61 protein-coding genes (2 of these 61 only partly in view) are annotated in these 57,671 nt (G+C 33.8%); 53 read left to right on the plus strand and 8 right to left on the minus strand.

The window, feature by feature from the left end; genetic code table 11:
* From FLP_RS15590 to FLP_RS15605, 4 genes are all read left to right on the plus strand, one after another.
* Positions 1–231: the 3' portion of a thioredoxin domain-containing protein gene (locus FLP_RS15590; protein ID WP_065450450.1), read on the plus strand. It extends 489 nt beyond the left edge of the window; the window shows 231 of its 720 coding nt (coding positions 490–720); its start codon lies off the left edge, out of view; its stop codon occupies positions 229–231.
* 303 nt (positions 232–534) lie between these two features.
* Positions 535–2,151, plus strand: coding sequence for a sulfatase-like hydrolase/transferase (locus FLP_RS15595; protein ID WP_065450451.1), 1,617 nt, complete (start codon positions 535–537; stop codon positions 2,149–2,151).
* Positions 2,152–2,436: 285 nt separating this feature from the next.
* On the plus strand, positions 2,437–3,699 hold the full coding sequence (locus tag FLP_RS15600) for a YeiH family protein (RefSeq protein ID WP_065450452.1): 1,263 nt from the start codon (positions 2,437–2,439) through the stop codon (positions 3,697–3,699).
* Between the two features lie 484 nt (positions 3,700–4,183).
* Complete coding sequence (locus FLP_RS15605; RefSeq protein WP_065450453.1) at positions 4,184–5,830, plus strand: arylsulfatase; 1,647 nt, start codon at positions 4,184–4,186, stop codon at positions 5,828–5,830.
* 359 nt (positions 5,831–6,189) lie between these two features.
* On the opposite strand, the gene FLP_RS15610 is transcribed toward FLP_RS15605, so the two are convergent.
* Both FLP_RS15610 and rocD read right to left on the minus strand, forming a co-directional pair.
* Entirely contained in the window at positions 6,190–6,654 is a 465-nt protein-coding gene (locus FLP_RS15610) for a DUF1810 domain-containing protein (protein ID WP_065450454.1), read from the minus strand.
* A gap of 251 nt (positions 6,655–6,905) precedes the next feature.
* The gene (gene rocD / locus FLP_RS15615; protein WP_065450455.1) at positions 6,906–8,159 is read right to left on the minus strand and encodes an ornithine--oxo-acid transaminase; all 1,254 of its coding nucleotides are present in this window, start codon (positions 8,157–8,159) and stop codon (positions 6,906–6,908) included.
* 224 nt (positions 8,160–8,383) lie between these two features.
* On the opposite strand from rocD, the gene FLP_RS15620 reads away from it, so the two are divergent.
* The 3 genes from FLP_RS15620 (at position 8,384) to FLP_RS15630 (ending at position 11,050) form a co-directional block, all read left to right on the plus strand.
* On the plus strand, positions 8,384–8,836 hold the full coding sequence (locus FLP_RS15620; protein ID WP_065450456.1) for an Lrp/AsnC family transcriptional regulator: 453 nt from the start codon (positions 8,384–8,386) through the stop codon (positions 8,834–8,836).
* Positions 8,837–8,954: 118 nt separating this feature from the next.
* Entirely contained in the window at positions 8,955–9,728 is a 774-nt protein-coding gene (locus FLP_RS15625) for a dienelactone hydrolase family protein (protein WP_065450457.1), read from the plus strand.
* A 305-nt stretch (positions 9,729–10,033) separates the two neighbouring features.
* The gene (locus FLP_RS15630) at positions 10,034–11,050 is read left to right on the plus strand and encodes a M28 family peptidase (RefSeq protein WP_065450458.1); all 1,017 of its coding nucleotides are present in this window, start codon (positions 10,034–10,036) and stop codon (positions 11,048–11,050) included.
* Between the two features lie 322 nt (positions 11,051–11,372).
* Here FLP_RS15630 and rho read toward each other — a convergent pair whose 3' ends face one another.
* The gene (gene rho / locus FLP_RS15635) at positions 11,373–13,283 is read right to left on the minus strand and encodes a transcription termination factor Rho (RefSeq protein WP_065450459.1); all 1,911 of its coding nucleotides are present in this window, start codon (positions 13,281–13,283) and stop codon (positions 11,373–11,375) included.
* 181 nt (positions 13,284–13,464) lie between these two features.
* On the opposite strand from rho, the gene FLP_RS15640 reads away from it, so the two are divergent.
* The 3 genes from FLP_RS15640 to FLP_RS15650 all read left to right on the plus strand — a co-directional run bounded on the left by FLP_RS15640 (position 13,465) and on the right by FLP_RS15650 (position 15,676).
* Positions 13,465–13,878, plus strand: a complete 414-nt coding sequence (locus FLP_RS15640; RefSeq protein WP_065450460.1) for a DUF4293 domain-containing protein — start codon at positions 13,465–13,467, stop codon at positions 13,876–13,878.
* 164 nt (positions 13,879–14,042) lie between these two features.
* On the plus strand, positions 14,043–14,705 hold the full coding sequence (locus FLP_RS15645; RefSeq protein WP_065450461.1) for a response regulator: 663 nt from the start codon (positions 14,043–14,045) through the stop codon (positions 14,703–14,705).
* Positions 14,706–14,752: 47 nt separating this feature from the next.
* On the plus strand, positions 14,753–15,676 hold the full coding sequence (locus tag FLP_RS15650; RefSeq protein WP_065450462.1) for a sensor histidine kinase: 924 nt from the start codon (positions 14,753–14,755) through the stop codon (positions 15,674–15,676).
* Position 15,677: 1 nt separating this feature from the next.
* Here the strand turns inward: FLP_RS15650 and FLP_RS15655 are convergent, their stop codons facing one another.
* On the minus strand, positions 15,678–16,172 hold the full coding sequence (locus FLP_RS15655) for a metallophosphoesterase family protein (RefSeq protein WP_065450654.1): 495 nt from the start codon (positions 16,170–16,172) through the stop codon (positions 15,678–15,680).
* Between the two features lie 375 nt (positions 16,173–16,547).
* Here FLP_RS15655 and truA point away from each other — a divergent pair, with 375 nt between their 5' ends.
* From truA to FLP_RS15830, 35 genes are all read left to right on the plus strand, one after another.
* On the plus strand, positions 16,548–17,282 hold the full coding sequence (truA, locus tag FLP_RS15660) for a tRNA pseudouridine(38-40) synthase TruA (RefSeq protein ID WP_065450463.1): 735 nt from the start codon (positions 16,548–16,550) through the stop codon (positions 17,280–17,282).
* 127 nt (positions 17,283–17,409) lie between these two features.
* Positions 17,410–19,164: an ABC transporter ATP-binding protein gene (locus tag FLP_RS15665; RefSeq protein ID WP_065450464.1), complete on the plus strand. Its 1,755-nt coding sequence runs from the start codon at positions 17,410–17,412 to the stop codon at positions 19,162–19,164.
* A 142-nt stretch (positions 19,165–19,306) separates the two neighbouring features.
* Positions 19,307–19,891, plus strand: coding sequence for an NUMOD4 domain-containing protein (locus tag FLP_RS15670; protein ID WP_065450655.1), 585 nt, complete (start codon positions 19,307–19,309; stop codon positions 19,889–19,891).
* A gap of 341 nt (positions 19,892–20,232) precedes the next feature.
* Entirely contained in the window at positions 20,233–21,621 is a 1,389-nt protein-coding gene (gene lpdA, locus FLP_RS15675) for a dihydrolipoyl dehydrogenase (protein WP_065450465.1), read from the plus strand.
* 214 nt (positions 21,622–21,835) lie between these two features.
* Positions 21,836–22,345: a TPM domain-containing protein gene (locus FLP_RS15680; protein WP_065450466.1), complete on the plus strand. Its 510-nt coding sequence runs from the start codon at positions 21,836–21,838 to the stop codon at positions 22,343–22,345.
* A 175-nt stretch (positions 22,346–22,520) separates the two neighbouring features.
* On the plus strand, positions 22,521–23,270 hold the full coding sequence (locus FLP_RS15685; protein WP_065450467.1) for a DUF2314 domain-containing protein: 750 nt from the start codon (positions 22,521–22,523) through the stop codon (positions 23,268–23,270).
* Positions 23,271–23,419: 149 nt separating this feature from the next.
* Complete coding sequence (locus FLP_RS15690) at positions 23,420–24,322, plus strand: arginase family protein (RefSeq protein ID WP_065450468.1); 903 nt, start codon at positions 23,420–23,422, stop codon at positions 24,320–24,322.
* Positions 24,323–24,451: 129 nt separating this feature from the next.
* Positions 24,452–25,096 carry a suppressor of fused domain protein gene (locus FLP_RS15695; protein ID WP_065450469.1) on the plus strand — a complete coding sequence of 215 codons (645 nt, stop codon included), beginning with the start codon at positions 24,452–24,454 and terminating at the stop codon, positions 25,094–25,096.
* A gap of 261 nt (positions 25,097–25,357) precedes the next feature.
* Positions 25,358–25,747 carry a DUF1801 domain-containing protein gene (locus tag FLP_RS15700; RefSeq protein ID WP_065450470.1) on the plus strand — a complete coding sequence of 130 codons (390 nt, stop codon included), beginning with the start codon at positions 25,358–25,360 and terminating at the stop codon, positions 25,745–25,747.
* 43 nt (positions 25,748–25,790) lie between these two features.
* On the plus strand, positions 25,791–26,345 hold the full coding sequence (locus FLP_RS15705; protein WP_065450471.1) for a hypothetical protein: 555 nt from the start codon (positions 25,791–25,793) through the stop codon (positions 26,343–26,345).
* A 37-nt stretch (positions 26,346–26,382) separates the two neighbouring features.
* Positions 26,383–27,039 carry a DUF2306 domain-containing protein gene (locus FLP_RS15710; protein ID WP_065450472.1) on the plus strand — a complete coding sequence of 219 codons (657 nt, stop codon included), beginning with the start codon at positions 26,383–26,385 and terminating at the stop codon, positions 27,037–27,039.
* A 27-nt stretch (positions 27,040–27,066) separates the two neighbouring features.
* Entirely contained in the window at positions 27,067–27,498 is a 432-nt protein-coding gene (locus tag FLP_RS15715; RefSeq protein ID WP_065450473.1) for a GNAT family N-acetyltransferase, read from the plus strand.
* Between the two features lie 36 nt (positions 27,499–27,534).
* Positions 27,535–28,038, plus strand: a complete 504-nt coding sequence (locus FLP_RS15720; RefSeq protein ID WP_065450474.1) for a hypothetical protein — start codon at positions 27,535–27,537, stop codon at positions 28,036–28,038.
* Between the two features lie 12 nt (positions 28,039–28,050).
* On the plus strand, positions 28,051–28,461 hold the full coding sequence (locus tag FLP_RS15725) for a hypothetical protein (protein ID WP_065450475.1): 411 nt from the start codon (positions 28,051–28,053) through the stop codon (positions 28,459–28,461).
* Positions 28,462–28,547: 86 nt separating this feature from the next.
* A complete protein-coding gene (locus FLP_RS15730; RefSeq protein WP_065450476.1) occupies positions 28,548–29,327 on the plus strand; it encodes a hypothetical protein in 780 nt (259 codons plus the stop codon).
* Between the two features lie 3 nt (positions 29,328–29,330).
* Complete coding sequence (locus FLP_RS15735; RefSeq protein ID WP_065450477.1) at positions 29,331–29,783, plus strand: hypothetical protein; 453 nt, start codon at positions 29,331–29,333, stop codon at positions 29,781–29,783.
* Positions 29,784–29,808: 25 nt separating this feature from the next.
* Positions 29,809–30,432 carry a hypothetical protein gene (locus tag FLP_RS15740; protein WP_065450478.1) on the plus strand — a complete coding sequence of 208 codons (624 nt, stop codon included), beginning with the start codon at positions 29,809–29,811 and terminating at the stop codon, positions 30,430–30,432.
* Between the two features lie 440 nt (positions 30,433–30,872).
* Positions 30,873–31,358, plus strand: coding sequence for an SRPBCC family protein (locus tag FLP_RS15745; protein WP_065450479.1), 486 nt, complete (start codon positions 30,873–30,875; stop codon positions 31,356–31,358).
* Positions 31,359–31,459: 101 nt separating this feature from the next.
* The gene (locus tag FLP_RS15750) at positions 31,460–32,356 is read left to right on the plus strand and encodes an NmrA family NAD(P)-binding protein (protein WP_065450480.1); all 897 of its coding nucleotides are present in this window, start codon (positions 31,460–31,462) and stop codon (positions 32,354–32,356) included.
* A 12-nt stretch (positions 32,357–32,368) separates the two neighbouring features.
* The gene (locus FLP_RS15755) at positions 32,369–33,283 is read left to right on the plus strand and encodes a helix-turn-helix domain-containing protein (RefSeq protein WP_065450481.1); all 915 of its coding nucleotides are present in this window, start codon (positions 32,369–32,371) and stop codon (positions 33,281–33,283) included.
* A gap of 47 nt (positions 33,284–33,330) precedes the next feature.
* Complete coding sequence (locus FLP_RS15760) at positions 33,331–33,741, plus strand: hypothetical protein (protein ID WP_065450482.1); 411 nt, start codon at positions 33,331–33,333, stop codon at positions 33,739–33,741.
* A 23-nt stretch (positions 33,742–33,764) separates the two neighbouring features.
* Entirely contained in the window at positions 33,765–33,980 is a 216-nt protein-coding gene (locus FLP_RS15765) for an ArsR family transcriptional regulator (RefSeq protein WP_065450483.1), read from the plus strand.
* Between the two features lie 10 nt (positions 33,981–33,990).
* Positions 33,991–34,677, plus strand: coding sequence for an aspartate/glutamate racemase family protein (locus FLP_RS15770; RefSeq protein WP_065450484.1), 687 nt, complete (start codon positions 33,991–33,993; stop codon positions 34,675–34,677).
* Between the two features lie 11 nt (positions 34,678–34,688).
* A complete protein-coding gene (locus FLP_RS15775) occupies positions 34,689–35,387 on the plus strand; it encodes a hypothetical protein (RefSeq protein ID WP_065450485.1) in 699 nt (232 codons plus the stop codon).
* 16 nt (positions 35,388–35,403) lie between these two features.
* Entirely contained in the window at positions 35,404–36,009 is a 606-nt protein-coding gene (locus FLP_RS15780) for a hypothetical protein (RefSeq protein WP_065450486.1), read from the plus strand.
* Between the two features lie 71 nt (positions 36,010–36,080).
* Complete coding sequence (locus tag FLP_RS15785) at positions 36,081–36,449, plus strand: nuclear transport factor 2 family protein (RefSeq protein ID WP_065450487.1); 369 nt, start codon at positions 36,081–36,083, stop codon at positions 36,447–36,449.
* A gap of 218 nt (positions 36,450–36,667) precedes the next feature.
* Positions 36,668–37,714 carry a serine hydrolase domain-containing protein gene (locus FLP_RS15790; RefSeq protein ID WP_065450488.1) on the plus strand — a complete coding sequence of 349 codons (1,047 nt, stop codon included), beginning with the start codon at positions 36,668–36,670 and terminating at the stop codon, positions 37,712–37,714.
* 6 nt (positions 37,715–37,720) lie between these two features.
* Entirely contained in the window at positions 37,721–38,146 is a 426-nt protein-coding gene (locus FLP_RS15795) for a DUF1801 domain-containing protein (protein WP_065450489.1), read from the plus strand.
* Positions 38,147–38,154: 8 nt separating this feature from the next.
* Entirely contained in the window at positions 38,155–39,252 is a 1,098-nt protein-coding gene (locus FLP_RS15800) for an MBL fold metallo-hydrolase (RefSeq protein ID WP_065450490.1), read from the plus strand.
* Between the two features lie 226 nt (positions 39,253–39,478).
* Positions 39,479–40,603, plus strand: a complete 1,125-nt coding sequence (locus tag FLP_RS15805) for a lactonase family protein (protein ID WP_065450656.1) — start codon at positions 39,479–39,481, stop codon at positions 40,601–40,603.
* Between the two features lie 301 nt (positions 40,604–40,904).
* Complete coding sequence (locus FLP_RS15810; RefSeq protein WP_065450657.1) at positions 40,905–41,447, plus strand: GNAT family N-acetyltransferase; 543 nt, start codon at positions 40,905–40,907, stop codon at positions 41,445–41,447.
* A 413-nt stretch (positions 41,448–41,860) separates the two neighbouring features.
* Complete coding sequence (locus tag FLP_RS15815; protein ID WP_065450491.1) at positions 41,861–42,442, plus strand: LOG family protein; 582 nt, start codon at positions 41,861–41,863, stop codon at positions 42,440–42,442.
* Positions 42,443–42,763: 321 nt separating this feature from the next.
* Positions 42,764–43,231 carry an SRPBCC family protein gene (locus tag FLP_RS15820; RefSeq protein ID WP_065450492.1) on the plus strand — a complete coding sequence of 156 codons (468 nt, stop codon included), beginning with the start codon at positions 42,764–42,766 and terminating at the stop codon, positions 43,229–43,231.
* Positions 43,232–43,467: 236 nt separating this feature from the next.
* Complete coding sequence (locus tag FLP_RS15825; RefSeq protein WP_065450493.1) at positions 43,468–43,836, plus strand: iron chaperone; 369 nt, start codon at positions 43,468–43,470, stop codon at positions 43,834–43,836.
* A 5-nt stretch (positions 43,837–43,841) separates the two neighbouring features.
* On the plus strand, positions 43,842–44,522 hold the full coding sequence (locus FLP_RS15830; protein WP_065450494.1) for a 2'-5' RNA ligase family protein: 681 nt from the start codon (positions 43,842–43,844) through the stop codon (positions 44,520–44,522).
* 116 nt (positions 44,523–44,638) lie between these two features.
* On the opposite strand, the gene FLP_RS15835 is transcribed toward FLP_RS15830, so the two are convergent.
* From FLP_RS15835 to FLP_RS15850, 4 genes are read right to left on the minus strand one after another with little or no spacing between them, the layout of a single operon-like run.
* Positions 44,639–45,001, minus strand: coding sequence for a VOC family protein (locus FLP_RS15835; RefSeq protein ID WP_065450495.1), 363 nt, complete (start codon positions 44,999–45,001; stop codon positions 44,639–44,641).
* Positions 45,002–45,021: 20 nt separating this feature from the next.
* Positions 45,022–45,717, minus strand: coding sequence for a VanW family protein (locus FLP_RS15840; protein ID WP_083195890.1), 696 nt, complete (start codon positions 45,715–45,717; stop codon positions 45,022–45,024).
* Positions 45,714–46,376 carry a class I SAM-dependent methyltransferase gene (locus tag FLP_RS15845; RefSeq protein WP_065450497.1) on the minus strand — a complete coding sequence of 221 codons (663 nt, stop codon included), beginning with the start codon at positions 46,374–46,376 and terminating at the stop codon, positions 45,714–45,716. The genes FLP_RS15840 and FLP_RS15845 overlap by 4 nt, the downstream gene beginning before the upstream one ends.
* A gap of 56 nt (positions 46,377–46,432) precedes the next feature.
* Complete coding sequence (locus FLP_RS15850; protein ID WP_065450498.1) at positions 46,433–48,580, minus strand: cation:proton antiporter; 2,148 nt, start codon at positions 48,578–48,580, stop codon at positions 46,433–46,435.
* A gap of 311 nt (positions 48,581–48,891) precedes the next feature.
* Between FLP_RS15850 and FLP_RS15855 the strand changes: the two genes are divergently transcribed.
* From FLP_RS15855 to FLP_RS15890, 8 genes are all read left to right on the plus strand, one after another.
* Positions 48,892–50,319: an L-serine ammonia-lyase gene (locus FLP_RS15855; protein ID WP_065450499.1), complete on the plus strand. Its 1,428-nt coding sequence runs from the start codon at positions 48,892–48,894 to the stop codon at positions 50,317–50,319.
* A 122-nt stretch (positions 50,320–50,441) separates the two neighbouring features.
* A complete protein-coding gene (locus FLP_RS15860; RefSeq protein ID WP_065450500.1) occupies positions 50,442–51,638 on the plus strand; it encodes an SH3 domain-containing protein in 1,197 nt (398 codons plus the stop codon).
* 49 nt (positions 51,639–51,687) lie between these two features.
* Positions 51,688–52,506 carry a 3-methyl-2-oxobutanoate hydroxymethyltransferase gene (panB, locus tag FLP_RS15865; RefSeq protein WP_065450501.1) on the plus strand — a complete coding sequence of 273 codons (819 nt, stop codon included), beginning with the start codon at positions 51,688–51,690 and terminating at the stop codon, positions 52,504–52,506.
* Between the two features lie 107 nt (positions 52,507–52,613).
* Positions 52,614–52,964: a four helix bundle protein gene (locus tag FLP_RS15870; protein WP_065450658.1), complete on the plus strand. Its 351-nt coding sequence runs from the start codon at positions 52,614–52,616 to the stop codon at positions 52,962–52,964.
* A gap of 96 nt (positions 52,965–53,060) precedes the next feature.
* Positions 53,061–53,750 carry an RluA family pseudouridine synthase gene (locus FLP_RS15875; protein WP_065450502.1) on the plus strand — a complete coding sequence of 230 codons (690 nt, stop codon included), beginning with the start codon at positions 53,061–53,063 and terminating at the stop codon, positions 53,748–53,750.
* Between the two features lie 75 nt (positions 53,751–53,825).
* Positions 53,826–55,154, plus strand: coding sequence for an aldehyde dehydrogenase (locus FLP_RS15880; protein WP_065450503.1), 1,329 nt, complete (start codon positions 53,826–53,828; stop codon positions 55,152–55,154).
* Between the two features lie 122 nt (positions 55,155–55,276).
* Positions 55,277–56,068, plus strand: a complete 792-nt coding sequence (locus FLP_RS15885) for a DUF2189 domain-containing protein (RefSeq protein ID WP_065450504.1) — start codon at positions 55,277–55,279, stop codon at positions 56,066–56,068.
* Between the two features lie 91 nt (positions 56,069–56,159).
* On the plus strand, positions 56,160–57,671 hold the 5' end (the start) of the coding sequence (locus tag FLP_RS15890; protein ID WP_065450505.1) for a PAS domain S-box protein. Its footprint extends 2,541 nt past the window's final position; only the first 1,512 of its 4,053 coding nucleotides appear in the window; it begins with the start codon at positions 56,160–56,162; its stop codon lies beyond the right edge, outside the window.

Here is a 57,671-nt window from a genome sequence, read left to right on the forward strand (position 1 = left end):
GCCACCTGCAAAACCGTAAAACCTATTTTAGAAAATCTAAGAACACAATACGGAGAGAAACTTAAAATTGTTCAGATTGAGTTAGAAGAAAGCCCGCAAGTCATCGCTGACTTAAAGACTGTAAAAGTTTTTCCAACTTTGATCTTGTATCAAAACGGTAAAATTGTTTTTAAAAATGACGGTTTAGGTGATTTGAAAAATAATGTAGATACGGCCTTGGCTGTGAAATAATTTTTTTTCACGCAGATTGGGCAGATTATTATTTTACTAACTATTTTAATCTGTCTTTCGCAATCATAATCGCCATTTTGTCATCCCAAGGAACGAGGGATCTCCGCAAGAAACTAACGCAAAGTTTATGTAGCATGTCGAGCTACTAACGGAGATCCCTCGTTCCTTGGGATGACAAAAATGCGCATAATAGCTTTGAGTGCAAACTTTGTCAAAGTTTAAAACTTTGACAAAGTTGTCGCCCTAAAAATTAAGAGTTTCTATGCGTTTCAAAACAACATCCAAAATAAAAAAATAAAAACCATGGCATTATCAAAAACAAAAAAGATTCTTTTTCCCATTCTTATTGTAGTGGCAATTCTGGCTATCTTTTTATTCTGGCCCATCAACACAGATGGAACCTTAATAAAACCGGACGCAAAATTATTTAAAGGAAAAGCAGCATTTTTATCTGAAAAAGTCCCAACAGACAGTTCTTTCAAAAAACCAAATATTATCATTCTTTTAGCAGACGATTTAGGGAAATATGATATTTCGTTGTACGGAGGGAAATCGACACCAACACCACAAATAGATTCCTTAGCCGCATCCGGAGTTACGTTTCAGGATGGTTATGTTTCGGCTTCAATTTGTTCTCCTTCACGTGCCGGAATTTTAACAGGACGCTATCAGGAACGTTTTGGGCACGAATACCAACCCGGAGATCGTTATCCAAAAAACAATTTAGAATATTACGGTTTCAAATATTTAATCAACACCAATAATTGGAGATTAAATGATAAAATCAATTACCCAAACGAAGCTTCGATCGCCACACAAGGTTTGCCACAATCTGAAATTACGTTTGCTGACCTTGCTAAAAGAGAAGGTTACAGCACAGGAATTATCGGAAAATGGCATTTGGGACACAACAAAGGATTTTTTCCTTTAGACCGCGGGTTCGATTATCATTACGGTTTTTATCAGGCATTTTCGCTTTACACTCCCGAAGATGATAATCCGGATATCATCAACCACCACCATAAAGATTTTACAGATAAAACAATTTGGGGAAATGGCCGCGTTGGCATTGGGCAAATTCGTCGTGATACTACGATCATTCATAATAAAGCTTATCTCACCGAAACATTTGCAGATGAAGCCGAAGCTTTTATTGATAGAAATAAAAAGAAACCATTCTTACTTTATGTTCCGTTTAATGCACCACATACGCCATTTCAGGTTCGTAAAAAATACTACGATCGTTTCCCGAATGTCAAAGACGAAAACAAACGTGTTTATTTTGCCATGATCAGCGCCCTAGATGATGCCGTGGGAAGAATCAGGGCAAAAGTTAAAAAAGAAGGTCTGGAAGATAACACTCTTATCATTTTTGCCAGCGACAACGGTGGCGCCGATTATACTTTTGCCACCACAAACGCGCCATTAAAAGCCGGAAAATTTTCTCATTTCGAAGGTGGCGTAAATGTTCCGTTTGCACTTTCGTGGAAGGGAAAAATCAAACCTCATACTATTTATAAAACTCCGGTAAGTACATTGGATATTTTCGCTACGATTGCCGCGGCCATACATTCTGATTTACCAAAAGACCGCGTTTACGATGGTGTTGATCTTGTTAATACAGTCAATGAACAAAAAGAAGCACATAAAACGCTATACTGGCGTTCCGGCGATGCAAAAGCCATCAGAAGCGGTGACTGGAAATTAATCATCAGCGGAAAAACCCATGAAGAATGGCTTTATAATTTAGCAAATGACAAGTCTGAAAAGACAGATTTGGCTTCAAAAAATCCGGCAAAAGTAAAAGAATTACATCTTGCTTTACAAAACTGGGAAAAGGGTTTGGTAAAACCTTTATGGCCAAATTTAACGCATTATGAATTTGATTTTGGCAAACAAAAATATTTTGTCGATTTATAGTCAACATCATACAAACCCGACAGGTTTTAAAAACCTGTCGGGTTTAATTCAGAATATCTTTTAATTCGATTTTTGAATAGCCTCCAGCTTTAGCTGGAGATTAGATTTAATAATATTTCAGGGCTTTAGCCAAATATAAAAGTTAAACTAAAGCCAATGTTAATTACACAACGATAACTCCAGCTAAAGCTGGAGGCTATGCAAAAAAAACAATAACCAATAAATAATACCTAACAGTCCCGAAGTTTCGGGATTGAAAACCTGTTAGGATAATAAAATAAAACAATGTCAACCCCAACCAAACAATTTACCATTCACGAAGACTGGACCGTCGTACTTCTGGGATTTATTATCATCGGGATTTCCCTTTTTGTTTTTCTTCCCGAAGTTCCCGTTTTCAAATGGTCCACCGGAACCGATTTATTTCACGATGTCTTCAATCTTGAAAACCTAAAAGTCCTCGGATTACAATTTCTTTACCTTATTTCCATCGGAACCTTAGGTGCTTTTTTAATCGGGAAATCAGTAAAATACTTTTTATTAGGCTTTCCGGTAGTTTATATTTTAACTGTTATCGCACTCATCATCGCAGGTAATACAGAAGTAAAAGGGCTAAATCTCGAAGCTGTAATTTTCAGTTTAGCCATCGGTTTAGGGATTGGAAACTTCTTCAAACTTCCCGAATGGTTTCGACCAGCACTTTCTACAGAAGTATTTGTCAAAATAGGTTTGGTTTTATTAGGAACCAGCGTTATTTTCTCAGACATTCTAAAAGCCGGTTCTCTGGGATTAATTCAGGCTTTGGTTGTTGTTTTAGCAGTTTGGTATTTTGCTTTTTGGCTTTGCCGAAAATTAAAAATCGATGACGAATTGACCATGATGATTTCGAGCGCGGTTTCTATTTGTGGTGTTTCCGCAGCTATAGCTACTTCGGGAGCGATCAAAGGCGATTCGAAAAAACTGTCTTATGTAATTTCAATTGTTTTGGTAACCGCAATCCCAATGATGATTTTCATGCCCATAATTGCCAAATATTTCAATTTCCCTGAAGAAGTTACCGGAGCTTGGTTAGGCGGAAGTATCGATACATCGGGTGCAGTCGTAGCTTCCGGATCTTTGGTTGGAGAAACGGCCTTAAAAATTAGTACGATTGTCAAATTTTCTCAAAATGTATTACTGGGAATTGCTGCTTTTGCCATATCGGTTTATTGGACGTACACGCATAATAATTCGGCGGAAGCCAAAACATCGAAACCTACGTTAAAAGTAATTTGGGAACGTTTTCCAAAGTTTGTTATCGGTTTTATTATGGCTTCAATCCTCTTTTCTTTTTTTCTTACTTCTGAAGCGAGGGACGAAGTAAAAGACAGTTTAAAGAATATACAGGGAATTTGGTTTGCTCTTGCTTTTACCAGTATTGGATTGGAAACGAACTTTAAAGATTTACTGAGTAATAATAGCCGCAAACCTTTATACGCTTTCTTAATCGCGCAATTATTCAATGTGATTATTACGCTGATTATCGCTTTTTTACTGTTTGGAAAATGATTTTTTTTTAAACACATAGAGACATAGCTTTTTGGAGTGTTAAAATAAGTCGTTTCACTCGTAATAAAACACATAGCTATGGGAATGTAAAACCAGATTTTGACCTCGAGAACTTTGTCAAATTTTAAAACTTTGACAAAGTTTAAATTCAATGATTTAGACAAAAGTAACCACAATCATTGTCATCCTGAGCGAAGTCGAAGGGCACACAATTAACTCTACAACGATTGTCGCTATTCTTTGCGGAGTTTCTTGCGGAGATCCCTCGTTCCTCGGGATGACAAACTATGATTGGCCTAGCCCCGATAGAAGTGGAAATCCTTTTGTGCCGGGGTTCGGCACAAAAGATTGGAACGGATAGCGGGATTAGCTCCTAAAAAAAGATTTGGTTTTATTATAAAATCCAAGATAACAAAAATGAGAAGAATGGATTAAAATCCATCCCTACAATATAATTTTCGACATTTTAAAAATATCAACAATAATGAAAAAAATACTTATTACACTAAATCTTCTACTTGCTGTAGTAGCTTTAAATGCACAAAACAAAACAACTTCTGAAAAACCCAACATTATTTTAATAATGGTCGATGATATGGGCTATTCTGATTTAGGGAATTATGGTTCCGAAATTAAAACACCCAATCTCGATAAATTAGCCAGTGAAGGTTTACGCTTACGCGAATTTTACAACAATTCGATTTGTGCGCCCACACGCGGTTCTTTGCTTACTGGGCAATATCAACACAAAGCCGGAATGGGATTTTTTGATGTTAATTTAGGATTGCCAGCCTATCAGGGTTATCTCAACAAAGAATCTCTGACATTGGGAGAAGTTTTTCGTTCTGGTGGTTACAGCACTTTGCTTTCCGGAAAATGGCACGTAGGTTCCGAAGATAAAGCTCAATGGCCGAATCAAAGAGGATTTGATAAATTTTACGGAATCCTGAAAGGTGCATCGAACTATTTTGATACCAAACCTTTGCCTTTTGGGAAAACGCCTTATCCGGTAAAACTAATTCGTAACAATGAAGAATTGCATCCAAAAGATGATTCGTATTATTTTACAGATGAAATTGGGAACAATGCCGTGACTTTCTTAGACGAACAAAATAAAGAAAACAAACCGTTCTTTTTGTATTTGGCGTTTACGGCTCCGCATTGGCCATTACAGGCAAAACCCGCGGACATTGCCAAATACAGAGGAAAATTTGATGAAGGCTGGGATATTTTAAGAGAAAAAAGAATTGAAAAACTAAAAGCAAATGGCATTTTACCCGCCAATCAAACGGTTTCTGCAAGAGATCCTGAAGTGCCGGAATGGAGTAAATTAACTTATGATGAAAAGCAATTCTGGAAAGCAAAAATGGAAGTTTACGCTGCCATGGTCGATAATATGGATCAGAATGTGGGGAAAGTTTTAGAGAAATTAAAAGCGTTGAAAAAAGACAAAAACACGCTGATTATTTTCATTTCTGATAATGGAGCGCAAGGCGGTTTTAATACTTATAATCCGTTAGGGCGTGGTTTAGTTCGCAATGAAGGACCAGTTGGAACTTCGGGATCTTTTGATTATCAGGAACAAAACTGGGCGTATTTATCGAATACTCCGTTGCAGCAATATAAAAATAACATGCATGAAGGCGGCTTCAGTTCTCCGTTTATTGCGTGGTTTCCATCAAAAATAAAAGCGGGCCGAATTGATAAAGGAACGGGACATATTATTGACCTTGCTCCTACTTTTTATGAATTGGCCGGAATTGAATATCCCAAACAGTATAATGGTGTGACGACAAACCCTTTGGTTGGGAGCAGTTTGTTACCTGTTTTATTTAATAATGTTTCACAGGTCGATAGAGGCGCACCATTATTTTGGGAAAGAGCGGGTAACAGAGCCGTAAGAGATGAGAAATGGAAACTGGTTTCGACTTATCCGTCTTACGAATGGGAACTTTATAATATAGAAACCGATCGCGGCGAAACCACCAATGTCGCACAACAAAATCCGGGAATTGTAAACCAACTTTCGGCTGCTTATTTTGATTGGGCAGATAAAACCGGAGTGGTTGAATACAGTAAATTCAAATTGAAAACGGAGATTATGCCTGGTGGTGCAGTTTTGAAAAAGTAACTGGTTTAGTTATTTTAAACACATAGAAAGATAGATTTTTTAAACTCAAAAAAGGCGTTTCACTTATTAAAATACACATAGCTGTGTGTTTTAATTTTTCACGCAAATTTAGCAGATTTTATTTTTCTTAATCTGTTTAATCTTTTTTAAGTTCTCTTATCATAGCTTGAACTATTAGCTAAAGACTTTGCGACTCTGCGTCTTTGCGTGCCAATTTCTCGCTGTTTAGAGAAAAAAACTTTATTATTTAATCGCGCAAAGGCGCAAAGTTTCACGCAGATTTAAAAAAAACTTCCACAAACAAAAAACCATTCCACTTAAAAGTGAAATGGTTTTATTTCTTTACGTTTGAGCGTAATTTATATTAATGCTTCAACAGCTGGCGACACTACTACTTGTGAATCAATGATGGATAAAGTAAGTTGATCTGAATATCCTAAGAAAAATGTATCCAGAACTTCCTGAAATATAGGATGAGCACCTTCTACCTGAGAAAAAAGTGTCATAGATGAACATAATTTACGGGCACCTAAATCGCCTAAAATACCTTCGGCAGATTTTCTTTTAAATGTTAATAACAACGCTGAAATTTCTATAATATGTTTAGCTAAAATAGGATGATCCAGAAACTCTTTAGCCTCTTGAAGATTGGCAATCGCATAATACTTTGATATATTACTAGTACCTAATCCTTGTATTTGAGGAAAAATAAACCACATCCAGTGTGTTTCTTTTTTTCCTTTTTTCATTTCGGCAAGAGCGGTTAAATAAAGTTTATTCTGCGCATCTAAAAAACGTGTTATATCATTATTTGAGTAAGCCATTATAGTAGAATTGTTTTTATAAAAGTTAGTAAGACCGTTTTTGGTTCTTTCTTATTTTTTATTTAAAAATGAAATATTAAAAACATTCGCTTTTCATTTCATTTTTAAAGACATTCAAAACTACCTCTCAAGTCGCTTAAAAAAATTATACAATTAATGTCTCTTGTTATATAATTTATAGCAACCGCATAAAAAGCAAAAAGTTGCAAGAACATCTTGCAACTTTTTTATTTAATAATTAACCTGTTTTTTTAATCCCTAAAATCGTTTAATGATTTCTCGATAATTTCAAGACATTCCTGAATTTGAGCTTCTGTCATTACCAATGGCGGCGCTAGTCTAATTTTATTTCCGTGAGTTGGTTTTGCTAATAATCCGTTATCTCTGAATTTTAAGCAAATCTCCCACGCTAAATCTGAGTCTTCACCACAATTGATTACAATAGCATTTAGTAATCCTTTTCCACGAACCAGCGTGATCAGGTTATTTCTTTCTGCAATCTCGTTTAAACCTTTTCTTAAAATAATACCCAAACGTTCTGCATTTTCAGCAAGATTTTCTTCTTTAATTACTTCCAGCGCTGCAATGGCAACAGCGGCAGCAACAGGATTTCCGCCAAAAGTCGATCCATGCTGACCAGGTTTAATCACATTCATTATTTCATTGTTGCACAACACTGCCGAAACAGGATAAACGCCACCTGAAATTGCTTTACCTAAAATTAAAATATCAGGCTGAACATTTTCATGATGAACCGCTAATAATTTTCCGGTACGTGCAATTCCGGTTTGAACCTCATCTGCAATAAATAGAACATTATGTTTTTCACACAATGTTTTTGCTTTCGATAAATATCCTTCAGACGGTACATAAACTCCAGCTTCACCCTGAATAGGTTCTACTAAAAATCCCGCTATATTTTTTGACGATTCAAGAACTTTTTCAAGAGCTTCAAGATTATCATATTCTATTTTTATAAATCCTTCTGTAAAAGGACCAAAGTTTTTACGGGCACCTTCATCATTAGAAAATGAAATGATTGTAGTAGTTCTTCCATGAAAATTATTTTCACAAACAATAACTTGTGCCTGATTCTCCGGAATACCTTTTACTTCATAAGCCCATTTTCTACATACTTTAAGAGCAGTTTCAACAGCTTCAGCACCAGTATTCATTGGCAAAACTTTATCAAAACCAAAATATTTCGTTACAAATTCCTCATAATCTCCCAGTTTGTCATTATAAAAAGCACGAGAAGTCAAAGTCAGTTTTTGTGCCTGATCTGTCATTGCTTTCACAATTTTAGGATGACAATGCCCTTGATTTACTGCAGAATAAGCCGATAAAAAATCATAGTATTTTTTTCCGTCAACATCCCAAACATATACACCTTCTCCTCTTTCTAACACAACCGGAAGTGGATGGTAATTATGAGCTCCGTATTTATTTTCTTTTTCAATCAAAACTTCTGATTTTGACGAAAGTGATTTATCAGTTTGTACCATAAATTTGTTTCTTTTAAAAAGCAAAAGTATTAAATTTTATTCATAATCAGGCTCAAAAACAACCATTTTGACTTTTAAAAACTATTATTAAAGTCAAAAATAGCATTTTTAAACCATTAAAAAATCAAAAATACTTGTCTTTATAATTGGTTTTCTCCTGCTTTATTAAAAAAAATAATTACTTTTATGAATTCGGGAAGTGAATTTAAATCAATGTTAAGACAATGGATATATTAGACGATTTTGATATTAGCATCATCAAAGAATTAGAAAAAGATGGCCGAATGGCTTTTTCTGCGATTGCCGCTAATTTAAAAATATCAAACACTATGGTGCATCAGCGAATTAATCGAATGATAGAGCAAGGTGTCATTAGTGGTATAAAACCAATTATTCAGGAAAAGAAAATTGGTTACGACTGGGCTTCTTTTACGGGAATTACACTCAATAAAGATTCAGATTCAGATAGAATTATCGAAGCTTTAAAAGATATTCCGGAGATTACCGAATGTTATTTTGTGACTGGTTCTTTCACACTTTATATTAAAATCATTGCAACGAACCACGAACATATGCGAAGAATTCTTTATGAAAAAATCGACAGTATTCCCGGCATCGCTAAAACTGATTCTATTATTGAATTGGGCTGCGCTTTTAAACGCAATATTACCTTATAAGATAGTATCCGAATGATTTTTATCTTAGAAGTCATCCTGTAGAAAACCTAATAAGAAATATCTTAGGGGATATTTTTGTAACATAATATTTCTGATATTTGTTTAAAATTCTACCACTATGAAAAACTCTGCATTTCTTTTATTTGCTACTATACTGTTTTCTAACACTATAAATGCACAATTAAAACCCGTAAAATATACAGATGGCTCTCAGGCTTTAAATGGTTTGTTTGTGAAATCTGTTAAAAAAAGCAGTCAGAATCCGGGTATTTTACTTTTACCTGCCTGGTTGGGAATCGATAAAGCCTCGAAAGATATTGCCGAAAATTTATCAAAACTAGGCTATAATGTTTTTATCGCTGATATTTATGGCGAAGGAAACTATCCAAAAAATACTGCCGAAGCCGGAAAACAAGCCGGTTATTACAAAAAGAACCACGAAGTTTATCAAAAACGAATCAATGCAGCTTTGCAGGAATTAGTAAAATCCGGAGCCAATGCAGATAATATCGTTGCTATAGGATATTGTTTTGGAGGAACCGGAGTTCTTGAAGCTGCCCGCGGACATTTGAACTTAAAAGGTGTTGTTTCTTTTCACGGCGGTTTAGGTAAAGATGCAACCCGTGCTGTTGAGCCAATTACAACAAAAGTATTGGTTTGTCATGGTGCCGATGATCCGTTTGAATCAAAAGAAGAAATTACAGCTTTTCAGCAGGAAATGCGTGACTCAAAAGCCGACTGGCAAATGATTTATTATGCCAATGCCGTTCATTCTTTTACCAATCCTGAAGCAGGAAACGACAACTCAAAAGGGGCCGCTTATAATGCAGTTGCAGCAAAAAGATCATTTGAGCATTTGCAGCTTTTCCTGAATGAAGTATTGAAAAAATAATATTGTATTGATAGCACACGAATTACTGTGATTAAAAGGATTTACACCGATTTTTTACATAATTAATTCGTGCTAATTCGTGCAATTTGTGGCAAAAAATAGCACCCGGATTTACGCCGGTTTAAAATAAAATTAATTCACGCTAATTTGGGTAATTGCTTCACCTATACCATCGTTTTTACGGACAAACCAAATGGCTGTAGTTTGCAAAAAGTATGGCTTTGTTTTTTATTAACTCCTTTTTTATTCTATTTTTACTAATCTTATACGCTTTTTACACATTTGTAAACTTACATTAAACAACAATGAAAAAAATTATTCTTCTATTATTAATTGGCACTGCCTTTTCATGCAAAAATATGCAGTCGGCTGCATCAAAAGACAATTCTGATCCTACTAAATACATAAAATCTATTAGCGAAAAAGATTTAAAAAAGATGTTGTACGTTATCGCTTCCGACGAAATGGAAGGCCGTGAAACCGGATCTAAAGGGCAGAAAAAAGCGGGTCTTTATATGATCGAACAATATAAAAAAAGCGGAATTTCGTTTCCTAAAGGAGCAACAGATTATTACCAACACATTCCTGCTGCCTTCCTAAACGCCAGACGAAACGAAAATTTACCAGATTCCGAGAACATCTGGGCTTATATTGAAGGTTCTGAAAAACCGGATGAAGTCTTAGTAATTTCTGCTCATTACGATCACGTAGGTATCCAAAAAGGCGAAATTTATAACGGAGCCGATGATGACGGATCCGGAACTGTAGCGGTAATCGAAATGGCAAAAGCATTTGCAAAAGCTAAGAAACAAGGACACGGACCAAAACGTTCGATCTTATTCCTTCATGTAACAGGAGAAGAGCACGGTTTGCATGGTTCACGTTATTATTCTGAAAATCCTTTGTTTCCAATTGCCAATACCATTACAGATATCAATATCGACATGATTGGTCGTCGTGATGTAGAACATGCTCAAACAAATAATTATGTTTATGTAATTGGTGCCGACAGATTATCAAGCGATCTGCATAATATTGTAGTAGCACAAAATGAAAAATACACCAAAATAGATTTGGATTTTAAATTTAATGACCCTAAAGATCCAAATCATTTTTACGAACGTTCTGATCATTATAACTTTGCAAAACATGGTATTCCGTCAGTATTCTTCTTCAACGGAGTTCACGAAGATTATCATGGAAAAGGTGACGAACCTGAAAAAATTGAGTACGATGCATTAACCAAAAGAACAAAATTAGCCTTTTCAATCGCCTGGGAATTAGCCAATAGAGAGAACAGACCGGTAGTGGATAAGAAATAAGTTGCTGAGACACTAAGATTCTGAGTTTTTCTAAAAGAGTTACTAAGGTTCTGAGATGCTAAGATTCTAAGTTTTCTTTTATAGACTTAAGTCTAATATTGTCATTTCGGAGGAGAAATCACATCCAGAGAGCGACGCAATATATGCCTTCACTTTATGTGATTTCTCCTCCGTCGAAATTGACACAAACTTTGAACATATCATAGCACAAAAATCAATAACAACAAAAAGGGATGAGTTTTTAAACTCATCCCTTTTTTATATTTATAGATTCCAAAAGAAAAACTTAGAATCTTAGCATCTCAGAACCTTAGCGTCTTTTTCAGTCATTCATTGAAATCAAAAATTCTTCGTTGTTTCTGGTTTTCTTAAAACGTTCGTTTACAAAATCCATAGATTCTACAGGGTTCATATCTGATAGATATTTACGCATGATCCACATTCTTTGTAATGTTTTTTCGTCTAATAACAAATCATCACGACGTGTACTTGACGAAGTAAGATCGATTGCAGGGAAGATACGTTTGTTGGCAATTTTACGATCTAATTGAAGTTCCATGTTACCGGTTCCTTTAAATTCTTCAAAGATCACCTCATCCATTTTAGAACCAGTTTCAGTCAATGCTGTTGCAATGATACTTAACGAACCACCATTTTCTACATTTCTTGCTGCTCCAAAGAAACGTTTTGGTTTTTGCAATGCATTGGCATCAACACCACCGCTTAATACTTTTCCAGAAGCTGGCTGAACAGTATTGTAAGCTCTTGCCAAACGTGTGATTGAGTCTAATAAGATTACGACATCATGTCCGCATTCTACTAAACGTTTTGCTTTTTCCAAAACAATATTAGCAATTTTCACGTGTTCTTGTGGTTCTCTGTCAAAAGTAGAAGCGATTACTTCTCCACGAACGCTACGTTGCATATCTGTAACCTCCTCTGGACGCTCATCGATCAAAAGAACGATTAAGTAAACTTCAGGATGATTGGCTGCAATTGCATTTGCAATGTCTTTTAGTAACATTGTTTTACCCGTTTTAGGCTGAGCGACAATCATACCACGCTGTCCTTTTCCTATTGGAGAAAACAAATCGATAATACGGGTTGAAACTGAACTGCCTTTTTCGGCTAACTTGAATTTTTCTGAAGGAAAAACTGGTGTAAGGTGCTCAAAAGAAACTCTGTCGCGAACCACTTGCGGATCGTGACCATTAATTTTAAGTACACGAACTAATGGGAAAAACTTTTCGCCTTCTTTTGGAGGACGAACCACTCCTTTTACAGTATCTCCGGTTTTAAGACCGAATAATCTGATTTGTGACGTTGATAAATAAATATCATCGGGAGAGGCTAAATAATTATAATCTGATGAACGTAAAAAACCATAACCGTCCGGCATCATTTCAAGAACACCTTCACTTTCTATAATTCCGTCAAATTCAAAATCTGAATCTCTGAAATTGTTCTTTTTATTTTTATGATTTGGATTTTGATTCCCGTTATTCCCATTTCCGTTACCATTTGCATTTGGATTTACATTTGCATTAGGATTAGCGTTTGAATTAGGATTTTGATTTGGATTCTGGTTTGGATTTTTATTTTGGTTCGGATTGACCTTTTTTGCTGGAACTGCCACTTCTGTTTTTTCAGCAGTCGAAGTTTCTGCTACAGCTTCGCCTTCAGGAATTGCTTCTTTTGTGGCTTCTTTTTCTTTTTGCAAAGCGACTTTTTTCTCGTAAGCTGATTTATTGAATTTTACGATTTTTGGTCCTTTTTTCTCTATCTCCGTATTTTCTTCCTGAACTTCTAAATTTTCAGGAATTTCTGTTCCTTCCTTAACTTCTGCAGCTGCTTTTGCTATTGGTGCTTGTTTAGCTTTAGGAGCAATTTTGGCTGATGGAGTTATTTTTGCTGCCGGAGCTTGTTTTGCGACTACAGGAGCTTCTGTTTTTTCCGGAGTTTCCTCTATTGTATCAAATTCTAAGACTGGAGCATTTTTACTAATAGCCGCTTTTTTCACAGGAACAATCCTTGCTCTTTTAGGCTTATCATCAACATTTTCCTTTTCAGTAACAGCACTAGGAGACGGTGCTACAGTGGTTTCCTGATGTGCTAAAATCTGACTGATTAAGGTCTCTTTTTTGACACCAGTAAACTTTATAGTTTTAGCTAACTTAGCTATTTCTTGAAGCTCAGAAAGCTTCATTTCTTTTAATGCAGAAATATCAAACATGAATGTTCTATGAATTTAATTATTTTAACGGAATACTGTAAAAAGATAGGTAGATAATAATTTTCGATTGACCGCAGTATGAAGTGCTTACGGTATTATGATGCAATAATACGAATAAAATTTTATCATACAATAGTATTTTAAAAAAAGAAAATATATTTTTGTAAAACAATTTTACATCATGATACAACGAATTCAAACCGTTTATTTAATTCTTACGTTTATTGCAACAAGTGTTTTGATGCTTTTTATTCCGTTATGGACATTAAAAGGGGGAGCATTATTTTACTTTAATCAAGATCCAATATATAATGTAATAGTTGGATTAAGTACGATGCTTACTATTGTTAGTATTATTTCATATAAAAAAAGACAAAATCAGTTTGTAATGAACAGACTGAATATAATATTAAATTTAATTTTATTAGGATTGTTTGTATATCGTTCTCTAAATTTATCTGGAGAAACACTAGCTGTTTCAGAGAAAGGTATTGGGATGTTTCTACCAATTGTTGCTATCGTATTATTAGTTTTAGCTAATAAGGCCATCAAAAAGGATGAAGATCTCGTAAAATCTGTAGATCGTTTGAGATAAACCTATAAACTTAAGTTTTTTGTGCGAAGAGAACCCGAATTGTATAATTCGGGTTTTTTTGTACCTTATATTTTAGCAAATCTGAGAGAATCACTAAAACAAGCCTTAAAAACAAACTTTGTAAGATAATTTTTTCATAAATTTGCTTATTACTCCAAACAATCATGACACAGAACATAAGGATACATCTTGCTGATGATCATCAAGTACTTATTGATGGCCTTACCAATTTGCTGCAAACCGTAAATAACTTTGAAGTTGTAGGCAATTCATTGGACGGAACAACTGTTTATCAGGATGTCAGTCAGAACAATGCCGATATTTTAGTACTGGATATCAGTATGCCTAAAAAAGATGGTATCGAAGTACTGAAAGAATTTAGCGAAAAGAAATTTCCCTGCAAAGTAATTATTTTGTCTAGTTATGATGATTTAAAAATCATAAAAGAAGTAATGAAATTGGGCGCAAAAGGCTATCTCACCAAAAAATGCGCAGGCGAAAATATCATTGAGGCCATAGAAGCTGTTTATCAGGGTCAGGAATATTTTTGTGATGCCGTAAGGGAAAAAATCTTTAATAGTTTTACGAATAATAATCCAAAATTGAATAAACCGGTTTATGTTGAAAATCCTATTTTAAGTGCACGGGAAATTGAGATCATTACACTGATCTCATTAGAATATAGTGGCAAAGAGATTAGCGAACAGCTTTTTATCAGCCTGAATACGGTTGAAACACACAGGAAGAATATCATGAAAAAATTACAAACCAAGAATACGATTGGTCTTGTAAAATATGCACTAAAAAACAATTTAATAAATCCTTAGTGCCTTCTAAAGATTAAAAAACCTATCGAAAAATTTACAGTTGAGTTATGGCTTTAATTAGAGTTTTTTTATTGTCGATTTTATTCACTATTGTGAGCGGAAACACTTTATTTAGCCAGCAAAATCAAGCCATTCCTTCAAAAGAAACAGAAATTGTACCGCAGCAAAATTCGAAAGGAAAAATTAATGAAATTCGAAAATTTGAAAAATTACGAAATAAAAAAATAGTTAGTTTATCTATTGTTCTGGTTATCATTATATTCTTTCTGTTTTATTTTTTTTACCAGAATAACAAACTGAAACAGAAGATAAAGCGAAAAGATACCAAACAAAAAATACTGCTTAACATTATCAATGCCGGAATAGATACCCAGGAAATCGAACGTAAAAAAATTGCCTCTTTTTTACACGACAACATCAATTCGTTATTGTCTTCTGTTGGCTTACACCTGAATACTTTTACAGCGCAAAACAATATAAAATCTGAAGAAATCCAGAAAGCAAAAGCCATTCTTCAGGAAGCACATGATCTTTTGCGAGATATGTCACACGACCTTGTCCCTACTCTTTTGGTTCGTTTTGGTTTGATTTATGCACTGGAAGATTTGTGCGAACGAAATACCAATTCGAGTATTCAGTTTGAATTTTTAAGCAAAATACCTACTAGCAAAAGGTATATAGAAAAATTCGAAATGAAGATTTATTTTATTGTATCTGAATTATTTAGCAACATCATTAAACACAGTGGGGCAAAAAAAGGCCAGATCATGTTATACGAAAACAACAATTATTTTATTGTAACGATACATGATGACGGAAAAGGTTTTAAAACCGAAAAACTCAACGAAGCCGAAGGTTTTGGTTTAAACCGAATCAGGGCCCGAATTAAAAAATACAAAGGCAGTTTATCGATTGTTTCAAACCCAAATGAAGGAACGTCGATAAAGATTAAAATACCGTTACCTCATTAAATTATTTCTTACCAATTTCTACAATCTCCAGATCTTTTATTTTATCATCATCAATTACAAATCGTAACATGGTTCGTACCTGATGAAATCCGCTTTTTCCTGCCGCACCTGGATTCATGTGCAGTAAATTATTCTTTTTATCGAACATTACTTTTAGAATATGCGAGTGTCCGCAAATAAACAATTTTGGAGGATTCAGCGCCATTTCTTCTCTAATTGCCGGATTGTATTTTCCCGGATAACCACCAATATGCGTGATCCAAACAGCAACATTTTCGCATAAAAACCGATTGTGCAACGGGAATTCTAATCGGGCTTGCGCATCATCAATATTTCCGTAAACACAACGTAAGGGTTTTAGCTTTTTTATTGTATCGGTAACATTCAGATCTCCAATATCTCCGGCATGCCAAACTTCATCAGCCTGATTTACATATTTTAAAATAGTATTATCAATATGACTATGAGTATCGGAAAGGAGGAGGATTTTTTTCATTTTTTTTGAGGAACAAAGGTTCAGAGGCGCAAAGGTACAAAGGTTTTTTTCTAAAAAAGGGTTCAAAGATACAAAGGTGCAGAGATTCAAATACGCAGAGGTTTTTTTGAGATTTATAAAACTTAATGCAGAACCTAAGTCTTCTTTCAAACCATTAGACACGCCATATGCATCCCTAAGATTTACAATATTATAAACCTTTGTCCCTTTGCGCCTCTAAACCTTTGAACCTGTAAAACCTTAGACGCACTGCTGTGCGTCTCTACGATTTGCCGGTGCATAAAAAAAACTTAGAACCTTAGCATCTCAGAATCTTAGCAACTTTTTAAAAAAATCCTTTGTACCTTTGCGCCTCAGAACCTCTGTCCCTTAAAAATGAGATATTTTATTCAATTTGCCTACAACGGAACGCATTATCATGGATGGCAATTTCAGCCCAACGCCTCTTCTGTTCAGGAAACTTTAAACAAAGCACTTTCGGTTTTACTGAATGCTCCTATAAATGTAATGGGTGCAGGAAGAACGGATACTGGTGTTCATGCAAGTGAAATGTACGGTCATTTTGATTTTGAAACTCCAATTGATGTTACTAGTTTAGTACATAAACTGAATTCGTATTTGCCAAAAGACATTTCGATTTTTGATATTATTTTGGTTCACGATGAAGCTCATTGTCGATTTGATGCTACAAAGAGAACGTATGAATACCATATCAATACTGTTAAAAATCCGTTTTTGCAGGAATTGAGTTGGTATTTTAATCAAAAATTAGACGTAGCTTTGATGAATGAAGCGGCGAAAATCTTACTGAATCATACGGATTTTCAATGTTTCTCGAAGGTAAATACAGATGTAAACACATTTGACTGCAAGATTTTTGAAGCGTATTGGAAAATTGAAAACAAGAACCTGATTTTTACTATTTCGGCCAACAGGTTTTTACGAAATATGGTTCGTTCTATTGTGGGAACTTTGGTCAATATTGGTTTACATAAAATTTCCTTAACCGATTTTGAAAATATTATTGCGAGTAAAAGCAGAGAAAAAGCCGGGTTTTCGGTTCCGGCACACGGATTATATTTAACCGAAATTGATTACGATTATATATAGCTATAAGCTTTAGGCTATAAGCATAAAGCTTAAAGCATAGAAAAAATAAATGAAAGCAAAAGCATTTAGGCTATTAGCATTAAGCCTATTGCCTAAAGCTTATAGCTTAAAGCATAGAAAAAAATAAATGAAAGCAAAAGCATTTGATACCGGATTATTCAAACGAATTTTAACTTATACTAAACCTTATAAATGGCGCTATTATGGCGTTATTGTTTTCGCCGTTTCTTTATCGATTTTTGCAGCACTTCGTCCGTATTTATTAAAACAAACGGTCGACGGCTATATCAAGACGCATGATAAGGAAGGTTTACTGATGTACATTGTATTGATGGGAGTGGTTCTTTTGATGGAAGTTTTCTCTCAGTTTTATTTTGTGTATTGGGCCAACTGGCTTGGGCAGGATATTGTAAAAGACATTCGTACAAAACTTTTTAAGCATATTTTGAGTTTTAGAATGAAGTACTTTGATTTGGTTCCGGTTGGGCAATTGGTGACCCGCTCAGTATCTGACATTGAATCGATTGCACGTATTTTTAGTCAGGGATTGTTCATGATTATTAGTGATTTGATGAAAATGCTGGTGGTTTTGATTTTTATGTTTTACATGAACTGGAAACTGACCTGGATTGTGGTTGTTGCGATGCCTATTCTGGTTTTTATTACCCGAATTTTTCAACGTAAAATGCAGGTTGCTTTTGAGGAAGTACGTACGCAAATTGCCAACATGAACTCGTTTGTTCAGGAACGTGTTACGGGAATGAAGATTGTACAGCTTTTTAACCGTGAGAAAATTGAAGCGGATAATTTTAAGGTCATAAATGATAAACACCGCGTTGCGTGGATTAAAACGATTTTATATAACTCGATCTTTTTTCCTATTGCTGATATTATTTCGTCGATTACTCTAGGTTTGGTTGTTGTTTATGGCGGATTTAAAATCCTGAACGGAGATCACTTTACGACTTTTGGAGATTTATTTTCGTACACGATGTTTATTGGGATGTTGTTTAACCCATTACGTCAGATTGCGGATAAATTTAACGAGATGCAATTAGGAATGATTGCTGCCAATCGTGTTTTTGATATTATTGATACTCAGGACCATATTCAGGATACTGGAACACTTGAAGCTCCGGTTTTTGAAGGAAGTATAGAATTTAAGGACGTTCGTTTTAGTTATATTCCGGAAGAGGAAGTGATAAAAGGTATTGATTTATCTGTAGCTTCAGGTCAAACCGTGGCAATTGTAGGTTCTACAGGAGCAGGAAAATCAACGATAATCAATTTATTGAATCGTTTTTATGAAATCAACAGCGGAACTATTTTTATCGATGGTCATAATATAGAGAACTATACATTGGCTTCGTTGCGAAAACAAATTGCAGTGGTTTTGCAGGATGTATTTTTATTTGCCGATACGATTTACAACAACATTACTTTACACAATCCAGAAATTACACGTGACAAGGTTCTTGACGCTGCAAAAAAAATTGGCGTACACGATTTTATCATGAGTTTGCCGGATAATTATGATTTTGATGTTAAGGAACGTGGTGTTATGCTTTCGTCCGGACAGCGCCAGTTGATTGCTTTTTTACGTTCGTATGTGAGCAATCCAAGTATTTTGATTTTGGATGAAGCAACGTCATCGATAGATACGTATTCTGAAGAATTGATTCAGCGTGCTACCGAAACAATTACAAAAGGAAGAACTTCGATTATTATCGCACATCGATTGGCGACAATCGTAAATGCTGATAAAATTGTAGTAATGGATAAAGGCTTAATTGTTGAGCAGGGAACACATCAGGAATTACTCAATAAAGTCGACGGTTACTACAAAAACCTCTACGACTCCCAGTTTTCGGTCGCTAATTAAATTTGAAATGCTAAAAAAATTCTTAAAAAAGTTAAATTAGCGTTATAGGAATCATAAATGTAATATCTGGAAGAAATTATATAACTGCTTTGATTTTTGAATTATTTATATTTGAGTATGTATAATTCAAATGCAAAAGAAAATGCCACAAAATAGATTTTATCCAAACGAACAATTCAAAGAAATAGAAATAAACGCTTCATTACAACTTAGATATGCCATTTCAAACAAAGGCCGATTAATTAGCTTTTCAGACGAAATTCAAAACGGTCGTCTCCTTAAAGGCGGTTTAAGTGATGGTTACCCAACCTTTAGATTTAAGGTTAAAAATGACGACAAAATTGTCAATAAATATCTTTTCTTATACAAATTAGTTGCCCAGTATTTTATCCCAAAAACATCCGAAGAACAGACTTATGTATTGCATCTGGATTATAACAGAAGTAACGATGATGTAAACAACTTGCGTTGGGCTACAAAAGCCGAAATGATGGCGCATAGCCGCAAAAGTCCACGTGTGATTCAGGCAAAAAAGAATCTAATCGAACACAACTTAAAGGCCGACGGAAGAAAATTAACAACTACCAAAGTAATGTTAATCAAGAAAATCCTGGCAAGACCGGAACAAAAAACAAGACTTAAAATGATTGCCAAACAATTTGGCGTAAGCGAAATGCAAATACGACGTATTGCCAGCGGTGAAAACTGGGGACACGTTAAGGTTTAATTATAAATTATGAATGATTAATTTTTAATTGATTTCTCATTTGAGCGAAGTCGAAGATCTTTTCAATACGAAAAGGACTTCGACTTCGTTTATTTTGATAAACAATTTAATTTGAGACTTCACTTCTAAATCTGATTCTTCAATTCATATTTCACAATTTGCAATTAACAATTACTTAAATTTCTGTGAAAAGATCAAAATCAGTACGTGTAAAAATAAATTTCAGGTGTTTTTTAAAATAAATCCTTAAATTCGCAATCACAAATAACAAAAGAATAAATCGAAAAATGAGTTTCGGAATTAAACTTCATTTTCGGTAATAAATACTAAAAACCAAAAAGATGAAATACGACGTTATTGTTTTAGGAAGTGGTCCTGGCGGATATGTAACAGCAATTAGAGCTTCACAATTAGGCTTTAAAGTTGCTGTAGTAGAGAAAGAAAACCTTGGTGGTGTATGTTTGAACTGGGGATGTATCCCAACAAAAGCATTACTCAAATCAGCTCAGGTTTTTGATTACTTAAAACACGCTTCTGACTACGGATTAAAAGTTTCTGAATTCGATAAAGATTTCCCTGCTGTAGTACAACGTAGCCGTAGTGTTGCTGACGGAATGAGCAAAGGAGTTCAGTTTTTGATGAAGAAAAACAAAATTGACGTTATCGAAGGTTTTGGAAAACTAAAACCAGGTAAAAAACTTGACGTTACCGATAAAGACAATAAAGTTACAGAATATAGCGCTGATCACATTATCATTGCAACTGGTGCCCGCTCTCGTGAGTTGCCAAACTTACCACAAGATGGCGTAAAAGTAATTGGTTACCGTCAGGCAATGACTTTACCAACACAACCAAAATCTATGATTATTGTAGGTTCTGGAGCGATTGGAGTTGAATTCGCACATTTCTACAACTCAATGGGAACTGAAGTTACTATTGTAGAATTTATGCCAAACATTGTTCCTGTTGAAGACGAGGATATCTCTAAACAAATGGAGCGTTCTATGAAAAAAGCAGGAGTAAAAATTATGACCAACTCTTCTGTTGAGAAAATTGATACTACCGGAACTGGCGTAAAGGCAACTGTAAAAACAGCAAAAGGAGAAGAAATTCTTGAAGCTGACATCGTACTTTCTGCAGTTGGAATCAAAACTAACATCGAAAACATAGGTTTAGAAGAAGTTGGAATCGCTGTTGACAGAGATAAAATCTTAGTAAACGCTTACAACGCAACTAATATTCCTGGATATTATGCCATTGGAGACGTTACTCCTGGACAAGCTTTGGCTCACGTAGCTTCTGCAGAAGGAATTAACTGTGTAGAAAAAATCGCTGGTTTACACGTAGACCCAATCGATTACGGAAACGTTCCTGGTTGTACTTACGCAACTCCTGAAATTGCTTCTGTAGGATTAACAGAAAAACAAGCTAAAGAAAAAGGATACGAATTAAAAATTGGTAAATTCCCATTCTCAGCTTCAGGAAAAGCAAAAGCTGCAGGTGCTGCTGACGGATTCGTAAAAGTAATCTTTGATGCTAAATACGGAGAATGGTTAGGATGCCACATGATTGGTGCTGGTGTTACAGATATGATTGCAGAAGCAGTCGTAGCTCGTAAACTAGAAACTACAGGTCATGAAATCCTTAAATCTATTCACCCTCACCCAACAATGAGTGAGGCAGTTATGGAAGCTGTTGCTGATGCTTACGGCGAAGTAATTCACTTGTAATATCAAACCGTTTTACGGTTACATATAATTTTCAATTTAAAAATCCGGTTTGTGAAAGCAAATCGGATTTTTTTGTTTTAATGACGCATCTGCTCTCCTTTCACTTACTTTAACTTTACAAATAAACAAATAAAATAGTAACCTTTTGATAGCAAACTGAAGCCCATTTATGATAATAAAATGATATTTTTGCAGCACCCAAATTTATTTTCAAATGAAAAAAATATTACTTGTTATTACAATTTCTTTCCTTTTGCCAAACAACTTTTTTGGCCAGTCGGGAAAAACAATTGCTCAAAATTCAGTCACCGAAAATACTTTTTCAAAATCATATAGTTATCTAAACGATTTCGAAAAAATATTAACTTCAAATCAAATTACAACTTTAAACACAACTTTAAAATCTTCTGAAAAAAAATCAGGTTATAAAATTATTGTTGTTACCATTTCATCAATAAAACCGTACGCGAGTGTTCCGGAATATGCATACTATTTAGAAAAGTATTTATCAGATAATTTAAAATTAAATCCTGCAATTTTAATTGTATTAAGCAAAGAGTTACGACAAATTCAGATTCAAAGTAGTCGAAAGGGACTTAATAAACTAACTGAAGAAGAAACCAAAAACATTATAAACAATTTTGCAATACCCGAATTTAAAAAAGGTGATTTTTATAAAGGTTTAGAAAATGCGGTAAATCAAATTGTAAAAAAAATAGAATAGATTAAAAAAAACTTTTTTTTGTAGAATCCGGTTTGCGAAAGCAAGTCGGATTTTTTTTTACCGCAAAAAAACTAAAACGCCATAAAACATTCATCAAATCAACCATTACTTTTTTTACTTTCTTACAAAAAAATTATATTTACGTAATACGAAATAATATTCTAAAATATCAATAATGGAAAATACACCAATTTTTTTTGCCGACGGAGAAAGTCCAAAAATGATCGAAGCCTTCAAAAAAGCTCAGGAAACGTTTAAGTATTTCTGGAGAGAATTGTCCTGGGAATACCGACGAATAGTACCGGCACTTGATGTTGCCTGCGTAAAACTGGCTTTTACACAGGAAATAAATAACGATACCGTAGTCGAACATATGTGGATCAATGAGATAAATTTTGATGGCGAAAAAATAAAAGGCATTTTAGTAAACGACCCTAACGAATTAACAAATGTTAGTAATGGCGAATATGTAGAAATTCCGGCAAATCAAATTAGTGACTGGCTATTTGTCACTCAGGATAAAACATACGGAGGTTTCACCATACAAGCTATGAGATCAGAAATGAACGAAACCGAAAGAGAAGAACATGATGCTGCCTGGGGATTAAATTTTGGCGATTTTAATGATATTCTAGTTGCTTACGAACAAAAAGAAAAACCGGAAAACCTTGTAGAACATCCTATGAGCCAAAACATGCGGGAAAGCCTTCTGGAATTTATAAGGACAAACCCAAATGAACTTACCGCTCAGGACGAATTAGGATATACTTTTTTGCATCGCGAAGCAATTGCAGGAAACAGTACAACAGTAAAAGTATTAATAGAATCCGGTGCAGATGTAAACGCAAAAACGCATAATAATAAAACCGCCTTAGATTTTGCAGAACAACTAAAATGGGAACATATCATTCCAATTTTAAAATAAGAGTTTTTAAAATCCGATTTGCTTCTTTTTGCAAATCGGATTTTTTATTAGTAAGTCTTTATTTGATGTAAGTTGCCAAATTATTTCATTTAATTAAAAAAACACGCCAAAACTTATATTTTAATAACTTTATACCTAAATAATAAGTCATGAAAGAAGTATGCATTGTTGAGTTTCCATCTAATTTGGGCTTAAAAGAACCTCAACCCGGAAAAGAACCAGGCGTAAAAAATCTGCCTAACTGGTTCTGGAAACATAATTTGCATAAAGCCATCAATCATAAGGATGTTCTAAGGCTCGATCCTCCACGATACACAAATATTAGAGAAATTGAAACTAATATACTAAATGCAAATGCATTGGTCGATTACGCACGGGAACAAGCCTATTTAATAAACAATTTACTTTCGCAAAATAAATTTCCGTTTATACTGGGCGGCGATTGCAGTATATTGTTGGGATCGGCAATTGCATTAAAACAAAAAGGTAATTACGGCTTATTTTATCTTGACGGCCATACTGATTTTATGGATGTTTCCTTGTCTGAAACCGGAGGAGTCGGCGGAATGGCAGCTTCGATAGTAACGGGAAACGGACATAAAAAACTCACTGATATTCTTAATTTATCGCCTTATATAAAAGAAGAAAATCTTTGGTGCGTAGGCAATCGCGAATACGATGATGAGTACGAAAATGAAATCCGCAATTCGGCCGCAACTTACCTGAGTCTTCGTGAATTGCGAAAACAAGGCATCTCAATTGCTGTTCAGTCTTTTCTTTTAGAGGTAAAAAACAAGAATCTCGACGGTTTCTGGCTGCATATAGATGTCGATGTTTTAAACGATACTATCATGCCCTGTGTAGACAGTCAAACGCCTGATGGTCTTACTTATCAGGAATTTAATGAGCTGACCTCCTATTTGTTTCAAAACGAAAAATTAAGCGGACTCGAAATCACTATTCTCGATCCTGATTTAGATCCTACTGGGCAATATACCAGAGACTTTGTGCAAAATATCACGATTACTTTTAATACACATTTTGGACATTAGACGATTAAAAAACAGAAAATTCTATTTTATAAAATATAAAAATCCTAAATTTTCTTTTTAAATTAGACTAACTAATATTTCATTCGATATAAGAAATAATTACAAAGTCTCCTATTTAAACCAGAAAGCATGACATTAGACGAATATAAAAAACAATTTTCAGAAGACGATGCTGTCGGCTGGATCGCAATAGATCAGGAATTTGATCGTCTTTACCCCAATCAGGAACCCAAACATTATGTCCCCCCAATACCTTACATGCTGGGCGGCGAAGATCCGCTTGACGGAATAAGCATTTACGAGAGTAAAAAGCAAACAGATCATCTGCATTTTGTAACCTACGGATTTTCAGAATTATATTATAACGAAGAAAAACTAAACGATGAATTTAGCAAGTGGGGATTCGAACTTACTTTTAGATTAAAACCTTTTGAACCCGACAACGGAAACCCAAGTTGGGCCATCGTAATGCTCCAAAACATTGCCAGATATGTTTTCGACAGCGGCAATTGGTTCGAAGAGTTTCATTACATGCCGGCAAATGGACCAATTCGACTAGATACAGACACGGAAATCACTGCTTTAATAATTGTTGTTGATCCAGAAATCGAAAAAAAACAAACCCCGCATGGCGAACTTTCATTTCTGCAAATCGTAGGAATCACTTCTGCCGAATACGAACATTTAAAAGCAAATCCCGAAACGGCTGAGGAACTAGTAAATAAACTCAAAGAAAACAATCCTTTACTAATTACGGATCTCACCAGAAAATAACTCCAAAATCCGATTTATGAAAGTAAGTCGGATTTTTATTTGGGCGAATCCGCCGCGGCGGACTGGGCTGTCACTATATCTTTTATGGTGAACCCCAGCATAAAAAGATGCCATTTCAATCCCTAACGCAAACACCGGTTTTCGTAAGAACATTATTTCTAAATTGAATTATTGCGATAAAAAGATTATTTTAGCTTAGATTAAAATACAGTATCAAAATAAACGCATTCAGTTAGTTACAAATAAAAAAAAGTTATTATTATGAATCCGGACATACAAGAATATAATAATTTACAAACTCGTTCAGATAAAGAAATCTGCGATCAGTTAGCCACGATAATCAATCAAAATCTTCCCGGTGCCCAAAGTAAAATCTGGCATGCTCACCCGGTTTGGTTTCTCGACGGAAATCCTATTGCGGGATATAGCAAATTAAAAAACAGCGTTCGTTTACTATTCTGGAGCGGTCAGTCGTTTGATGAAGAAAAACTAGCTGATGAAGGTTCTTTTAAAGCTGCTGAGTCGCGGTATACTGCCGCTGCACAAATCAACAAACAGGATCTCGAACGCTGGCTCAAAAAGGCTCAGGAAATACAATGGGATTATAAAAATTTAATCAAGAGAAAAGGAATTTTAATACGATTAAAATAATAAATTTATCCATTATCATAAAGTCAAAAAGCATTCTATATTTATGAGTCGAAGAAATAAAAAAAACATTGAAGAAAAAAAATCAAAAAAAGACACCATCGCTTTTATTGTAAAAGTAATTTCAATTGTACTTTGTCTTATTAGTTTTATATATGTAATCAGGCATTATACTAACTTTTTAATTGTAAAATTTGAGTTTTTACTTTACATCTATTTAATTGCCGGTCTTTTGTTTGGACTTTTGTTTTATAAATATCAAAAAGAATACGAAGGAAAAAATTTTAAATCAGGAAGTTATTTTGCTCTCATTCTGGTAGTTTATGGCACAATTTCATGTGCCACCTTTTTTCTTGCCAACGAATATCTTTCAACTAATAAAGAATATATTGTAGTTTCGCCCATTTTCGAAAAACATGAAAGTTACAAAAGATCGCCTAACAGTATTGTAGTACAAATAGAAGGCACTAAAAAGGAAATCAATATACACAATTATGACTTTAAAGAAATTAGCATGTACAACTTTGCCGAAATAAGAATAAAGCGAGGATATTGGAATTTCCCTATCATACTCGAAACAAAACTCATACTAACTAAGTAAAAAGCATTTACAGGCTATTTTAGCTGTAAATTTATAAATGAATAAAGAGCAAATAATACAAATACTAATTTATTCTCACGCACTCTTTGGCGGTATAGCACTACTTTCAGGTTTTATTTCATTAATAGCCAAAAAAGGAAAAAAGACACATAAAAAATCGGGAAAGCTTTTTTACTACTGCATGCTTTTATCTGCTTCAACTGCACTAGTTATTGCTTCGCTTCCCCAGCATGAAAGCCCGTTTTTATTTGCTATCGGGATTTTTAGTTCTTATTTTATCATAACAGGTTACAGGGCTTTACGATTCAAAAATAAAAACATCAATCTTAAAACAGATCAGCTAATTTCAGGAATTATGATCTTAACCGCAGTTTTGATGATTTTGTACAATCCGGTTGTTCATCACAAAATAAATATTGTTTTAACTGTTTTGGGTATCGTAGGACTCGTTTTCTCCAGCAGAGATTTGATGCTTTATAAAAACGCGGATAAACTTAATAATGTCTGGCTAAAATTACATTTAGGAAAAATGATTGGCGGATACATTTCAGCCACAACCGCTTTTGTTGTAGTAAATAATTTTTTCCAGGGTTTTTACGGTTGGTTTGTTCCCGGAACAATAGGCGGATTTTATATTGTTTACTGGATAAAAAAGGTAAACAAACAACAGCCAACACAAATACGATTACAATAAAATTGACTTTTCAACCCATCATTTATCATGGAAATAAGAGAAATTAAAAATTCTGATTTTGATACTTTAAGAATCTTATTCTTAAAAGAAAGGCAAGCGACTTTTTCATGGATTGATCCTACTGAATTTAAATTAGATGATTTTGAAAAGCATATAAAAGGAGAATTGGTTCTGGTTGCTGTTGATAACGAAGTCCCCGTTGGTTTTATTTCGATCTGGATGCCTAATAATTTTATTCACCATTTTTATATAGACCGGCAACATCAAAGCAAAGGCATTGGAACGCTACTATTGAAAGCCGCAATTCAACAAACCAATCTTCCCGTAACCTTAAAATGTTTAGAAGAAAATATAAAAGCCGTAACATTTTACAGAAAAAAAGGTTTTATCGAAAAAGAAAGAGGACCATCAGAACACGGAGGATATATTCTTTTCGAATTGTTAGAAAATAGTATTTAAACTATAAATAAACCTATTAACAAACCCAACCAAAAAATGAAAACAAATACCTTAATTCTTCTTGCAGGTTTGCTGCTTATCTTACTTTCTATTTTTCTTTCTTATAAAAAAGCTCAGAAAAACCAAAGCCCCAACATATTAGATCCTAAAAAAATACTTCCGGGGCCAATAGTTCACGATGAACTCAGTGAGGAACAAATCAAAAAAATAACGCAAATACAAGCTGTTTTTTCAGACATTTATCCCATATCATTAGAAGATACAATTACCAATTTTAAAAGAGACCGAAATCCCGATAATGAAATTAGGGTTTGGGAAAATATGATGCATACTTATGAAACATTTATTGCTAAAAATCCGGAAATTAATGTAGAAAAGAAATCAGAAGTTTTTAAATTAATTCTCACACGTTCTATGATGGACGAGAACAAAGTACGATCTCAAACAGAATTTAAAATATTGAACGAAAATGAATTTAATGAAATATTAGCATCTTATACATTAGAATCAAAGCCTATTATCATAGAAAAACACTCTTAAAAACGTAAAACAATGGCCAATACCTTCTACTCTTACTTAGCTTTTATAGCACCTAATTCAAATGCCAGCCTATCTCTTCTAAAAAACAATTTAGAAACTTTTTATCAAAAAGGAACTATAGAAAACAAACCCAAAATTGTTCTTGACAACAATCAGATCGATATTATTTTTGATGATGATTATCAGCTCCATATTGCATTTTCTGAAGAAGAATATGTAAATGACGAAGCCGTCGAACTGGCAGAACAATACGAATTTGACTGGAATGAAAATGTTTTTGATAAAGCCAAATTAGAAACCTGCCATAAAAGATTCGAAATTTGGGGCGATGATGATTTTGATATGGATTATTTTAATGATAGTTTATTCGTAATCGAAGAAATACAAAATTTTAGTGATGTCACTATTTTCTCGATTCAATAAATATTTTCGGATTAGAAGGCGTTCTTTATTTTGGTTTTAATTTGTATTTTCGTTCAAAAAGAAAAACGATAACCTAACACTAAATTATGGAAGAAACAATACCCGAAAAATCAGTTTTTGAAGAAGTTCCAACAGAAAAAATTTATACTGAAAAAGCAATTCGTATTGGAACATTTTTAGGAGGTCCCATAGTTGCAGGATATTTTATAGCCGAAAACTTTAAAGTTTTTGGAGACTTTATCAAAGTAAGAAATACGTGGATTATAACGATTCTTTCAACCCTGCTTATTTTTGGTTTAATATTTATGATCCCCGAAGATGTTAATATTCCAAATGTTATATTTCCAATTATTTACATGGGAATCGCAGCTTACTTCACAAAAAAATATCAGGAAGAAAATATAGCCAAACATATCGAAAATGGTGGCGAAGAATATAATTGGTGGCGAACGATTGGTATTTCTCTTATTGGATGTATCGTTACTCTTGGTGCAATATTTGGAATCGCCTTTGCGAATGAAGCTGCCAGCGGAAGACTTACAGAGTCGACTAAGACATATGGCACTATGAATCATGAAATTGCGTATCAGAGTAATATCAATGAAAATGAAGCAGATAAAATTGCTGAAGCTTTTGAGAAAACAACTTTTTTTGATGACGCTATAACGAAATATGTGTATCTGGAAAAAATCAATAACAATTACGAAATTTCTATTTCCTGCAACGAATCAATTAAAGATGATATAGCAGCTTCGCAAACTTTCGTTTACTTAAGAAACGATATGCAAAAGTTTTTTCCAAACAATAAAATTATCTTTAAACTTGTTGTTAATGACCTTGATAATGTGGTAAAACGGATCGAGTAAACTATGACTATAAAAAACATAAAAGTTTATCACCTTTTTTGGGTTGTCGCAATAATCTCGTTATTAATAGGGGTATTTAATCCTGAGGAAACTTTGGACATTAATATTCATGATACTTATTTTGTAATTGCTGGTTTTCATATGGCGGTTGTATTATTTGTATGCTACTTTATTAGTGGATTTGCATACTGGTTGATTCAAAAAGCATTAAAGAAGCCGCTTATAAAGTATTTAACCCTGATTCATTCTGTTATCTTAATTGGAAGCTATATTTTTTACTGGCTCATTATTTTGTATTGTAAACTTTTTTTATCTAATCATGAATTTCCTTTATTTGATGATGGTAGTCGTTTAATTAGTATCACTTTGGCATTTGAGTTTGTACTTATTATTTTTGTTGCTTTGCCAATTTTCATTGTCAATTTAGCGATTGGAATTTTAAGAAAGTCTAATTAAATGTCGTCTAAAATAATCACAAAACATGAACAAACCCGTTGAAGATCAAGAAATAGATGACACAACAATTGTAGGTAATCCTAATTTACTATTACTTGCCTTAGGTATTTTTGCATTTTTACTTTCTATAACTATTTCTTTTTTTACTTTTAATCCAAAATATTTTACTGAGATTAGCTTAGAGAATAGTTTAGTTTGGGTATTTGCGGGCTTCATTGCATTATTTGCTTTTTTAAGCATTTATCTGATTGTAACTTTAAAGAAAGTTACGCTTACCAACACTGGTTTAAACATTTCATATCCCTTCTTAAATTCATCAACCGATATTATTTTTGATGATGTGTGCAAAGTTTATGATCAGGATTACAATATAAAAGGTTCACACAACTATAGATTGTACGATATATATAAAGGGAAAAAGACGATTATAGAAATTTATGATGCTAAAAACATTGTGATTACTTCGCTCGAAGTTAGCAACTATGCTATTCTTGCTCAAAATTTAAAGAACATTACAAAGTCTTATTTTAAGGTAAAGACACATTATTACGAGAATATTGTAAACACGCAGCGTTATGGCTGGTTTGTGTTTTGGGTGTTCTTCATTTATTTTTTAATAGCTTACATTATTTATAAAAAATATTCCTGATCAATTACACTTCATAGGATTAGAAGATTAAACAATCGTCATTAATTCTTCAGTCGTTTTCATCAGCATTTTCGCTTTAGCGAATCAGTAAAATCAGCGTCTAATTTTGACGCGGATAAAACAGATTTACTTCGTAAAAACGCTGATAAAAAACGGATTTTATTTGTAATAATTTTATTTCTAAAAGCTTAACTTAATGACATTGGGCCCCGAAAGCCATACAGCAGAACAAATGGTGTTGCTAAAAATGATGATTTCTGCTACTTAAAATGAAATCTAAAATCCAAAAAATCTAAAATCTAAAATCTAAAATCTAAAATCTAAAATCAAAAATCAAAAAAAACCTGTCTGATTTACCCCTCAAAATTGTCCGCTAAAAACCCTAAAGCATTGGTTTTTAAAAAGTAAATTTGATTTACTAATTTCTAAAATTAAAAAAGATGAGTGCAACAGGTTTTACCACAAGTATAAAAGTAGACCAATCTTCTAAAGAAGTTTTTGATGCCGTTACAAATGTTCGGGGTTGGTGGTCTGAAGAAATTGAAGGCAATACGGCTCAACTTAATGATGTATTCGATTATCATTATGAAGATATTCATCGTTGCAAAATAAAACTGATTGAAGTAATTGAGAATGAGAAAATCGTTTGGCTGATCGAGAAAAACTATTTTAAATTTACAGAAGATAAAACGGAATGGACAGGTACAAAACCTACTTTTGAAATCTCTCAAAAAGACGGGAAAACTGAACTTAAGTTTACGCATTTTGGCTTGGTTCCGGAATACGAATGTTTTGAAATCTGCAGGGACTCCTGGACAAATTATATTCAGAATAGTCTGCAAAAGCTTATCACAACCGGAAAAGGCGAACCAAATGCAAGCGGAAAACCGCAAACAGAAAATGAAAAAAAATTGTCTGAAGAATAACTTTTAGTCCTTTCCTCCCACTTTTTGACTACGATAATAATAGTTTTGACTACAGCTGTTGTTTGAATGTTACGCAACTTTGTAATATAAAATTTAAACAGATGAAAATTATAATTACAGGTTCTTTAGGGAACATTAGCAAACCATTAGCACAAGAGTTAGTGCAAAAAGGACATGAGGTTACAGTGATTAGCAGCACTACTAAAAAGCAAACCGAAATTGAAGCTCTTGGAGCTTTGGCAGCAATAGGTTCTGTTGAAGATGCCGCTTTTCTAACGAAAGCTTTTACAGGCGCAGATGCCGTTTATTGCATGATTCCGCGAGCCAATTATTTTGATCCCAATCTGGATCTCGAGGCTTTTACACGCGGAATTGGGAATAATTATGCCGAAGCTATCAAAAATTCCGGTGTAAAACGTGTGGTATTTTTAAGCAGTATTGGTGCTCACTTAGAACAGAATTCGGGAATAATTCAGCGTTATAATGAGATCGAAACTGTTTTGAAAAAGCTTCACGATGTTTCGATTACGTTTATGCGCCCAACTTCTTTCTTTTATAATTTACTGGCCTATATCCCGTCGATCAAATCGCAGGGCTTTATTGCAGCCAATTATGGTGGCGACAGAATGATTCCGTGGGTTTCTCCCAATGATATTGCAGCTGCAATTGCTGAGGAAATCGTAACGCTGCCTGAAGGTAAAACTGTACGTTATGTTTCGAGCGAAGAATTAACCGGTGATGAAACAGTTCGCATTTTGGGCGAAGCGATAGGCAAACCGGATTTAAAATGGGTTGTAATCACTGACGAAGAAACATTAAATGGTTTAATAAACGCAGGGATGCAGCCTAAAATTGCCGAAGGTTTGGTCGAAATGTACGCCGGACTTTATAACGGTATATTGGGCGAAGATTACATTAAAAACAGACCGGCAGTAACGGGAAAAACAAAACTGGCAGATTATGCCAAAGAATTTGCTGCTATTTATAACCAAAAATAAGTACCTTAGATTATGGCAAATCATCAACCGCACCGCATAAAAAGTATCAGCGAATTTCATGAGTTTAGGGATTTGCCCAAACCTGAACATCCGCTGGTAAGCGTTTATAATTTTGAAGATCTAAAGCATCTAAACAAAGATGAACCTAAAAGTTTGATGCTTGATTTTTATTCGATTGCATTAAAACGCCATGCCAATGCAACCATGCGTTATGGTCAGCAGGAATATGATTTTAATGAAGGTGTTTTGTTGTTTATTGCGCCAGGTCAGGTTTTTTCTATTGAAGGAAATGCCGAGTTACAACACACAGGATGGTCATTATTGATTCATCCTGATTTTTTATGGAATACGTCTTTGGCAAAAAAAATCAAGCAGTACGAATACTTTGGCTATTCGGTTCATGAAGCTTTGCATCTGTCTGATAAAGAAGAAAAGATGATTGTTGGCCTTATAAAAAATATCCGCCAGGAATATCAGTCCAATATTGATAAATTCAGTCAGGATGTTATTGTTGCCCAAATCGAATTATTGCTTACTTACGCAGAACGTTTTTACAATCGCCAGTTTATAACCCGAAAAATAAGCAACCATCAGATTCTGGCTCGTTTAGAAAACTTGCTCGACGATTATTTTGCGAGTGAATCTCTGGATAAAAAAGGTTTGCCTACCGTACATTTTATTGCCGAAACCCTAAATGTAACGCCCAACTATTTAAGCGGATTGCTCAAATCGCTTACAGGTCAAAGCACACAGCAGCATATACACGATAAACTGATCGAAAAAGCCAAAGAAAAACTTTCGACAACTAATTTATCAATTAGTGAAATTGCTTTTGAACTGGGTTTCGAACATCAGCAATCTTTTAGCAAATTGTTTAAAACCAAAACAAATACCTCTCCTTTAGAATTCAGACAAGCTTTTAATTAAAATAGCATCTATAATTTTCATAAATTCGTTATTCTTAAATCAAGTTTATGAATCCGATTTTTAAAAATACTTTGGCCGTACTTATTGGTCTTTTTGTTGGAAGTATTGTCAATATGGCTATTATTTTAATGAGCAGTTCGGTTATTCCTCCTCCAAAAGGTGCAGATGTTACCACTATGGAAGGATTAAAAGCGACAATGCATTTATTTGAACCTAAACATTTTATTTTTCCTTTCCTTGCACATGCCATCGGAACTTTTGCCGGTGCAGCAACCACAGCTTTAATTGCCGCCACTCGCAAAACAGAACTGGCTTTGGTTATTGGTTCTTTCTTTTTGTTAGGAGGTATTGTTAATGTTTTTACATTGCCATCACCAATTTGGTACAACATACTAGATATCGTATTTGCATACTTGCCAATGGCTTATTTGGCTAGAAAGTTAGTCGTTTCAAAATAATATTAATTTTTAAATTTTTCAAAATGAACGAGAAATCAGTTTTACGAAAACCTGCAAAAATGTGTTACGAGCATATTGGAGGAAAATTGGGTCAGTTACTTGTAGAAAATTTTACTGAAAAAGGCTGGATTGCCAAAAATAACCCCCTTGATAAAAATTATTACATTACAGATCTTGGACAAAAGGAATTTGAAAAATTAGGTATTGATATTTCGCAAATCAAGTCAGAAGATTTATAAAATAAAAAGAATGAAAAAAGTTGGACTTGTAGGCGGAACCAGTTGGGTTTCGACAATGGATTATTATAAATTCATAAACGAAGGCATCAATAAAAAACTAGGCGGATTGCAATTTGCAGAATGCCTGATTTATTCTTTGAATTTTGCTGATATCCAGGAAAAAACCTGGCCAAACTCATACGAACTGCTATTGAATGCGTGCTTAAGTCTACAAAAAAGCGGTGTTGACGCTATTGTTTTGTGCGCCAATACAGCGCATATGCATGCTGACAAAATCGAAAAAGAAATTGGGTTACCATTGATTCATATTGGTACTGAAACTGCAAAAGCCATAACACAAGAGAAAATTACCAACGTTGGCCTTTTAGGAACTTCGTTTTCTATGGAAATGGATTTTTATAAAGACCGTCTGAAAAGTTTTGGATTAAATGTATTGATTCCCGAAAGTCAGGAAACTCGAAATTATATACAACAGGTTTTAAAACAAGAACTGGGCAAAGGAATTATAAATCCGGAATCGAAACAAAATTACATCAAAATTGCCAACGAACTAATCGAGCGTGGCGCCGAAGGGATTATTTTAGGCTGTACCGAAATTCCGTTATTAATCGATCAATCTGATTTTTCTGTTCCTGTTTTCGATACCACAAAAATACATTCTGATGCTATCGTAAGCTTTATGCTTGCTTCAACTTAAATTATAATTTTATGAGTTATTTTGGCGGACTGGGCTCTGGAAAAGGTTGGAACAAATTCAATTTTATTCTTACACCCAAGGAATTTGAATCTATTTTCAGAGAACTTAAATTTTACTTTGTTATTACCAATACAAGCGTTGCCATAAATTACAAAGCAACGGATAAGGCGTACATATTTGATAGTTATAAAGATTTTTTTAATGAAATTTTAATTGGAAAAACAGCATTAGACCAAAAAAAACAATGGTCTTATGAGAAAAAAATCAGAATTTCTATTACTGATGATCTTCATAAAATTAACTTTAAAGAAATTATAGATAAACAAGGATTACGATCTGATGAATTTAAATTAGTCGATCCTACAGAGCCGGTAATAAATATTAGCCCTTTTTATCTTACCTTTTCAAAGGATAAGGAAAGTTTAAGCATCGCTTACATGAATGTTGAAGGCACAATAGGTTTAGAACTGACTTATCCAAAAGTGGTAAGTTTTTCTACAGATAAATTTAATTCTGTTGTTGATACCAGTCAATTCAACAATACGCTTTTATTTAATGATTTAATAAAAAACATAAAAGCATTATCTGCTAAAGCAAAATTGCAAAGCAGTACAAAACTATATCGACCAAATTTTTGGATTAGTCCTGAAGCCAAAAAGCTCATTAATGAAAATCACTATTTAAAATCGAACTTATTAAGTATCATTTAATACCACAAAATCGGATATGAAAAAGACTTTAAAACTATTGTTACTTCTCTTATTTTCAGTTTCATTACTAAACTGCGCTTCTTTTTCTACTAAAGATTTCAAAAATGATTACACTAAAATAAATGAAAGTAATCTTCTTTCGTTTAACGGAAAATATTCTTTTTATCCCATAAAAAAATTCGACAAAAAAAACCCGAATTCGCAATATGATATTTCCCAAAACATCATCAACTCTTATAATTACATCACAAACGATATCCTAAAATTTGACGATAAGGATTCTATTGTAAAAGGCCTTACTGCATATCATATCGAATTAAATCTCATTAACAATACGGATTTAGACGTTGCATTGTTTAAAAACAATAAAAGCATAAAAAAACAGCAAATAAAAGGCGAGCTGAAAAAAGACGGCATGTTTTATCTCGATAACAAATACCTGAAATGCAACGGAATACCTTATCTTTTTGGTGGATGCAATAACAATAAAAGACGCATTACGCTTTCTAAAAACAATAATCTAATTATAAACGAAGCCTTAGATAATACTGGGGCACTGTTATTTATTTTTTGGGCTGGCCAAAGTTATAATGGTGTGTATGAATTTAAGCGTTTAGAATAAAATAGTAATCTCTTTTTGATTTTCTTAAATTCTTATTTTATAACTTAGTTAGCTTTTAAAATTTTAAAATCATGACTAAGAAAGAAATAGCCCAGGACTTTTTAAAACTCGCTGCAAACGGGCATTCTCACGAAGCATTTCGTTTGTATGTTGGTGAAAAGTTTAAGCACCATAATGCTTATTTTAAAGGTGATGCCGATACATTGATGCTTGCAATGGAAGAATCTACAAGAACAAACCCGAATAAAGTCTTTAAAATTCATCATATTCTTGAAGATGGAAATTTGGTCGCCGTACATTCGCATTTAAAACAAACTCCGGTAGAACTAGGTTTTGCAGTGGTTCATATTCTTAAATTCAAAGCCGATAAAATTGTAGAACTATGGGATTTGGGACAACCCATTCCGAAAGAAACTATTAACGAAAATGGAATGTTCTGATTTTAACCGCAAAGAATGCAATGTTTTTTTACTTACGGAGTTTTATAAATTAGTAAAGTTCGCAAAGCGAAATCAATACAAAGCTTTGCGAACTTTGTGTTTTTAAACTTTCTGACTGATAAAAAAACTTAGCGTTCTTTGCGGTTAATTCGCAATCAAATTAGCAAAAAAATTTACAAACAAGACTGAACCTGAAACTTGAAACAAAAAAATAAAAAATGACTTCTAATCTTCGAATTACCTTTATATTATCCTCTATTCTCTTATTTTCCAGCAGTTTTTTATCTGCTCAGAAAAAAAACAATTATGCCGCTCAAATTGATAGTTTGATAAGTGTAAGCAATCCAATATTTAATGGCGTTGTACTGATCGCTAAAAACGGAAAAACAGTTTACAGTAAAGTATATGGTTTTACCAATTTTCAAACCAGAAAATATTTAAAAACAGACAGCCAATTTGAAATCATGTCGAATACAAGACAAATCACGGCTGTTTTAATCTTAAAAGAAGCAGAACAAGGCCGAATTGATTTACAGGCGCCTATAAAAAAATATTTACCTCAATTGAACCAAAGCTGGGCAGAATCTGTAAGGGTTCACCAACTTTTAAATCATACGCATGGAATTATCGATTTGACAAAACCGCTGTTGTTTAAACCGGGAAGTGACTTTAAATACGGAGATTTGGGATATAGTTTACTGGGAAAAATACTTGAATCTGTTACTAAAAAAAGCTATTACGAAGTAGCCAATATATTTTTTAAAGAGCTAAAAATGAAAAATACACTCTGTTTTTCTGCAGCTCCAATTAAAAAATTAGTTTCCGGTTATGTCAACAACAATAATGCTTTTAAGTTAGTTTCAAGATCTATGATTACTATTGAAAGTACTTCTTCTAACGGAATTGTTTCAACTGCAGGCGATTTAGCCATCTGGAATGAAAATCTGCATAAAGGAAAACTGCTGCAACCAGAAACGTATCAATTACTGTTTAAGTACAATATAACAGCTCAAAATAGTTTCTTCGGACCAGAAAAAGTAGGTTACGGATATGGTTTTAGAATTGTAGACAAAGAACCAATAAAATATGTTGGTCACACAGGTTTAGGTGATGGTTTTTCTTCTGTAAATTTATATTTTCCTGACAGTGATGTAAGTTTAATTATTTTAGAAAACCAAATGAATCAAAATCGTGATTTGTTTTACGCTAACGAAGTGAAAATTAAAAATATTCTGCTGAAAAGCAATTTGCTAAACAAAAAATAAAACACAATGGCAAAGAATAAAACTACCGAAACCAATGAGAGCATTACTGATTTTATAAATACTTTTATTGAAGATGAAGTCAAAAGAAATGATACTTTTGAACTCATCAAAATAATGCAGGAAGTAACCCATTTTGAGCCAAAAATGTGGGGACCAAGTATTATTGGTTTCGGGAGTTATCATTATAAATATGACAGCGGTCACGAAGGCGATGCACCTCTTGTGGGTTTTTCTCCCAGAAAAGCAGCCATTTCGCTTTATGTTTATACTTCACCAGACGATAGAGACGAATTACTTTCTAAACTAGGAAAACATAAAGCTTCAAAAGGTTGTATTTATATTAAAAAATTAGCCGACATCGATGTTGAAGTTTTAAAAGATTTGGTTTTGCATTCTTTAGAAAATTTAAAAAAATTATATCCCTCAAATTAAATACCACCATGATTCTGACTGTAATAATTCTTTTGTTCGCCGTTCTTATTTTTGTTTCACAACATCCCAGATATGGTAAAAAGCCATCAGGAGAAAGATTGGCTTTAATACAAAAATCACCCAACTATAAAAACGGAAAATTCGAAAATCAAAGCTTTACTCCTGAACTTGCCGAAGGCTATAGTTTCTCTAAAGTTTTCTTTGACTTTTTATTTAAAAAAGTAGACCGTAAAACTCCAACAGATAGTATTCCGTCTGTAAAAACAAATCTGCATGAACTTCCTGTCGATCAGGATGTTTTGGTTTGGTTTGGACATTCCTCCTATTACATTCAGCTTGAAGGAAAACGTTTTTTGATTGATCCCGTTTTTAGCGGTAACGCTTCACCTATTTACGGAACCACAAAAGCTTTTAAAGGAACTGATATTTACACCGCAGATGATATTCCTGAAATTGACTATTTATTGATTACGCACGATCATTATGATCATCTCGATTATGCTACCATCAAGGAACTGCAACCCAAAATAAAAAAAGTAGTTTGCGCTCTTGGCGTTGGTTCACATCTTGAATTTTGGAAATTTCCAAAAGAAATTATCATCGAAAAGGACTGGAATGAAAAAATAGAATTAGATCAGAATCTCACGCTTTATACCACTCCGTCAAGACATTTTTCGGGCAGGAGTATCGATCGCTGTAATACACTTTGGACATCGTTTGTGTTAGAAGCCAACAATTTTAAAATGTATTTGGGCGGCGACAGTGGTTACGATACCCATTATGCAGAAATTGGCAACAAATTTGGCCCTTTTGATATCGCACTTCTCGATAACGGACAATATAATCCAGCCTGGAAATACATTCACAATCTACCGGAAGATGTCATAAAAGCCATGAAAGATATAAAAGCAAAAAGAGTTTTTCCGGTTCATAATTCAAAATTTCCGTTATCTCTCCATTCCTGGGACGAACCTTTGATAAAAGTAACCGAATTGAATGCCGCTTCAGAAAATCCTATTCCGTTAATTACTCCAAAAATCGGAGAATTAGTAGAACTTAGAAATGAAAATCAAGAATTTCAACAATGGTGGAAAGGAGTTAGATGATTTTTGATTGTAGACTTTTGATTTTAGATTGTAGATTGAAAACTGCGACTTAAACTGAACCAAAACACCATAGTTTGTCATCCTGACGAAGGATCACACTAGTTTATCGCCAAAGAATGTCGACAATCTTTGCAGAGTTTCTTGTGTGATCCTTCCTTTGTCAGGATGACAAGATTAACAAAAAATTGGAATGCAATTCAGAACCAGAAACCTGAAACAAAAAACCATGAACCAAAAAATATACCTTTTAGCAATTGCTTTTCTCATTAGCCTAAATAGCTTCTCCCAAAATACTTATGTCTTTCTGGGAAGTTACAATCGGGATCTTAATGCAGAATCTATTCAGGTGTATCAATTAGATACTGTAAAAGGAAAACTGAACAAAATAACCTCAGCAAAAAATATCATCAATCCCTCCTATTTGACTTTATCGCCAAACGGAAAATTTCTTTATGCTTGTACCGATACAAAAACTCCAAATGCAGGAAGTGTAAGCAGTTTTGAATTTAATCCTGAGAGCAAATCCCTGACTTTTTTGAACAAACAATCCAGTGGCGGCGAAAATCCGGTTTACCTCTCGGTTCATAAAAGCGGAAAATGGTTGGTAAATGGTAATTACAACGAAGGAAGTGTTTCCGTTCATCCGATATTAGAAAATGGAAAAATAGATACGATTGCACAAAATTTTCAATATTCAGACGGAAGCGTCAATAAAGAAAGACAAACAAAATCCCATGTACATTCGACTGTATTTTCACCTCAAAATGATTATTTGTTTATGCCTGATTTAGGTGCCGATAAAATTCGCTGTTACCGTTTTGATGCCACTCAAAAACAACCTTTGATAGCCACAAAAGTTCCTTTTACCAAAACCGATTTAGAAGCCGGCCCAAGACATTTTACATTTCACCCGAATGAAAAATTGGGTTATTGTATTGAAGAAATGGCAGGCGCAATAAGTGTTTACGAATATCAGGATGGAACTTTAAAACAAATCCAGCGCATTAATACGCATCCGGACACCCTAACTGCGGGGTTTGAAAGTTCAGACATTCATATTTCGCCCGACGGAAAATTTCTTTACGCAACAAATAGAGGAAAAGAAAACAACATTGCCATTTTTTCTATTAATGAAAAAGGGCTTTTGAAAAACATTGGTTATCAATCGACTTTAGGAAATCATCCAAGAGTTTTTGCCCTTGATGAAAGCGGAAAGTTTTTAATTGCCACCAATGTCAATTCCGGGAACGTAGTAGTTTTTAAACGAAATCAAAAAACCGGATTGCTTAAAAAAGTGGGAAATGAAGTTACAATGGAGAATGTTTCCTGTGTTCAGATTAAGAGAATATAATCACATTTTACGTCATTGCGAGGAACGAAGCAATCTCACGTGCTGCATCTGCAAAGTTTATAGTATTGTGATTTCGAACACAGATGACACGGATTCGCAAGCGAGGACACAGATTATCGCGGATTTACAATCGTTTGGTATTTATGCAAAAGCAGAAGTTACACACAATTTATAAATCATTTATAATTCCTATAATCTGTGGCAAAAAACTTCTTTGTGGAAAACTAAAGTCAATTTTTTATTTTAAATTCGTGGTCCTCCGTCAAAATTAGTGACAAACGAAAATTTTAAACTTTATAAAATGGCAAAATCAACGTTCAATTTACAACCTGAAATTTTAGAAGACGACATTACTAAATTAATTCCGTTACAGGAAAGTGATTTTGACGCACTTTATCAAGTAGCTTCAGATCCTTTAATTTGGGAACAGCATCCCATAAAAGACCGATATAAAATAGAAGTCTTCAGACCTTTTTTTGATGCTGCGATCAATTCAAAAAGTTCTTTTTTGATTTTGGACAAACAAACCAATGAAATTATAGGTAATACACGTTATTACGATTACAATGAGGAAAAATCCAGTATTGCAATTGGTTTTACCTTTATTGGTCGAAAATTTTGGGGAGGTTTGTACAATAAATCGAATAAAAAGCTTCTGATTGATTATGCTTTTCAACATGTAGATTCGGTACTATTTCATATTGGAACAGATAATATTCGCTCACAAAAAGCAGTCGGGAAACTGGGCGCAATAAAAGTGGGTGAAGTAAATGTTATCAGTAATGTGGCACTCAATATGCCTCATTTTGAATATGAGTTGAAAGTTGAAAATTATAAATTATAAGTTATGAATTATAAGTTATGAATTATGAGTTATGAATTATGAGTTAAAGGTTGGAATTTATTAGTTATGAATTATTAGTTTGGAAATATGTAATCTTCTTTTTGATGAATTAACTTTCAAATGTGCCTTTAGGCACTAAATATTGGTAGCATATTAGATTATGAGGTTGGTTAGCGTGCCGTAGGTACGCAACAAAAACATTCCATTGCGTACCTACGGCACGCTAAATCTAATCTAATTTATATTTTTTCTACCAATATTTAGTGCCTAACGGCACAAAATACAGACTTTCAATCTTTAATTTGCATTATAATTTCCAAAATTTAACCAACATCCTTTAAATTACAACATTTAACTTCTATTATTTAACTCACAACCAATAACACAAAACAGACAACCCATAACACAAACAAATGAAAAGAATTACAGTTTTCTGCGGATCTAGTTTTGGAACCGAAGAAATTTACAAAGAACAGGCAACATTGCTGGGACAAACCTTAGCAAAACAAAATATTGAATTGGTTTACGGCGGAGCAAACGTAGGTTTAATGGGCGCTGTAGCCGACGGAATCTTAAATCAAGGCGGAAAAGCAATTGGAGTTTTACCCAATTTTTTAAGATCTAAAGAAATTGCACATTTAGGCCTGACCGAATTGATTTTGGTAGAAAGTATGCACGAAAGAAAAACCAAAATGAACGATTTATGCGACGGCGTAATTGCGCTTCCTGGTGGTTTTGGAACTCTCGAAGAACTTTTTGAAATGCTTACCTGGGCGCAATTAGGACTTCATAAAAAACCAATTGCGATTTTAAACATCAATGGCTTTTACGATGCTTTGATCGAATTAACAAAAGTAATGGTAGAAAAAGGTTTACTGAAAGAGGCTAATCAGCAAATGCTTTTGGTGAGCGATAACATTGACAACTTATTAGATCAAATGAAAAATTACGTGGCGCCAACCACCGGAAAATGGATTGACAAAGATCAGGTTTAAACCAACTTTAAATCATAGAGTATAGAATCCATACAGGTTAAGACTTGCGTGCATTTTTTTTTGAAGTTATTTGGGATTTCTTTCTTAAATTAGAGGTCGTAAAAATTTGTTTCAAGTTTCAAGTTTTTTTTGTTTCAAGTGTATACACCAGTTTTGTCATTCCGAAGAACGGGGAATCACACTAGTTGATCGACAAAGATTAGCGACATTCTTTGCGGAGTTTCGTGTGTGATTCCCCGTTCCTCGGAATGACAAACTGCGTGATTTTATGTTTCAAATTTTACAAATAACATTTTACAAACAACATCTCACCAATAAAAAATGAAAACAGAAAACAACCACTTCGCCAAAGCCGAAATGCTAATTAGAAAACCTGTTTCAGAAGTTTTTCAGGCTTTTACAGATCCGGAAATTACCCGTAATTTTTGGTTTACAAAAGGTTCCGGAAAACTAGAACAAGATACTACAACCGAATGGACCTGGGAAATGTACGGATTTTCATTAACCGTTACGACTCATGTTTTGCAGGAAAATCATAAGATTGTGATCGAATGGGGAAATCCGGACGAAAGTACTTTGGTCGAATGGATTTTTAGTCCATTAAACGAAAATGAAACATTTGTAAGCATTATCAATTCAGGTTTAAAAGGAGATTCGGATAAAATAATCGATCAGGTCCGCAATTCTACTGAAGGCTTTACACTGGTTTTGGCTGGAGCCAAAGCATATTTGGAACATAATATTCAGTTGAATCTGGTTTTGGATCGATTTCCTAAAGGATTGGCATAAAAACTTATTTAACCGTAAAGTTCGAAGGGATTTTTTTTATTGGGCTGAAAATAATCTCGCAAAGTTTTTAGCACATTTCTGGTTCCTTTTTCACGCAGATTTTGAAGATTGAGCAGATTCAAAATTTGTAATTGAATCTAAATCAAAGTTTAAAGAGAAAATATTAAAAAACTTTGCGCCTCCGCGCCTTTGCGAGATTAAAAAAGAACAAACTTTAAAATAAATTGCATTAAAAAATGGACACAAAGAAACCAGCAAATATCGACGAATATATTGGCGCGTTCCCCAATGATGTTCAGGAGATTTTAGAAAAAATCAGGGCAACGATTCAGAAAGCAGCGCCAGATGCCAAAGAAAAAATCAGTTATTCGATGCCGGCTTTTGAGCAAAATGGCATCGTGGTCTATTTTGCTGCATTCAAAAATCATATTGGTTTATATGCATTACCAAGCGGACATGAAACTTTTAGGGAAGAACTTTCGAAGTATAAATCAGGTAAAGGTTCTGTACAATTCCCTCTGGATCAACCAATGCCATTTGACCTGATTGCCAAAATTGTAAAGTTTAGGGTAAAAGAAAACTTCGAAAAAACAAATAAGAAATAATTTAAATGAATTTAACCGAACATTACAATCAACTTTATAAAAAATCCTCCAAAGCTATTCTTACGGAGCAATATAAATTAGATCCTCAAATAAATAATCCGTCAGATTCCAGATTTGGTCTCACGTTGCTCATTCGCCCAAGCGAAACCATTAAAGCAAATATTCAGTTATTTTTAGAAGAAATAAAGGCAATTGAACCCAATCAGTATTATTATCCTGATTCTGATATTCACATTACGGTAATGGGAATTATTTCCTGTTACGAAGGGTTTACGTTAGATCAAATAAATATTCCCGAATATATTGATCTAATTGAGCAAAGTTTGGTTGAACTAGATCAAATCGAAATTGAATTTCGGGGCCTTACAGCTTCACCTTCTGCTATAATGATTCAGGGTTTTCCAACGGATGAATCGTTGAATATTTTCAGGAATAAACTTCGGGAGAGCTTTAAAAACTCTACTTTAGAGCAAAGTATCGACAGTCGTTATACCATTGCAGCAGCACATTCTACGGTAATGAGATTTCAGGAAAAACTTGAAAACACGAAACAATTAATACAAGTTGCAGAAAAATTTCGTGACTATAATTTTGGAAAATTTCAGGTTAAAAAACTCGAACTGGTTTATAATGATTGGTATCAGCGAGAAAGAAACACCATTCATCTAGCCGATTTCAACTTATAAGTGTCGATTTTTTTGCCACGTCCCGAGCGATAGCGAACAGGCAAAGCAATTTCATTAATTGAAATGACGGTAAATTCAAAAAAACTTATTGCCTTAGTGTCTTAGTGGCAAAAAACTTATTTATTAAACTTCCCAAAGTGCCATAAAACACCTGAAGGATCATGCAAAAAACATTCGCTTCCCCAATCAAGATGAACAGTTGGCGTTAGTTTTACACCATATTTTTCTGTTAAGTTTAAGGCCAATAAATGATTGTAATAATCATCGACATCTTCGACTTCTAAGAAAATCATAGTATTTTCAATCCATTCTTTCGCATAATAATCCTGAAGGTAAAACGCAATTTCCCCAGTTTTAAAAACAGAAAATTTTGGGTCTAAAACTGTTTCTTCGAAACCTAAATCTTTATAGAAATTTCTGGAGACTTCAAAATCTTTGGCTCCTATAAATGGACGGATTGATTGGGCTTTATGTTTCATCTTTATTGAGTTTTATAACACTACACGACTTTTATGTACCGGGATTGGTTGAGCAATTTTCTGTCACTATTCAGTACATTTACAATAACATTTTTTTGATCCATTTTAGATTCAAAAAACAATTGCTTCTCTTCGATCCTTTTTTCACTTCGCAAATTTACCTGAATAAAATTGTCTTTTATCTCCATTTCAAATTTAATCGAAAACGGCAGATTATTTTTTACTCTTAAATCTTTGTAACCATACACAATTGTAGCATCTGTACCTAAGGGTGTAAATCTGGTTTCATCTGTGTAAATATCAACAGAATGATTGTGCCTTTCTACAATTTCCAACCCTGCAATTAAACTGATATGATAAATAATTCCGGAGACCTGACACAAACCGCCTCCGTTTTGTTCTGTTAATTTTCCGTTTACCAAAGTTCTGCTTTTTTTGAAATCGTATTCGGGGTTTCCCACAATTTTAAAAAAAGAGAAAATCTGATTGGGCTTCATACTATATTCATTAATTTTTCCTGAAGCTATTTCAAGATTATGAAGCTTATTTTCAAAAGAAATTCCTTTTTTTATCTCCTGCGATAACGAAATCGAATAATCAAAATTCACGTTATTATTGGTCTTTTTAGAAAATTGAAAGCATCTTTTACTCCACAAATCATTTGTAAACCTGATTAATAATTTTACATTTATCTTGAGTTGTTTCCAGCTATTCATCTCTTTTCTAATTCTATAATGAAGTAAGAACTATACTCTTTCAGGAATGAATTGGCTAAAAATGAATCGAGCTTTATCAAAGGCTTTCGGCAAAATTCAGGAAATCGATGTATGGGGAAAAACAAAAAACCAAACGTTCTTTTAATCTTAAAATTTGGATGTGCTTCTAAATCTTTAATACTTAAACTAGTTGCTCCGTGCCAATTTGCTTTTTTATTACCCAACAAATTTCTTCGTTTTCGCGATGGAATATCAAAAATAATTCGGCCATTCTTTTTCAAAATCCTGTTTGATTCTTCTAAAACATGATTGATTTTATCCTGATCCAAATGCATAAAAAAATGAAAACTAATAATGGTATCTACAGAATTGTCCTGTAACGTTATTTGATGAGCTTCGTTTTGTAAAAATGTTTTTTCGGGAAACTTTCTTCTCGCTACTTCGATCATTTCAGCGCTTGCATCAACTCCTATAGAAGCATAATTTAAAAGTCTGCCAGTACCGCAAGCTAAATCAAGAATTTGCTCGTTTTGGTTCGTTAATAACGTATCAAGGATTTTTCGCTCCTGAGTGTCTATAAATCTTCCGTAAGAATTATCAAATCTATTCTGATCATAAGTGCTTGCCAGATCATTATAGTAATGTACAATTTCGCTCATTCTTAATTTTTAAATCAAAATCAAAAATAATAAAATTCTTACTCGAAAAACATTTTTTATCCTTTATTAAAAATACTTCCCAAACCACGGCCAATTTGTTCAATCGCTTCAAGTCCTTTTGTTAATGGCGTCGCAGTAAAATCTTCGTAGGCATCCATAGAAGTTCCTTTGCGATCGTCTTGCGAATACACTAAAATAAGATTGTTGTCATCGAATGATTTTTCGAACTTCTGAGGTAATTTATCAAAAATCGACTGGTAGGAAACAGAACCTTTTCGAGAGAGGTTAAAAACAATTAAATCAGTTGGTTTTATTTCGTCAGAAATCGATTCAAAATCTTCCCAATCCATAATGCTTTTAAAACCTAACTTGGCATTTAATTTTAAATTAGCCGCAATTTGCTGGATCGTTTGATGTGTTTTATACTCGGCATAAATCACAATAGGGATACTTAATTCCTGTGATAATCGGCAGATTTTCTGTAATAATAAATGAAATCCAACTCCTCTTTCAGAAAAAGGAGGACAAATAAAAACCAACCTTTTTTCTTCTATAAAAGTTTTTTGAAACCTACAGATGAATAAACTTTTATCGACATTATTAATAATCGAATCTACGTTTTCTCCAAAAATTTTATCCAGAAAACCTGTTTTTCTTGGCCAGCCCACAATCACAATATCTGACATAATTTCTTTCGAAGTTCTGGCAATTCCGCTCGCAGGATTATGATCAATTCTGGCAATTGTATTTATTTTTACTTCTGATGCAGATCCCTGAATCACGAATTTGTCAACCGCTTTTCGATACTTTAGAATATTTTTTTCGGCCTGATCATTATTAGGAACAATCGTTAACAATGTGACCGGATTAGATGATTTCTTGTCTTTTATTAAAAGCGCAAAATCTAATAAAGTGGCTGTCGCCGAAGTTTTTGCTAACGGAATTAGTATGTGTTCGTCTAAAATCTGATCGCTATGTGCATCTTCATGAGAAACTTCTTCCTCGCAAATTGCTATTTTTTTAGCCGCTTTTTCGGTAGCGAAAGATGCTACAATACACGTTATTAATATTAAAATAATAGTTCCGTTTAAGATATTTTCATCCAGAATTTTCGCTTTAAATCCCACTAAGATAACCGCCAACGTTGCAGCGGCATGTGCACTGCTTAGCCCGAAGATAAGCTGTCTCTCTGTTCTGGTATATTTAAAAACAATCTGGGTAAAAAATGCCGCAATCCATTTCCCAAAAATCGCCACAACACTCAAAGTTCCGGCAACAATTAATGCTGTTGGTCCGCTGAGGATTACGCTAATATCGACCAACATTCCCACAGAAATAAGGAAAAACGGGATAAACAATGAATTACCAATAAACTCGATTCTGTTCATCAACGCAGACGAATGCGGAATTAACGGATTCAATGCCAAACCTGCAACGAACGCACCAATAATAGGCTCTACTCCTGCGACTTCAGCCAAAAATGCGGCAAAGAAAACAACCGAAAGTACAAAGATATAATGTGCGTGTTTTTCGCTTTCTAATTTTTTAAAGAACCATTTGGCAATTCTTGGAATCACCAAAAACATAATCGCGGAGAAAATGGCCAGCGAAACCGTAAGTTTTATCCAGAAAGCCTGATTCAGGTTTCCCTGACTGCTTCCCATAATTACGGCCAGAATAATCAAAACGGCAGTATCGGTTAATATCGTTCCTCCAACTGTTATGGCAACCGCCTGATTTTTTGCAATACCTAACTTACTCACAATTGGGTAAGCTACAAGCGTATGCGTGGCAAACATACTGGCGGTAAGGAAACTGGCATTAAAATCATATTGCAGTAAATAATAACAAACCGGAAACCCAATCGTCAAAGGAAAAATAAAAGTAAAGAACCCAAACAATAAACTCTTATTTCGGTTGGCTTTAAACTCATTCATATCCAGTTCCAGACCGGCAATAAACATGATGTATAAAAGTCCAATTGTCGAAAATAAATCTACAGCTGAGTTTTTGGCCAGAATATTAAGTCCGTGTGGGCCAATGATAACACCCGAAATAATTAGTCCTATAATTCCGGGAATATTTATTTTTTTTAATAAAATAGGTGACAAGAGAATAATGAAAAGTATCAATGAGAAAATCAATACTGGGTTGCTAAGAGGTAATTCGAATTCTTGTAAAAAATGCTTGAAAAATTCTATCATAATATATTTTTATCTTCTGTATGGTATTTTAATTTTCGCGAAAGTTGTATCCCAATTAAAATGAAATCCCAGAAGTTATGGTTTACCGATTTCTGTTTAGAACTTAAAAAATCGGATTCTTTGTTTCCATTACAAAAATACCTAAAAAAAATACGAACTTTTCACGAAAACCGCATATTAAGCAATAATTTTTGTTTCGTTATCAAATTATTAATATTTAATATTTTTTTTAACAAAACTGCAACATTAACAAACGAAAGTAAAAGTTCATTGCATTATTCAATTATCTTTGTCTTAATAAATATTGCACAATGGAAGAATGTATCTCTGTTTTTGATATGCTTAAAATTGGCGTTGGCCCCTCAAGTTCGCATACTTTAGGGCCTTGGAGAGCCGCAGAACGTTTTTTAGAAGAGTTAAAAGACGAATCAATTTTAGATCAGATTAAACGGGTAAAAGTCGATTTATACGGATCACTTTCTTTAACAGGAAAAGGCCATGCCACAGATTTATCTGTAATGTTAGGTTTAAGCGGGCAAGATCCGGAATATATTCCTGTTGATAATATTGCCGGAATCATTAAAACCATCGAAGACAGCAAAGAGATTATTCTGGCCAATGAATACAAAATTCCTTTTTATTTTCTTCAGGATATTGTTTTCAATAAAGAATTTCTTCCTTTTCATGCCAATGGATTAAAATTTACGGCTTATAAAGAGGATGATTCTGAATACGAATCTACTTTTTATTCTATCGGAGGAGGTTTTGTGGTGAAAGAAGAACGCACGAATGCCAAAATTAAAGAGGTTATAAAATGCGCTTTCCCATTCCCTATTCAAAATGCAGTTGAGCTTTTAAATTATACGGTTTCAGAAAACAAGTCCATCTCGGAAATTGTTTATGAAAACGAAAAATCGATGCGTCCGGAGGCAGAAATTCATTCGGAATTAATGCGCATCTGGAACACGATGTTAGAATGTATGTATATTGGCTGTCACACCGGAGGAATTCTTCCGGGCGGATTAAACGTTCGCAGAAGAGCTTTTGATATGCACCAAAACTTAATAGGTTTATCTAATTATTCTGATCCGCAAAGCTGGCTGGAAGAAATTAGAAAAACCGAAGTAAAATTTCGTCAGATCCTAAAATGGGTAAGTTGTTTTGCACTTGCCGTGAATGAAGTAAATGCATCTTTAGGCCGCGTGGTAACTGCTCCTACAAACGGAAGCGCTGGTGTAATTCCGGCCGTTTTAATGTATTATCTGGTAATCGAAAATCACGATGCAGGCGAAAAAGAAATCAAACAATTTTTGATGGTAGCCGGAGAAATTGGAAGTATCTTCAAGAAAGGTTCTACAATTTCGGCTGCAATGGGCGGTTGCCAGGCCGAAATTGGTGTATCATCATCGATGGCTGCAGCAGCACTTTGCGAACTTATGGGCGGAACTCCTGCTCAGGTTTTAATGGCGGCCGAAATTGCTATGGAACATCACCTTGGCCTAACCTGCGACCCAATTGGCGGTTTGGTTCAGATTCCATGTATCGAAAGAAATACGATGGGCGCTATAAAAGCCATAAATGCTGCCGAATTAGCCCTTGAAACCGATTCTAAAAATGCAAAAGTGCCTCTTGATAAAGTCATCAATACCATGTGGCAAACGGCAAAAGATATGAATTCTAAATACAAAGAAACCTCTGAAGGAGGATTGGCAATTGCTGTAAATATGGCTGATTGCTAAAATAATAAAGGTTGCCACAGATTAAAGAATTTACACAGATTAAATAAGTATGAATTAAGCATATTAAAAAAATCATTTTAAATCCCTTAATCTGTGGCAAAAAACTCTTCCAAATTTATTTCATGAAAAAATATTACTTTCTTATAGCAATCTTATCCTCTGTTTTATTGCATGCTCAGGAACGTTATTTTCTAAATTCAGATACGCGTTTGTATACTTCAGCGAATACTTCTGCTGAGTTTTTGGGCTATTTTAAATATGGTGCCGAAGTACAATTATTATCCGAAAGTAAAAATGGCTGGTATAAAGTAAAAGCCGATAACTTATCTGAAGGTTATATTCCCGAGAAATATGTGGCAACACGATTAAATGCTAAAGATGTCAAAGTAAGAGACAATGAAAATCCTATTCTAGAAGGAGGCGATAATTATTATGGCGGCAATCATCTTTTTGTTTTGGTGGCTGGTTTAAAGGCACGTGCACAACCTGATAAAAATTCAAAAATTAGAGAAATTTTATTTGTTGGTGATCCTGTAGCTATTAATTATCTTCCAAAAAATCAGGAAGACTGGGTAAATATTAGCGGTCAGTTTAGCGACGAATATGCAAGGTTTACACTAAGAAAGTTTGTTGGTAAAAGACCTGATTTTAATAGTTTATTAAAAGAATTTGACAAACTTGATGTCAATAATATTACAGAACGTAAAACTGTAGGCGAACGAATAGTACAGCTCGCCTGGAATAGTGACAATAGTAAACTGGCACCTGCTTACCAACGCTATTATGAGGTGGTAAAGCAATTAAATGATCCTAAGCTTATAGCTGATACCGAGTTGAATATGGCTATAGCCAAAGGATTAGCAAAACATAAAAAACAGGAAGAAATTACAGCATTTACAAAAAAATCAGAATTTGTGGTAAAAGGTTTAAAAACCAAATCATTATTTTTCACTCAAAAAGAATTAGTAAATGCATTGGGAAATCCAATAAAAAAAGCCAACATAAGCGATGAATGTGGTCTCTATATTAGCGAACTTTTTTATTACTATCCTGATCTGGAAGCTTCTGTAGATGAAAAAGAAAATAAAGTAGAGGTCATAAAGATTTTCATCAATCAAACAAATAAACTTATTTTCAATGCAAATGCTGCATTAGACAGCTCATTAACTGAAAAAGCCTTTATCGAAAAATACGGTTCTTATATTGGTGCATCAATAAAAAAACCGCATTCATACTCTATACCATTAGAAGACAGCCATTTTGAAATAGAATTTAAAGATGGAAAGATATTTGCCATCGAAATAATCTACTATTGCTGATTTCAATCTATAATTATTCAATACTTTTACATCTTCAAAAAAAAATAAAATGTCAGTAGCAAAAAAAGATTATAAAAGAATCACAACAAAGTCATTGATCGAAATGAAAAGCAACGGAGAAAAAATCTCTATGCTAACAGCTTACGATTTTACTATGGCAAAAATTGTCGACACAGCAGGAGTCGATGTGATTTTAGTAGGCGATTCAGCATCAAATGTAATGGCAGGTCACGAAACGACATTGCCTATTACCTTAGATCAAATGATATATCATGCTTCATCTGTAGTTCGTGCTGTAGAAAGAGCTTTAGTTGTGGTAGATTTACCTTTTGGAAGTTACCAGTCTGACCCAAAAGAGGCTTTGCGTTCTGCTATTCGAATCATGAAAGAAAGCGGCGGTCACGCTGTGAAACTTGAAGGAGGAAAAGAAATTAAAGAATCTATCAAAAAAATATTAAACGCCGGAATTCCGGTTATGGGACATTTGGGTTTAACACCTCAATCGATCTACAAATTCGGAACTTACAGTGTTCGTGCAAAAGAAGACCAGGAAGCCGAAAAACTAATCGAAGATGCCAAATTGCTTGAAAAAGTAGGTTGCTTTGCTGTTGTTTTAGAAAAAATTCCAGCCGATTTAGCTAAAAAAGTAGCCGAAAGCATTTCGATTCCGGTTATTGGTATCGGTGCCGGAGGCGGTGTTGACGGGCAAGTGTTGGTGATTCATGATATGTTAGGAATGAACAATGAATTTAGTCCGCGTTTCTTACGTCGTTATTTAAATCTATACGAAGAAATGACGAAAGCAATTGGTCAATATGCGGCTGATGTTAAGTCGAGTGATTTTCCTAATTCTGGGGAGCAATACTAGATTAGACTTCTAGACTTCTTAGATTTTAGACTTCTTAGATTTTTTAATTTAATTTTTTACGATCTAAGAAGTCTAAGTTGTCTAAAAATCTAACTAATCTAAAAAAAATGCATCAATTTAAAGAACTTCAAATTTGGAAAAAAAGCAGATTGTTTTGTTCTAAAATTTATAACGTAACAGCAACTTTTCCAAATGAAGAAAAGTTTGGGATTACAAATCAATTAAGAAGAGCATCTGTGTCAATTCCTTCAAATATTGCAGAAGGTTCATCCAGAAATTCAAATAAAGATTTCGCCCGATTCTTGGAAATTGCAATTGGTTCTGCCTACGAAGTGGAAACACAACTTTTAATTTCATCTGATTTAGGATTTATTGATGAAGAAAACACAACAGAGTTAATAAGTCTCCTATACGAAATTACAAAAATGACTTCAAGATTTCGAGCCACTTTATTATAGCTTTTTTTTAAAACTTTAATCAATAAGTTGAAAATTAAAACATGCCTAAAAAATCTAAGAAGTCTAAGTCAGTCTAAAAATCTAAGCAAGTCTAAAATGAAAATTCTTTCCAATAAAAACAACCTCCAAATTCTACACGAAGACAACCATATTATTGTGGTCAACAAGCGCGTAGGCGATATTGTACAAGGTGATAAAACAGGTGACAAACCTTTATCTGATGTTGTAAAAGAATACATTAAAGACAAATACAATAAACCTGGCGATGTATTTCTGGGCGTAATTCATCGATTAGATCGTCCTACAACCGGAATTGTGGTTTTTGCCAGAACAAGTAAAGCTTTAACGAGAATGAATGAAATGTTCAGCAATCGTGAAACTCAAAAAACTTATTGGGCAGTTGTAAAGAATAAACCTCAGGAAACAACTGCAAAATTGGTTCATTATCTTAAAAGAAACGAAAAAAATAATACTTCGAAAGCACATTTAAAAGAAGTTCCGGACAGTAAACTGGCCAGCTTAGATTATACCGTTTTTAAAGAACTTCAAAATTATGTGGCGTTGGAAATCAATTTACATACTGGTCGTCACCATCAAATTAGAGCTCAGTTAGCCGCTATTGGATCACCTATTAAAGGCGATTTAAAATATGGTTTTGACCGAAGCAATCCTGATGGCGGCATTCATCTTCATGCCCGGAAATTGATTTTCGTTCATCCTGTTTCTAAAGAAAACATCACCATCACAGCGCCAACTCCGGATGAAACTATCTGGAACGCCCTTTGATTTTATGATACAATTGTTAATTTTTTAATTTTTATCGATTAACTTGCATAGGCAAAAATCAAGTGAATCATAAAAATGGACTATAAAAACGACATCGGATACAGAAAAGAAACGCTAAAAAAGTTGTTGTATAACCTTCAGAAAAGCGAAGACTTAATTGTAAAAGCTTTATACGATGATTTTAAAAAGCCCGAATTTGAAGCTGTTTTAACCGAAACGAATTATGTCATTTCGGACTTAAAAGACACCATCAAAAATATTCATAAATGGGCAAAGCGAAAACGTGTTTTTCCTTCTCTTCTTAACTTTCCTTCGACAGATTATATTTATAAAGAACCTTATGGAGACGTTCTGGTTATTGCTCCCTGGAATTATCCGTTTCAATTGGCTTTATGCCCTTTAATCGCAGCCGTAGCAGCCGGAAACCGGGTAGTTTTAAAACCTTCTGAACTTACACCCCACACCTCAGCAATAATTGCCAAAATCATCGAAAAAACATTCCACGTTAATCATGTTGAAGTTTTTGAAGGCGGTGTCGAAGTGTCTAATCAACTATTGGCACAACGATGGGATTATATTTTCTTTACAGGAAGTGTGGCTGTTGGAAAAGTGGTTGCAAAAGCCGCAGCCGAAAATTTAACTCCAGTTACATTAGAACTCGGCGGAAAAAACCCCTGTATTATTGATGAAACTGCCAATTTAAAACTCGCTGCTAAACGTATTGTATGGGGTAAGTTTATTAATGCAGGACAGACTTGTATTGCTCCCGATTATATTTTGATCCAAAAAAACATGAAAGTTAATTTCATCTCTTTTTTAATCGAGGAAATTATAAAAGCCTACGGAAAAAAAATCGACAAATCTTCGGATTTTGCCCGTATTATCAATACCAAAAACTGGCTGCGACTAGCCAATATGATCGAACCCGAAAAAGTGATTTTTGGAGGAGAAACAAATGCCAACGAACTTTATATTTCACCAACTTTAATCGAAGAACCTGCATTGGATAGTCCTGTTATGAAAGAAGAAATTTTTGGTCCTATTTTACCTATTCTTCTTTATGAAACAGAAGCTGACATTCAAAACGTGATTAGCCGTTATGAGAAACCTCTTTCATTTTATGTTTTTAGCGAAAATAAATCGTTTGCCAAAAAATTAATTAAAACTTATTCGTTTGGCGGTGGCTGTATCAATGATACTGTTGTTCATTTTTCTAATAAAAGACTGCCTTTTGGCGGAGTTGGCCATAGTGGCATGGGTGCTTATCATGGCCAATTGAGCTTTGATATTTTTTCTCACCATAAAGCTGTCGTAAAAAAGGCAAACTGGCTCGATTTACCAATGAGATATGCACCTTACAAAGATAAATTAGCTTCTATAAAAAGAATATTGGACTGGATATAACAGCAAAAACAATTTCGTAATGTTTTTGAGATTTTCCTATGAATTTGATTAAAAATATTATATTTACGTCACATTATTTATCTTAAATTCCAGAATATAAAACAATTCTACTTTTACACAAAATGAGATCCACACTTAATCAAATCAAAGACATTAAGAATCATGGTTATACCTTAGATTTTTCAACCGTCTTTAACGCTGCTTTTGAAAACTATAAAAAAATAGCACTTTATGCCGGATTGATATTATTAGTATTTTCTATACTATTTGGTATCATTGGTTCTATTCTTTTAGCCGTTATTTTTGGTGTAGATAAATTAAACGATCCTGCCTTCTTTTCGATCAAACCTAATCAGTTATCAAGTATTCAACTCGTTTATTATATTGTGGCCACAGTATTATTTTCTGCAATTTTAAGCCCTTTTGGTGCCGGATTTCTAAAAATGGCGTATTGTGCTGACAGAGATCAGGAATTTAATGTTTCGACCATTTTTACTTATTATAAATCAAGTAAATTTTTACAAATATTTTTGGCAACTGCAATTATCTCATTAATCAGTGTCTCTATATCTACATTTTTCGAAATTCAAAATCTTAATATGATAGGAATTGTAGTTTCGTTGATGACTTCGTATTTTACATTTTTAACGGTTCCGCTTATTATATTTGGAGACTTAAAGGCAATTGACGCTATTACATCAAGTTTTATTCTTATTGCAAAACAACCTGTCGTACTTTTAGGATTAATGATCACTATTGTTGTTGCTTTGATAATTGGCTTTATGGCTCTTTTTATCGGGATTTTATTTACAGTTCCGCTAAGTTATTCAATGACATATGCTATATATTATGCGATTTTTAAAAATGATAAAGAAGATCCAATTGATTCAATTGGGCAATCGGATTTAGAATAAAAAAGAAAATTCTATACAACAAAAGAGCTTAACCTACTCTTTTTAGAGTTTTCAAACAACTTTTTACTAAACCAAACATACCTCAAATTCTATGGTAGAGAACTATAGTTTTTTCAATTCGCTGATTTCTGGAATTGCCACGCTTGGTAATGCCCTAAAATCAATTATTGCAAACTGGTATGTTTTTACTTCCGACATTATTTTTTATAACAATCCTAAAATTATACTTTTAGGATTAGCGTTATTTGGTCTTTTGAGTATTCTGGTGTATCAATTTTTTAAAATAAATTCCAAAATTGGCTATTTTATAGAAAAAAAACTGGAAACCGAAACAGCCAACAGAGAATATCAACTTTATATTTTATTTTTTGGTATTGCCATTATTCTAATCGAAATTATCAATGAACTTTTTAAAATAAGACCTAAAAGTTTATTAGTAATCAATGTTTCCATCGGATTTTCGATTCTGGTTATTTACTTCATTACAAGTAGAATTAAATTTCTAAGAGATAGGGTTCAGCCATTATTTATATTCTTTTTCTTTATTTACGTCGCTTACATTGGGTATAATATTATTTTTCATTCTAATGATGTTATTCCAATTATTGTCTTTTTAATCTCGTTCTTCTTTTCGTACAGCATTTTAAAACCCATCAAAATATATTGGCTATTTGTTGGTTTAGTTTTTAGTTTTTTAATTGCAACCGTTATTTTTCATTTAATTTCTTTAAAATCGTCCATTATATTAATCAATTTTTCTATTCTTATTTTTATTATCAATCAGGTAAAATATGCCGTTTTATTAAATAGTAAGGATAATTTCAGGTTTACAAATGAAATTGTGCATAAGGGAAATTCATTAACAATTGCCACAAATAAAAAAAACGAAGTACTGTTTTGCAGCGAAACAATAACAGCAATTCTAGGATATCTGCCGGACGAAGTAATGGGTTTGAAATTTTGGAAACTAACAAAAGAAACAGAATTTATTGAAAATATAAAAAATTTTAACAACGAGGAAAACAAGCTTTATATTCGGAAATTAAAGAGTAAAAATGGCGAATACAAGTACATCCAATGGAAAGATAAAAAGTTCTCTGATGATCTAATTATCAGTATCGGACAGGATGTTACAGAACAAATTAATGTTCAGGATCAATACAAAAACCTGATTCAAACCGCAACTGATATTATATTTGAAATCGATAGTGAAGGTTATTTTACTTTTGTAAATGACTTTGGTTTTTCGATTTTAGGCTATTCAGAAAGTGAGATTATATCACAACATTATTCGAATTTTATTCATGGAAACTACCAGCGAAATGCAGTTGATTTTTATGAAAACCTGGACAGCAGTGAAAACAATTTCCCTTCTATAGAAATTCCGATTTTAAAGAAAAACGGAAAAACTTTATGGATCTCCCAAAAAATTATAATTCGTAAAAACGATTTAGGCCAAACCATTGGTTATGCCGGTATAGCCAGAGATATTACGGATATCAAAAACATAGAAAACGAAAAAAAGAAACGCCTTAAAAAAATTGAATCTTACAATCATTCCATAAAAAAATTATCAACCACAGATTTTAGTAAATATAGTAAT

The organism is Flavobacterium piscis, assembly GCF_001686925.1.
GTDB classification, from domain to species: Bacteria; Bacteroidota; Bacteroidia; order Flavobacteriales; family Flavobacteriaceae; genus Flavobacterium; species Flavobacterium piscis.

Excerpts from the sequence above, each read along its gene's own strand:
- FLP_RS15595 (WP_065450451.1), top strand. The coding sequence starts at position 535 with ATGGCATTATCAAAAACAAAAAAGATTCTTTTTCCCATTCTTATTGTA.
- FLP_RS15600 (WP_065450452.1), top strand. The coding sequence starts at position 2,437 with ATGTCAACCCCAACCAAACAATTTACCATTCACGAAGACTGGACCGTC.
- FLP_RS15605 (WP_065450453.1), top strand. The coding sequence starts at position 4,184 with ATGAAAAAAATACTTATTACACTAAATCTTCTACTTGCTGTAGTAGCT.
- FLP_RS15610 (WP_065450454.1), bottom strand. The coding sequence starts at position 6,654 with ATGGCTTACTCAAATAATGATATAACACGTTTTTTAGATGCGCAGAAT.
- rocD (WP_065450455.1), bottom strand. The coding sequence starts at position 8,159 with ATGGTACAAACTGATAAATCACTTTCGTCAAAATCAGAAGTTTTGATT.
- FLP_RS15620 (WP_065450456.1), top strand. The coding sequence starts at position 8,384 with ATGGATATATTAGACGATTTTGATATTAGCATCATCAAAGAATTAGAA.
- FLP_RS15625 (WP_065450457.1), top strand. The coding sequence starts at position 8,955 with ATGAAAAACTCTGCATTTCTTTTATTTGCTACTATACTGTTTTCTAAC.
- FLP_RS15630 (WP_065450458.1), top strand. The coding sequence starts at position 10,034 with ATGAAAAAAATTATTCTTCTATTATTAATTGGCACTGCCTTTTCATGC.
- rho (WP_065450459.1), bottom strand. The coding sequence starts at position 13,283 with ATGTTTGATATTTCTGCATTAAAAGAAATGAAGCTTTCTGAGCTTCAA.
- FLP_RS15640 (WP_065450460.1), top strand. The coding sequence starts at position 13,465 with ATGATACAACGAATTCAAACCGTTTATTTAATTCTTACGTTTATTGCA.
- FLP_RS15645 (WP_065450461.1), top strand. The coding sequence starts at position 14,043 with ATGACACAGAACATAAGGATACATCTTGCTGATGATCATCAAGTACTT.
- FLP_RS15650 (WP_065450462.1), top strand. The coding sequence starts at position 14,753 with ATGGCTTTAATTAGAGTTTTTTTATTGTCGATTTTATTCACTATTGTG.
- FLP_RS15655 (WP_065450654.1), bottom strand. The coding sequence starts at position 16,172 with ATGAAAAAAATCCTCCTCCTTTCCGATACTCATAGTCATATTGATAAT.
- truA (WP_065450463.1), top strand. The coding sequence starts at position 16,548 with ATGAGATATTTTATTCAATTTGCCTACAACGGAACGCATTATCATGGA.
- FLP_RS15665 (WP_065450464.1), top strand. The coding sequence starts at position 17,410 with ATGAAAGCAAAAGCATTTGATACCGGATTATTCAAACGAATTTTAACT.
- FLP_RS15670 (WP_065450655.1), top strand. The coding sequence starts at position 19,307 with ATGCCACAAAATAGATTTTATCCAAACGAACAATTCAAAGAAATAGAA.
- lpdA (WP_065450465.1), top strand. The coding sequence starts at position 20,233 with ATGAAATACGACGTTATTGTTTTAGGAAGTGGTCCTGGCGGATATGTA.
- FLP_RS15680 (WP_065450466.1), top strand. The coding sequence starts at position 21,836 with ATGAAAAAAATATTACTTGTTATTACAATTTCTTTCCTTTTGCCAAAC.
- FLP_RS15685 (WP_065450467.1), top strand. The coding sequence starts at position 22,521 with ATGGAAAATACACCAATTTTTTTTGCCGACGGAGAAAGTCCAAAAATG.
- FLP_RS15690 (WP_065450468.1), top strand. The coding sequence starts at position 23,420 with ATGAAAGAAGTATGCATTGTTGAGTTTCCATCTAATTTGGGCTTAAAA.
- FLP_RS15695 (WP_065450469.1), top strand. The coding sequence starts at position 24,452 with ATGACATTAGACGAATATAAAAAACAATTTTCAGAAGACGATGCTGTC.
- FLP_RS15700 (WP_065450470.1), top strand. The coding sequence starts at position 25,358 with ATGAATCCGGACATACAAGAATATAATAATTTACAAACTCGTTCAGAT.
- FLP_RS15705 (WP_065450471.1), top strand. The coding sequence starts at position 25,791 with ATGAGTCGAAGAAATAAAAAAAACATTGAAGAAAAAAAATCAAAAAAA.
- FLP_RS15710 (WP_065450472.1), top strand. The coding sequence starts at position 26,383 with ATGAATAAAGAGCAAATAATACAAATACTAATTTATTCTCACGCACTC.
- FLP_RS15715 (WP_065450473.1), top strand. The coding sequence starts at position 27,067 with ATGGAAATAAGAGAAATTAAAAATTCTGATTTTGATACTTTAAGAATC.
- FLP_RS15720 (WP_065450474.1), top strand. The coding sequence starts at position 27,535 with ATGAAAACAAATACCTTAATTCTTCTTGCAGGTTTGCTGCTTATCTTA.
- FLP_RS15725 (WP_065450475.1), top strand. The coding sequence starts at position 28,051 with ATGGCCAATACCTTCTACTCTTACTTAGCTTTTATAGCACCTAATTCA.
- FLP_RS15730 (WP_065450476.1), top strand. The coding sequence starts at position 28,548 with ATGGAAGAAACAATACCCGAAAAATCAGTTTTTGAAGAAGTTCCAACA.
- FLP_RS15735 (WP_065450477.1), top strand. The coding sequence starts at position 29,331 with ATGACTATAAAAAACATAAAAGTTTATCACCTTTTTTGGGTTGTCGCA.
- FLP_RS15740 (WP_065450478.1), top strand. The coding sequence starts at position 29,809 with ATGAACAAACCCGTTGAAGATCAAGAAATAGATGACACAACAATTGTA.
- FLP_RS15745 (WP_065450479.1), top strand. The coding sequence starts at position 30,873 with ATGAGTGCAACAGGTTTTACCACAAGTATAAAAGTAGACCAATCTTCT.
- FLP_RS15750 (WP_065450480.1), top strand. The coding sequence starts at position 31,460 with ATGAAAATTATAATTACAGGTTCTTTAGGGAACATTAGCAAACCATTA.
- FLP_RS15755 (WP_065450481.1), top strand. The coding sequence starts at position 32,369 with ATGGCAAATCATCAACCGCACCGCATAAAAAGTATCAGCGAATTTCAT.
- FLP_RS15760 (WP_065450482.1), top strand. The coding sequence starts at position 33,331 with ATGAATCCGATTTTTAAAAATACTTTGGCCGTACTTATTGGTCTTTTT.
- FLP_RS15765 (WP_065450483.1), top strand. The coding sequence starts at position 33,765 with ATGAACGAGAAATCAGTTTTACGAAAACCTGCAAAAATGTGTTACGAG.
- FLP_RS15770 (WP_065450484.1), top strand. The coding sequence starts at position 33,991 with ATGAAAAAAGTTGGACTTGTAGGCGGAACCAGTTGGGTTTCGACAATG.
- FLP_RS15775 (WP_065450485.1), top strand. The coding sequence starts at position 34,689 with ATGAGTTATTTTGGCGGACTGGGCTCTGGAAAAGGTTGGAACAAATTC.
- FLP_RS15780 (WP_065450486.1), top strand. The coding sequence starts at position 35,404 with ATGAAAAAGACTTTAAAACTATTGTTACTTCTCTTATTTTCAGTTTCA.
- FLP_RS15785 (WP_065450487.1), top strand. The coding sequence starts at position 36,081 with ATGACTAAGAAAGAAATAGCCCAGGACTTTTTAAAACTCGCTGCAAAC.
- FLP_RS15790 (WP_065450488.1), top strand. The coding sequence starts at position 36,668 with ATGACTTCTAATCTTCGAATTACCTTTATATTATCCTCTATTCTCTTA.
- FLP_RS15795 (WP_065450489.1), top strand. The coding sequence starts at position 37,721 with ATGGCAAAGAATAAAACTACCGAAACCAATGAGAGCATTACTGATTTT.
- FLP_RS15800 (WP_065450490.1), top strand. The coding sequence starts at position 38,155 with ATGATTCTGACTGTAATAATTCTTTTGTTCGCCGTTCTTATTTTTGTT.
- FLP_RS15805 (WP_065450656.1), top strand. The coding sequence starts at position 39,479 with ATGAACCAAAAAATATACCTTTTAGCAATTGCTTTTCTCATTAGCCTA.
- FLP_RS15810 (WP_065450657.1), top strand. The coding sequence starts at position 40,905 with ATGGCAAAATCAACGTTCAATTTACAACCTGAAATTTTAGAAGACGAC.
- FLP_RS15815 (WP_065450491.1), top strand. The coding sequence starts at position 41,861 with ATGAAAAGAATTACAGTTTTCTGCGGATCTAGTTTTGGAACCGAAGAA.
- FLP_RS15820 (WP_065450492.1), top strand. The coding sequence starts at position 42,764 with ATGAAAACAGAAAACAACCACTTCGCCAAAGCCGAAATGCTAATTAGA.
- FLP_RS15825 (WP_065450493.1), top strand. The coding sequence starts at position 43,468 with ATGGACACAAAGAAACCAGCAAATATCGACGAATATATTGGCGCGTTC.
- FLP_RS15830 (WP_065450494.1), top strand. The coding sequence starts at position 43,842 with ATGAATTTAACCGAACATTACAATCAACTTTATAAAAAATCCTCCAAA.
- FLP_RS15835 (WP_065450495.1), bottom strand. The coding sequence starts at position 45,001 with ATGAAACATAAAGCCCAATCAATCCGTCCATTTATAGGAGCCAAAGAT.
- FLP_RS15840 (WP_083195890.1), bottom strand. The coding sequence starts at position 45,717 with ATGAATAGCTGGAAACAACTCAAGATAAATGTAAAATTATTAATCAGG.
- FLP_RS15845 (WP_065450497.1), bottom strand. The coding sequence starts at position 46,376 with ATGAGCGAAATTGTACATTACTATAATGATCTGGCAAGCACTTATGAT.
- FLP_RS15850 (WP_065450498.1), bottom strand. The coding sequence starts at position 48,580 with ATGATAGAATTTTTCAAGCATTTTTTACAAGAATTCGAATTACCTCTT.
- FLP_RS15855 (WP_065450499.1), top strand. The coding sequence starts at position 48,892 with ATGGAAGAATGTATCTCTGTTTTTGATATGCTTAAAATTGGCGTTGGC.
- FLP_RS15860 (WP_065450500.1), top strand. The coding sequence starts at position 50,442 with ATGAAAAAATATTACTTTCTTATAGCAATCTTATCCTCTGTTTTATTG.
- panB (WP_065450501.1), top strand. The coding sequence starts at position 51,688 with ATGTCAGTAGCAAAAAAAGATTATAAAAGAATCACAACAAAGTCATTG.
- FLP_RS15870 (WP_065450658.1), top strand. The coding sequence starts at position 52,614 with ATGCATCAATTTAAAGAACTTCAAATTTGGAAAAAAAGCAGATTGTTT.
- FLP_RS15875 (WP_065450502.1), top strand. The coding sequence starts at position 53,061 with ATGAAAATTCTTTCCAATAAAAACAACCTCCAAATTCTACACGAAGAC.
- FLP_RS15880 (WP_065450503.1), top strand. The coding sequence starts at position 53,826 with ATGGACTATAAAAACGACATCGGATACAGAAAAGAAACGCTAAAAAAG.
- FLP_RS15885 (WP_065450504.1), top strand. The coding sequence starts at position 55,277 with ATGAGATCCACACTTAATCAAATCAAAGACATTAAGAATCATGGTTAT.